The following is a 57671-nucleotide window of genomic DNA, read 5'->3' on the forward strand; positions in this document are numbered from 1 at the left end:
TACTCCATTTTACGGTTTTTATATGGGGCTTTACCAGCATTTTGGGCAAGCTGATACAGGTGCATGCGGTGTACCTGGTATGGTACCGGGTACTCATTGCGCTGGTGGCTTTGTTTATGTATTTTAAGTTTAGCAGGGTTGAGTTTAAGGTAAACCGCGCTACTTTTTTGAAGCTGTTTTTTACCGGCGCGCTGGTTGGCGGGCACTGGATATTGTTCTTTCAATCCATCAAATCTTCTACCGTTTCGGTGGCTTTGGTATGCCTCTCATCGCTCACTTTATTCACTGCCGTGTTTGAGCCGCTGCTCAAAAAAAAGAAAATATCCAAGCTCGAGATCATGGCCGGCGGGCTGATCATTCTGGGTATTTTAACCATCTACAAATTTGAAACCCGTTACACTATGGGTATCACTTTCGGTTTGATAAGTGCAGCTTTTGCGAGCCTGTTTGCTATCATTAATTCAAAACAGGTGAAGAACATTGAGGCACCTGTTATTGCTTTTTACGAGCTAAGCGGAGCCCTGTTTTGGATCTCACTTTTCCTGCTTTTTACCGGTGGCTTTAACGGCGATATGAAGCTCATCCCGGCCGACATTGGGTACCTGCTTATCCTGGGCACCATCTGTACCTCGCTTGCCTACGTTGCTGGTGTTGCCGTGATGAAAGAATTTTCGGCCTTTAAGGTGGCACTTATTACCAACCTCGAGCCGGTTTACGGCATCGTTTTATCTTTTTTTTTCTTCCCCGATCAGGAGAAATTACCGGCCGGTTTTTGGGTTGGCGCGGTGATCATTTTGTCAACTATCTTTCTGTACCCGGTGGTGCAAACACGCGTAGCCAAGCGTAAAAAAGCCTGAGTTTTTCTTTCATTTTTCTATCGCCAGGAATACCTCGCCGGGTAGGGGATAGGATTTTCTGTATACGGGCCACGCATTTTAAGGCGATTTAAGCCCTTCAAAATCAACCCAGAATACAAACACCTAACTATCATCCCGATAGTTTAACAGGCGCAAAAATCTAATTTTTCTAAGTGTATTTTGCAGTAAAGATTACATCGGGTAAAAACTGTTGTTCTATCGTATAAACCTATAGATATTTCACCCAAAATAGGGAAAACAGTCAATTTATGTATATTATATTTATAGTTAATAATCAGATATTTATTAATATAAACGAAAGTAAAATGTTAAATAAAACGAGGTTTTATCAAAAATCAAAAACTAAACATTTTAGCAAAAAATATAACCCATTGACAAAGTAGTTGAAAAACACATTTTACTTAATGATTTTCAGCTATTTACATCATACAAAATAAACAAAAACTTTTTTGAGCGAAAAGCAGGTAGTTAGTGTATTGAAATGGCGAAGGCTGATCTTAAATTCTGGAGGGGCAACACTCCCCTTTTTTGCCCGGAAAAAATCCGCGCGTTTTTTGAGTGATTTTTTCTTCACCAATTTTTATCATCAAAATTGACGCCATAAAGATGACCGCAAAATTCACCGCAAAGCAGTGCGGCCGCCCGGCCAGAAACTGACATCACGACGGGACCTGAATTCAGGCACGGGGAGCAGAATTGCTGACTGCTATTTTTTCCGGCAAATGAGGTTTTGATAAGCTTTTAAAAAATTGGATATTCGTTAAAGAGTTTAATCAAAAAAAGCCATGCGTATCAAAACCATTTTCATCATCATCGTCACCATTTTGTTAACGATCATCATTATGCAAAACACGCGACAGGTAACATTCGATATCCTGTTTTGGCAGGCATCAATTTCGGGGCTGGTGATGATGGCCGTGGTTGCCGTGATCAGCCTGGTGATCGGCATCATGATAGGCAGACCAACGAAGGTACGGTTTGACGACTCACACCCATCGTTTGACAACCCCACCGGAAAAGCACCTGATACACTAAGTGATGAGGACAGGGACTATATTAATTAGTAGCAGCGACACTTGCAGCAGCAGTTAGAAAGACGGGAAGTCGGAAAAGTCCGGAAGATAAAAAGTGCTGGTTGCAGCAAGAAGTTTTTGCTTCCGGACAAGAACATTCTAACTTTAAAACATTACAATATTTCAACATCGGGCATCGCCCAAATAATAAAAAACATCACCATGAAAATAGGATTTATAGGATTGGGAAATATGGGTACGCCGATGGCTCAAAACCTCATCAAAGCCGGGTACCATTTACAGGTTTATAACCGTACCATCAGCAAAGCCGGCGAGTTGGATCAGGCGGCCATCACCAAATGTAAAACCCCGGCCGAGGCAGCGACTGATGTACCCTTCGTGGTGACGATGCTATCCGAAGATGAGATACTGAAAGAAGCCACCGCGGGCGACGATGGTTTGCTGAAAACTTTACCCAAAGGAGGCGTACATATTTCGATGAGCACCATCTCGCCGGAGACATCGGCAGAGCTTGCCAAATTGCATGAACAGGCCGGCAGCATTTACATTGCCTGCCCGGTATTCGGCAGGCCCGAGGCAGCGGCTGCGAAAAAATTATTTGTGTGCACATCCGGCGATTTGAAAGCTAAGGAAGCTGCCCGCCCGATACTGGAAGCGCTTGGCCAAAGCGTAACTGATTTTGGTGAGGTCGTAGGCAATGCCAATGTTTTAAAAATTACCGGCAACTTTATGATCATCGCTTCGCTAGAGCTAATGGCCGAAGCGTTTACCCTTGCCGAAAAGAACGGGCTTGACCGTGTAGCCGTAGCCAACTTTTTCGGGTCGACTTTATTTAACGCGCCTATTTATCAAAACTACGGCAAGCTCATTGCCAACAAAACTTATGAGCCTGTAGGCTTTAAAGCCAAATTAGGCTATAAAGACGCCCGCCTTGCGCTTAACCTATCGCAGGCAAGCCGAACACCTATGCCGCTGGCAACACTCGCTCACAACCGCTTATTAACAGCCGTAGCCAAAGGCCGCGGCGACAGGGACTGGGTTGAGGCGTTTGGCAGGGGGGTGACGGATGATGCGGGGTTGTGAGAAAGGCAAAAGGTGGAAGGGCAAAAGGTGAAAGGTTTTTAGAAGCCTTTTAGCTTTTGCCTTTATCCTTTCACCACATTTATATTTCGTAGAACACCTGATTCCCGGCTTCCAAAGATTTCAGATCGGGTTTATGGTCAAATATCCCGAAAACGGAGGCTCCGCTGCCGCTCATGCTGGCGTATAGGGCACCGGCCTGGTACAGGTCGGCTTTTACGCCGCGGATCTGCGGGTGATTGATAAAGATATGTTCTTCAAAATCATTTTTGATGTGATTACGCCATTCATTTACCGGTAGTGCAACCAAATCTTTTAGCGACCGGGTTACCGGCGCAGGTTTTACGCCGCGGTAGGCTTCGGCTGTTGATACGTGTGCCGGGGGCATTACCAGTGCCAGGTGGTATTGGGATAAGTCTAAATTTAACGGTTCAAACCGATCACCCTTGTCAAAAGCGAACACAGGCTTGCTTTCAATAAAAAAAGCGCAATCGGCGCCAAGCTGCCGGGCATAGGCCATCATGGTATCGGCACTTAGATCCAATCCGAACTTTTGATTGAGCAGGCGGATAAAATACCCGGCATCGGCTGAACCTCCGCCCAGGCCCGCGCCTATAGGGATATGTTTGTGCAGATGAATTTTTATCGGCGGCAGATCGTGATCTTGTTTCATCAGGTGATACGCTTTGACGCACAGGTTATCCTCTACCCTGCCCGGGATGCCCAATCCGGATGATTCGAAGCTGAGTTCATCGCTTTCGATCACTTCGAGCACATCGTTAATTTTGATAGGGTAAAAAATAGTTTCGAGGTTATGGTAGCCATCGGGGCGGCGGGCGGTGATATTTAAACCGATATTGATCTTGGCGATTGGAAAATTGATCATGAATAATGATTAACACGGCGGGTTTTTATGCACATCCGTAGGATACCAAAATTAGATTATTTTTCTTTGTGTTTTGGTTCATTAGTTCATTAGCCATTGGTTCATTAGTCTTAGCATCTTGTTCACTGGCATCTGTCTTAGTTTTTTATAGCTTTTTACAATTTATTTATAAAAATGAGTCATCATCGGTTAGAAGATTTAGAAGTTTACCAGTTAGCTGAATCTTTTTCTGATGAGGTTTGGAATATTGTGATAACCTGGGACTACTTTTTCAAAGATACTGTGGGCAAACAAATGGCTCGTTCAGCTGATTCTATCAGTGCAAATATTGCCGAAGGATATGGCAGGTTCCATTACAAGGAAAACAAAAACTTCTGTTACTTTAGCAGAGGTTCGATCATAGAAACCAAGGGCTGGCTAAAGAAATCAAAAAACAGAAATTTAATTTCGGAAGAAAAGGCAACTGACCTGCTGAATCAACTTGAAATAATTCATATAAAACTTAATGCTTACATAAAATTTATCGGCGGCAGTAGCAAAGAATAGCCCGTTTTGCCACCAATGAACTAATGAACAAGTGAACCATTGAACTAACACCATGAAGCAATACCTCGACCTGATGCGCCACGTGATGGAGAACGGCGCCCAAAAGCATGATCGTACCGGCACCGGCACTTTAAGCGTGTTTGGCTACCAGATGCGTTTTAACCTGCAGGAAGGGTTTCCGCTGGTGACGACTAAGAAACTACACCTCAAATCGATCATCCATGAACTGATCTGGTTTTTGAGTGGTGATACCAATATCCGTTACCTTAAAGAGAACGGCGTGCGCATTTGGGACGAGTGGGCCGATGCCGAGGGGAATCTTGGTCCGGTTTATGGTTACCAGTGGCGCAGCTGGCCCAAGCCCGATGGCGGACACATTGACCAGATCAGTCAGGTGGTAAAAACGTTGAAGAACAATCCCGACTCGCGCCGCATTATGGTTTCGGCGTGGAACGTTGCCGATGTTGACCAGATGGCGCTACCACCCTGCCATAGTTTGTTCCAGTTCTACGTACAACGCCCTAACCCCCTGAAGGGGGAACTGAAGGGTAAACTTTCATGCCAATTGTATCAGCGCAGCGCTGATATATTTTTGGGTGTGCCCTTCAATATAGCCTCATACGCTTTACTGACCATGATGATGGCCCAGGTATGCGACCTGGACTATGGCGATTTTATCCACACTTTTGGCGATGCGCATATTTACAATAATCATTTGGAACAGGCTACGCTGCAGTTAAGCCGTGACCCGCGCCCGCTGCCCACCATGAAGATCAACCCGGATGTGAAGGATATCTTCGGGTTTAAGTTCGAGGATTTTGAATTGGAGAATTACGATCCGTGGCCGCATATTAAGGGAGCTGTGGCGGTATAGAGGCATATGGGGATCTGGGCAGCGACAATATCATCAAACGATACTTATGCAGATACGTATTCGGAATTCTTCGACTTGTACAATAGTGGGCTGGAGGTAGCAGAAATTTCTAATAAGCTCGTTGCTAAAAATCAAGATACGATCAATAATCCCGAAGATTGCAATAATTTTTGGCTTGCATTGGCGAAAGCTCAATGGGAATGCAAGCAACTTGATGAGCGACTATTATCAAGGGTAACATCCATAATAAATGATGGCATTGACATCGGCATTTGGAGAGATTTTGGGGTTACTGAAAAAGAGCTCAAAATAAGAAAATCTTTTTTAGATAAATTTCTGAAAGAAATAAGTACGGAAAGACCGAAAGCTAAGCTGCGAAAAAAACCGGCAATCCAAGAACCTTTTTTTGCGAAAGGCGATTGTATAGCTTTTAAATTGGAGAATGGAAACTATGGTGGTGCAATTGCCTTGGAAGCAATCTACAATACCAAATATGCTTATAATTTAATTGCGACAACCCGAATAAATCAGGCTACCAAACCGACTGTTAAAGACTTTATAAAAGCCGATGTTTTAATTAGAAACTTCGGCGCTTTTAAAGACAAAGCTGCGATAAGCTGGATATTACCAATCATGTTTAAGAATGAAGCCCATCTATTCGAGAATATAGGAAATACGAACGTCGAATTTACGTATAGCACAAAGGGAATTGAATATGGTTTTACAGGAGGTTTTGCGAAATGGATCATTGAGCAAGCTAACATGCAGTTTCGATTTGAGGCCGAAGGCAACAAACCTAATCTATCGATGACGTTAAAATCATTGATACAAAAAAGCAAATGGAAGTTGTGGTAATGTGCGTTTAAAGACTGCTTATTTGATAATCTGAGCAAAATTTCGTATTTTTATAGAGAACCTGAATTAGCGAAATAGTTAACAGCGCAGTTTGAAACTGTCCTCAGGGATTGCTTCGTTCCTCGCAATGACATGGAGAAGAAATTTGCGTTAGCGATTGCAGCGGATACCGGCCATGCGAAGGGCTCAGGGCGGGTCGTGGCTAAGGCCTCCCGATGGGTATCGGGACAGGTTGTGCAGTATGAGCGGAAAGCGCGGGCCGGAGGCAACGCCCTAAAGAAAGAGTCGAGAAGTAAGAACTAGGAATCAAGACCAATTATGATTGGAATACCGACAAATACCCACCAACCTGTGCGCTGTGAATATGAGAAACTATAAAATCTTTACAATACAGGTCCAATTGAAAACATCGAATGTCCTTTGTAGAGATTGCCGCGCTATCGCTCGCAATGACGCGAGGTGATTACAATTACGAATTTGATAATAGAAATAAAAAACAAAGTAAAAAATACCGACAAATACCCACCTGTTTATGACGTATTCGTCAAGGTGCATTATGAAAATGATAATTTAAGCTTGAAGCACGACGCCTGAAGCAGGAAGCAAGAAATTTAATAGCCTAAAAATACCCATATTTACCGATGTCTAAACATATTACTGCCGTAGTAGCCATATCATCAAATAACGCCATTGGCAAAAACAACCAGTTGCTGTGGCATTTACCTAATGACCTGAAACATTTTAAAAATATTACCGCCGGTGGTACCGTAATTATGGGACGCAAAACTTTCGACTCGGTGGGTAAGCCGCTGCCTAAGCGCCGTAATATTGTAATTACCCGCAAACCCATTGAAATTGAAGGCTGCGAGGTGGTGAACTCGGTAGAAGCCGCCCTTGAGCTATGTAAGGCTGATGATGAGGTATTTATAGTTGGCGGTGCCGAAATTTACCGGCTGGCGATGCCGCTGGTGAACAGAATTTACCTGACTATTGTGCATCACACCTTTGATGCAGACACTTTCTTCCCCCAAATTGACTATAAAGAGTGGCGGGAGATTGAAAAAGAAGACCATGAAACCGATGAAAAACACCAATTTAAGTACTCTTTTATCACGCTGGAGCGCATTTAACAAACAATGTATTATTTTGTGTGAATTAAAAATTCGTTTTGCGAAATTTTATTAGATTTGCCGTCTTGTTAAAAAAAGCTATATAGACTATTAATTACACATTTTGATTTACAATGCAAGGTAAAGGGATTATTAAATTTTTCGCCATACTACTGGCAGTAGTGTGCTTGTACCAACTTTCGTTCACCTGGGTGGCCAGTAAAGTTGAAAATGATGCCAGCGAATATGCGAAAGGTAATTTGCTAAAAGAGAAAGCATACCTGGACTCGATGGATAATGTAGCGGTTTACCCGCTACTGAACTGGAAATACCAGTATGTTAAAGATAAAAAGCTGGCCCTTGGTTTGGACCTTAAAGGCGGTATGGATGTTACCATGCAGGTATCGTTGGTTGAGCTGATCAAAGCTTTATCAAACAACAACCCGGACCCTGCCTTTAACCAGGCATTGGAAAGTGCCGACCAGATCTCAAAAACAAACTCGACAGATTTTGTTACCCTGTTTGTTAAAGAATACGAGCGTATTGCCCCTAACGGAAAATTAGCCGCTATCTTCTCAACTAAAGATAACGAGTCGCACTTAAAGTTCAACGCTTCCGATTCGGAGGTGACTTCTTACCTGCAGGATCAGGCTAAGGTTGCAGTAACCCAGGCTAAAACAGTATTGAATACCCGTATCGATCAGTTTGGCGTAGTACAACCCAACATCCAGATACAACATGGTAACCAGATACTGATCGAGCTGCCGGGCGTATCAGACGAAGAACGTGTACGCAAGCTGTTACAAGGTTCGGCTAACCTGGAGTTTTACGAAACTTATGAGAATGCCGACTTTTTCCAGATACTGAGCAATGCTGATAAAATATTGGCCGCAAAACTAAAATCGGCTAAAGCAGATAGTACCAAAGCAACTGCTGCTACCACTCAAACCGCTGCGGCGGCGGATACAGGCAAGTCGCATGCGCTGGCTTTATTGAGTAAAGTTCAAAAAGCGGCCAATGATACTTCGCTGGCAGCCAAAAAAAGTCAGTTTGCCAATCAAAACCCATTGTTTGCTGTATTGCAGCCAAACTTTTACCGCGACCAAAATAACCAAACCTTGCCTGCTCCCGGCCCGATCATCGGTCATGCAGCCCAAAAAGATACGGCCAAAGTAAACGCTTTGTTAAATACGCCGGAGGTAAAAGCGGCTATCCCGCATAATGCTAAATTATTATGGGATGTAAAATCAGCCGGCGATGCTAAAGTATTCGCGTTATACGCCATCAAATTATCAGGTGCTGATAACGGCCCTGCCCTTTCGGGTGATGTGATATCTGATGCCCGTTCAGAGAACGATCAAACGGGTAACCCGGAAGTTATCATGGTGATGAACTCGGACGGCGCAAGCAAATGGAGAAGGATCACTGCCGACGCAGTAAAAGATCCTAAAAACTTAAAATCTATCGCTATTGTGTTAGATAATAACGTTTACTCTGCCCCCCGTGTACAAACAGAAATTGCAGGCGGTATCTCAAATATCAGCGGAAGCTACACCACCGAAGACACCAAGGATTTGGCTAACATCTTAAAATCAGGCCGTTTAAAAGCTCCTGTTCGTATTATTGGCGAAGAGGTAGTTGGTGCATCGTTAGGTGAGGAAGCTATTCACGCCGGTTTAATGTCGTGCGTTATCGGTTTCGTTGTGGTATTGATCTTTATGTTGTTTTACTACAACCGTGCAGGTACCGTGGCTAACGTTGCGGTATTAATTAACGTATTCTTTTTAATGGGTGTACTGGCCAGCTTAAACGCGGTATTAACCTTACCGGGTATAGCAGGTATCGTATTAACCTTAGGTATGGCGGTTGATGCCAACGTACTGATCTATGAGCGTATACGTGAGGAATTGGCTTTAGGCAAATCAATGCGTATAGCTGTTGCCGATGGTTTTAAACATGCCAAATGGTCAATTTTGGATGCCAACATCAGTACCTTTTTAACTGGTGCCGTATTATACGAGTTTGGCTCCGGCCCGATAAAAGGTTTCGCTACCACCTTAATGATCGGTATCGTTACATCGCTGTTCTGCTCGATGCTGATCTCGCGTTTAATTTTCGAGTGGATGCTGAAAAAAGACATCGAAATAAAATTATCAAACCCATGGAGCTCGCATACCTTTAAAAATGCCAACTTCCAGTTTGTTAAAAACCGTTTCAAATTTTATGCTTTCTCCGGTTTATTTATTGCTGCCGGTTTGGTATCGATGTTTACACAAGGCTTTAACTACGGTGTCGACTTTTTAGGTGGCCGCAGTTACGTAGTTAAATTTGAGCAACCGGTATCTGAACAAAAAGTACGTGAAGTATTGAATGCAACTTTCCACAAAGAACCCGAAGTAAAAACTTTTGGTACCGATGGCAACCAGTTGCGTATTACTACTACTTACATGATAGACGATAATTCGGCAAATGCTGAAGCTAAAGTAAGAGCCGAGTTAACCAAAGGCTTATCACAACTAAGCAAAAGCACTATCCGCAGTTCAGAAAAAGTTAGCCCTACCATTGCAAGCGACTTAAAAACAAAAGCGATATATGCCGTATTGTTCGCCATTGTGGTGATCTCGGCCTACATTTTGTTACGTTTCCGTAAATGGCAGTTTAGCTTAGGCGCGATGGTGGCTACCGCTCACGATGCGTTATTAGTATTATCGTTCTTCTCGCTATTTAAAAACATTATGCCATTCTCGCTGGATATTGACCAGGCGTTCATCGCGGCTATATTGACCGTTATTGGTTATTCGATCAACGATACCGTGGTAGTGTTCGACAGGATCCGTGAGTTCCTTGAGCTGCACCATGCTAAAACAGATAATCCTAAAGAGGTGATCAACCAGGCTATCAACGCTACCCTTAGCCGTACCATTATCACGGCCTTAACGGTGATCTTCGTATTGCTGGTATTGTTCTTCTTTGGTGGCGATGTGATCAAAGGCTTCTCGTTCGCATTGCTGATCGGGGTATGCTTTGGTACTTACTCGTCCATCTGTGTGGCTACACCGGTTATCATCGACTTTGGTAAAAAAGATCTGAGGTAATACTCGGCTCTCCAACATAAGCAAGGCTCCCGGTGATCAACCGGGGGCCTTTTTTGTTTTAAGGCAAAAACATATCATTCACAATTTGTTACATACTTTATGGAAACTACCCACAAATCAAAGTTCGCTAAAGTGGTTATTATCGGGGGTGGCTTTGGCGGTATCGAGTTAGCCAAACATCTAAAAGATGAACCTGTTGATGTATTGATGCTGGATAAGCATAACTACCATACCTTTCAGCCCTTGCTTTATCAGGTAGCTACCGGGGGGCTGGAAGCCGATTCGATAGCCTTTCCGCTCCGCAAAATATTCGACGGGCAAAAGAACTTCCGTTTTCGGATAGCCGAGGTGACCAAAATTCATCCCGTAAAACAAACCATTGATACCACGATCGGCGAAATCTCCTACGATTACCTGGTGATCGCTACCGGTTCAACTACCAACTTTTTCGGCAACAAGCAGGTGGAGCATTTTTCGATGCCGATGAAAAGCATACCTGAGGCGCTTAACCTGCGCAGCATGATCCTGCAAAATCTGGAAGAAGCCCTGCTGCAACCCAGCGAAGAGCTGCGTGAACCGTACCTTAACTTTGTGGTGGTTGGTGGTGGCCCGACCGGAGTTGAACTATCAGGTGCTATTGCCGAGTTGCGTAACCATATCCTGCACAAAGACTATCCCGAGCTCAACAAAAAAGAAATGCATGTTTACCTGGTTGAAGGCTTGCCAAAAGTATTGCAGGTAATGTCGCCCCAGGCATCCGCGAAAGCGAAAGAGTTTTTGACCCATATGGGGATTAAGGTGCTGACCAATGTAAGCGTAAAGGATTACGATGGCCACGAGATCACCTTAGCCGATGGCAAAAAGATCAAAACCCATAACGTGATATGGTCGGCAGGAGTTATGGGGCAGGTAATAGACGGTGTGCCGAAAGATACCATTGTAAAAGGTAACCGCATCCAAACGGATGAGTTTAACAGGGTAAAGGGCTGGGATAATGTATACGCTATTGGCGATGTAGCCGCTATCATCACCGAAGAAACGCCTAAAGGCCACCCCGGTGTTGCGCCGGTGGCTATGCAGCAGGGCAAGCACCTGGCTAAAAACCTGGTGAGGATACAGCGTAAAGAAGAGCCTGTACCTTTCAAATACTTCGACAAAGGCTCAATGGCAACCATCGGGCGTAATAAGGCTGTGGTTGATATTGGTAAGATCCGTTTTCAGGGATTTTTCGCGTGGCTAACCTGGATGTTTGTGCACCTGATATCGCTCATCAGTTTTCGCAATAAGGTGGTGGTATTCATCAACTGGATAGGCAGCTACTTTAGTTATAACGGCGGCGCGCGACTGATCATCCGCAAGTTTATCCGCGAAGAAATTGTAAATGAAGAGCATTTGCCAAAGGCGGAGGATTGATTTTTAGTTCATGGATCATAGGTGATAGTTCATAGTCCTTTTTGTAAACTTTGATCTTTTACTATGATCTATGAACCATCAACTATGAACTAAATTACTAATTTTGATTTGTGCCAAATAAACAATCATCCATCAAATTCACCGAATGCCCACGCGATGCCATGCAAGGCCTGCACAATTTTGTACCTACAGAGGTAAAGGCTGAGTATATCAACCTGTTGCTACGGGTGGGTTTTGATACTATCGATTTCGGCAGTTTTGTATCGCCCAAAGCGATACCCCAAATGCGCGATACTGCCGATGTACTGGCAAAACTGGATCTGGCAAACACCCGGTCAAAACTACTCGCCATTATTGCCAATTACCGCGGTGCCGAGGATGCCATTCAGTTTGATGAGATCACTTACCTGGGTTTTCCCTTTTCTATTTCCGAAACCTTCCAGCAGCGTAACACCAACTCCAGCATTGCCGAATCGTTCGATACGGTAAAACGCATCCATGAGCTTTGCGGAGAAAATAACAAGCAACTATTGGTTTACCTGTCTATGGGTTTTGGTAACCCTTACGGGGATGAATGGAACACCGGTATAGTAGAACAATGGGCAGAAAAGATGGTGGATGAAGGTATCGGCATTATTTCGCTGGCCGATACCACCGGTACCTCAACACCCGAAAAGATAGAGGCCATTTACCCAACTTTGGTTTCGCGCTTTCCGCAGACGGAATTTGGCGTGCACCTGCACTCCACCCCAGCCACAAGCTTCGAAAAGATAGAAGCAGCTTTTGACAGCGGTTGCAAACGTTTCGACAGCGCCTTAAAAGGCTATGGTGGCTGCCCCATGGCTGCCGATGACCTGACAGGCAACATCGCTACCGAAAACGTGATGAGCTTTTTACAGGATCAGGGTATTGAATTGAACCTTGATATGGATAAATGGGGTGAGGCGATGGCTTATTCGGGGAAGATTTTTGGATGAGATCAACTCTCCGCGCGTCATTGCGAGGGACGAAGCAATCCCCGACTTGAAGGTCACCCATGCTAAGCGGCTCTGTAAGTTGGGGATTGCCACGCTATCGCTCGCAATGACGTTCTAACAAAACTACTACTTTTTCTTCTCCATCGTAAAATGCTGTATCCCGGCTTCCTCAAACTGCTCGCCAACTTTTACAAAGCCAAAGCGCTGATATAAAGTAACGGCGTCAATCTGCGCGTGCATATAAACGTAGCTGGCATCAACAGGCAGATCATCCAAAACAGCCTGAACAAGTGCCTGTCCCGTCCCTTTACCACGATAAGGTTTCAACACGGCAAAACGTTCCAGCTTATAGCCTTTATCTGTTTTGCGCCAGCGCGATGCTCCGGCAGGTTTGCCATCCACAGTCGCTAAAAAATGCGTGGATACGTCTTCGTTCTCCCATTCCAGTTCGGGCGGACAATTTTGTTCGCCAACAAATACCTCGCGCCTAATGGCAAATACTTTTTCCAGGTCGGCCTCGTCCGTAACCTTATTTACTTTGATGTCCATCTGTAGCTTTTTCTAACTTTCTCGCAGGCCTTTTCTTTACATTCTGCGATTTATACAGGTGATTATCGTCGGCCGCGTCGATAGAATGCGTGCAGCCCAGATCGTCCTCCTGTTTGGCTAAGATAGCTATTCTTACATAAAACTTATGCAGTTGGTCAAGTTCGGTTTCGGTAATATCTTCAATATTTACCATGCGGTTACTGGCGCCCTGGTGCGCTGCAATTATTTCGTTCAACTTCAGATGTATCGCCTTCGAATCCTTATTTTGCGATTTTTGGATCAAAAACACCATCAGAAAGGTAATTATGGTTGTACCCGTATTGATGATCAGCTGCCAGGTTTCTGAATAATGAAATACGGGTCCTGTGGCCGCCCAGATAATAACCGTGCCGCCCGCTAACATAAATGCTGCCGAACTACCGGTGGCCATTGTTGCCCAGTTGGCAAATTTTTCAAAAAAGTTTTTCTTCTGACGCATATCCTTAAGTTTTTATGGCTAACAAAAAATAATGCCTATTGTTATACAGGCAACTAAAAAAGGGTATATTGTAGCCATTAAGCGCATATAAACGGCTTAATAAAAAACAAACAGTGCTCCCTGATAATCAATGCTAACCACTCAGCAACTTAAAGATATTTACACCAGCGAACAGGTGGCATTGATCCTGCTGGCACGATTATACTTTTCAACTGCCGGCAAAATTGAAGTGGAAGATTTTATAAAATCAACCCCGATCAACTGGCCAAAGGCTTATAAAATAGCCAAGGCACACGGCGTGCGCCCCTTTATTTATTACAATATCATCAAACACCAAATAGCCATTGGTAAAAACGTTGAGTTGGCCTTAAAAAAAGATCATGCTGCCATCCGCTTAAAAAATTTAAAGCAAGCATCGGTTACGGTAAATCTTATCAACGACTTAAAAAAACAAAACGTTACGCTTATACCGTATAAAGGAGCATTTTTTGCGCACAGCTATTACACCGATCTGGCTTTGCGCGAAAGCTCGGATATTGATTTTTTTGTTTCGATACACGATGCCGAAACAATTGAGAACTACTTTACCGCAAATAATTTCACACCTAAAAAAGCGGTATCAAAAAAACACCTCAAATTTTATCAAAAACTATCAAAAGATATTGTTTATACCAGCCCATCCAATGATCCTGACCATTCGTTTTCTATCGAGATCCACTGGCGTTTAATGGAGAAATTCTCGGGCAATTATCCGGGCTACACTTTTTTTAGTGATCACCTTGAGCCTGTTAAATTTGCAGGATCGGTGGTTGATAAGCTGCAACCCACTTACGATTTTCTGGCCGTGGCATCAAACCATTTTGTAAAAGATGTAAGCTCGAAGTTTAAATACCTGGTTGATGCCGCCTGCCTTATCACTACACAACCTAACCTGGATACCGGCCTCATTTTTTCTACCGCCGCAAAATACGGCTTTGCCCGAAAATTAAACGCCGGCCTATCCTTAACAAATGATCTGTTAGGCATCCGTCTAAAAGACTGGCAATCTAAAGAAAACCTGCCCGATTTTTATTTGCAAACCCCGGTAAAGTTCCCGCTGGTAAAAACTTACCTGAGCGATAAAGATTTTTTAAAACATTCGCTCCACCTGCAGGACAATCGGCTCAACAAATTCAAGTTTGTGGGCCGCTTAGCGCAATATACCTTTGTGCGCGGCTATGTTGATGTAATGGCATTAAACCTGCCTTTATCCTCCCTTGTAGTTTACTTTGCCAAAGCGCCGTTCCGTTTAGTGGGTAACCTGTTAAAACGGAAAACATAACAACAAAAAAGCCGGTACTATTTGCACCGGCTCTTCTAAAATTTATTACTCTGATTATAGTTTGCTGTAAACGTCAACGCAATTCAAATCGTCAAATGCTACTTTTAAGCGGCTAACAAACTGGTCTTCGCCCTTGCGCAACCAAACACGGGGGTCGTAGTATTTTTTGTTTGGCGAATCCGCGCCATCCGGACTACCGATCTGGCTTTGCAGATATCCTTCTTTGCTTTTGTAGTAATCCTTAATGCCTTCCCAAAATGCCCACTGCATATCGGTATCGATATTCATTTTAATGGCGCCGTATGAAATTGCTTCGCGAATCTCTTCCTGGCTCGAGCCCGAACCGCCGTGGAACACAAAATTGATCGGTTTTTCGGCAGCAAGGTTAAATTTGTTTTTCACATACTCCTGCGAGTTGTGCAATATTTTTGGCTGTAACTTAACGTTACCCGGTTTGTAAACACCATGCACATTACCAAAAGCAGCTGCCACGGTAAAACGCGGACTAACCTTTAATAAATGTTCGTACGAGTACGAAACTTCTTCGGGCTGGGTATATAAGCGTGAGCTGTCAACATCTGAGTTGTCAACGCCGTCTTCTTCGCCACCTGTAACGCCTAACTCTATCTCGAGTGTCATACCCATTTTAGCCATACGCTCCAGGTATTTGGCAGATATCTCTATATTTTCTTCGATAGGCTCTTCCGAAAGGTCCAACATATGCGATGAAAATAAAGGTTTTCCGGTTTCGGCAAAAAACTTTTCGCCGTGATCAAGCAAACCATCAATCCATGGCAATAATTTTTTAGCGGCATGGTCGGTATGCAAAATCACACCTACCCCATAATGCTCGGCCAGCAAATGCACATGTTTAGCCGCCGATACACCACCCAGGATACAAGCTTGCAATTTTGAGTTATCTAACGATTTACCTGCATAAAACTGCGCGCCACCATTTGATAGCTGAATAATAACCGGCGAGTTTACTGCTTTAGCAGTTTCCATTACCGCGTTGATAGAATTGGTACCTATAACGTTTACGGCGGGCAAAGCAAACTGGTGCTTTTTAGCAGCTTCAAAAAGCTCCTGCACCTGGTCGCCGTGCAATACGCCTCTATAATTTTTAATGTCCATTTTTATAGTTTTGATTTTGGTTTCGAAGTTATAAAAAATACTAATCCAATCAATACTTAGTGTACTTTTTACACTATAATTTATTTTTAATAATACAGTTTTGTTAGCACTAATTACACACAAGGTGGCAATAGGCAAACAAGTGTATGAATTTTTTTGTTTCTTTGCAGAGAATTGAAAGAGAAAGAATCAGTAATGGCGTGGTTTAAAAGAGAATCCCAGGGGATAATTACAACTACCGAAGAGAAAAAAGAAGCACCAGATGGCATTTGGAACAAATGCCCGAACTGTAAAAAGCCGCTTCACTACTCCGAACAGGTAGAAAATCAATACGTTTGCCACTATTGCGGATACCAGTTACGCATAGGCTCAAAAGAATACTTTTCGATATTGTTTGACGATAACAAGTTTAAAGAGCTTTTCGCGAACATCATATCGGGCGACCCTCTAAATTTTGTTGATACCAAAAAATACAGCGAGCGTTTAGAAGAAAGCATGGCCAAAACCGGCCTCAAAGATGCTATACGTGCCGCACATGGTAAAATAGAAGGCCAGGACCTGGTGATTGCCTGTATGGACTTTAATTTTATCGGCGGGTCAATGGGTTCGGTTGTGGGCGAAAAGATAGCCCGTTCTATCGATTACTGCATCGAGAAAAAAATACCTTTCCTGATGATCTCCAAATCGGGCGGTGCCCGCATGATGGAAGCGGCCTTCTCGTTAATGCAAATGGCTAAAACATCAGCCAAACTGGCTTTACTGTCACAAGCTAAAATACCCTACATCTCTTTATTAACCGATCCTACTACCGGTGGTGTAACGGCATCATATGCTATGCTGGGCGATATCAATATTGCCGAACCTGGTGCTTTAATTGGCTTTGCCGGCCCACGGGTTATTAAAGAAACTATCAAAAAAGATTTACCTAAAGGTTTTCAAACCGCCGAATTTGTGCAGGAACATGGATTTTTGGACTTTATAGTTGATCGCCGCGAAATGAAAGCCAAGTTAGCTTCGTTTTTAAAGATGATGGCGAATTAAGTTATTTGTTATTGAGTTACTAAGTTAATAGCTGTTAATTATGCAATAACCAAATAACTCAATAACCAATAACTTCTTAAAATATCTTCTTCCGCTTCAACCGCAACGAATTTCCGATCACTACCACATCCGAAAAAGCCATTGCAAAAGCACCAACCATCGGGTTTAGCAATCCAATGGCCGCGATAGGGATAGCTACCACGTTATAGGCAAAGGCCCAAAACAGGTTTTGTTTAATGGTGATCAACGTATGCTTACTGATCTGCATAAACTTTACTACCGAATGCAGGTCGGTATTGAGCAGCACTACCCTTGCCGACTGAATTGCAATCTGGCTGGCATCATTCATGCTCACACCCACATCGGCCTGGGTTAAGGCTGGCGCATCGTTAATGCCATCGCCTATCATCAAAGTCTTACCCTTCTTTTTACATAAGTCTATAATCACCAGCTTTTGTTCGGGGAGCTTCTCGGCGTATACCTTTTCTATACCTATCGCTTTGGCAACCTGCTCACACTTACTCTGCCTGTCGCCGCTTAACAATATCGGCACAACACCCATCTTTTTAAGGGTGGCTATCAATGCGGCAGCGTCGGGCTTAATGTCATCTTCAATAGATATCTGCGCAAGCAATTGATGATTTTGATATAAAAACAAGTTAAAATCAGTACCATCAATCGTTTTATCCGATTTTAAAGCTGTACCCAAAAAGTACTTATTGCCATCAATATCTTCGGCACGCATGCCCAAACCTTTTTCTTCGGTAGCCGATTTCAAAATAACTTTTTTCGCGGCAAGCGGTTTTAAACCCGCCACCAGCGATTGTGCTATCGGGTGATTGGACCGCTCTTCTATCGCCAGAATAATCCCACGCACGGTTTCTATATCGTCAATTTCAGCCTTAATTTCTTTGATACTGAATTTGCCGGTGGTCAGCGTGCCTGTTTTATCAAATACCACATATTTGGTATTGGCAACAGCTTCTATAGTATCACCACCTTTGATCAGGATACCGTTTTTTGCGGCACGGCCCAACCCAACCATTACTGCAGTAGGCGTAGCCAAACCCATAGCGCAGGGGCACGATATCACCAATACGGCAATGGCATTCATTAAAGCTTTTTGAAAAGCTACATCAAACACATAAAAAGCAACAATAAAGGTGATCAACGCGATACCTATAACCGCCGGGACAAATACGGCCGCTACCCGATCGCCTAATTTTTGAACAGGCGGCTTAGCCGATTGCGCTTTTTTCATCAGCTCAATGATCTGCGAGAGCACGGTATTCGATCCTACTTTCGTAGCGATCATCTGTACGTTACCGTGTTGGATAATGGTACCGCCAATAAGTTTATCGTATTTGGCCTTTTCTACGGGGATACTCTCGCCTGTCAGCATCGATTCATCTACTGACGCTTCGCCCGAAAGCACTTCGCCATCCACGGGGATCTTATCGCCGGTATTGACCAGCAATGTATCACCCGGTTTAACTTCCTTCGCACTGATCACTTCTGTTTCACCATTGATAACGCGGGTAGCATTTACCTGCTGAAACTTCACCAGATCCTTAACTGCCGAGGTGGTTTGACTAACCGAACGTTTTTCAAACACATTGCCCAGTAATACCAGGGTAATAATAGTAGCGCATGTTTCATAAAACAGGTAGTTTTCACCTAAATTTTGAACAGTGCCTATCAAACTATAAACAAATGCCGACGATGATCCAACAAAGATCAGTACATCCATATTAGGTACGCCACCTTTTAACGAGTTAATAGCGCTTTTGCCAAAATGCAGGCATCCCAGTATAAAAACCGGCACGCATAAACACAATTGTAGTATCGGGTTATGCAAAAAGTGCCATGGCAGCACCATGTGCAATAAAAGCGGGATGGTAAAGATGAGCGAGAAAATAAATTTGTTTTCAACCTTATCGTAAAAAGGCTCATGATGGTTGTTGATATCGGCAACAACTTTATAGCCCAAACCTTCAATATCTTTGATCACATCGGGCACAACCGATCCATCTGGCGCGGCAAACTTTACCTCTTCGCTGGCAAAGTCAACAAAAATATGTTGTAAGCCTTTCTTTTCTAAAAGCTTATGTAAGGATAAGGCACAGTTGTTACAGTGCATCCCTGTCACATTCAATTCCACCAACTGTTCTTCTGCCATAGTGTAACAAAAATACAGTTATTTATACCCGTTATAAATAATTAAGGTAAACACAATGTAATTTTAAAAATGGTTTGACATTAGCCGGAAGATTTATACATTTGCACTCTCCAAAACGGTAGATGTAGCTCAGTTGGTTAGAGCATCGGTTTGTGGTACCGAGGGTCGTGGGTTCGAGCCCCATCATTTACCCAAGCGCCTTTCATTAAAATTGAAAGGCGCTTTTTGTTTTACAACATTCCGTAATCACAAAAAAACTGAAATACAATATGCTTTTTACAGAGCAAACCACAAAGGCAAGCCTCCATTGTGGTCAACTTGTACCATATCAGGATCAAAAGTGATACCATGTAAGGTTTTTTCGGTGCTCTGCACAAGCTGATAGCCCCGTCCGGCTACATCCGGCCCATTATAGGCTCGCCAATAATGCTGAAAGGAAAGATTCTGATATAATTGCTGCGGACCGAGCAATGTGCCATACCCCACGTAAATGCCCGGCACGTATCCTGCCGCATGCACCGCCGCATACCAGGCCTGGCAATATGCTATAACCTGCGCGGGTGGTGTACCGGCAGCCACTTCTTCCAGGTCCAGCCAAATGTTCATCCCTTGCGGTAGTCCTATTTGTTTTGAATAGATCGCTGCATAACCTCCGTATTGCGTTCCAAGCACCGCGGTAGGCGCCCAGCCGGGTAGCGCCACATGCTGCACAGCCATGAGGGCCAAACCAGCGTTCAAAATAACCAATGCCTCTGCCGTGGTTAAGTTACCTGCTGCCAGCGCCGCTGTACGCGGGATGTAACGGATGCAAAAAGTATACCCGGCCGATTTAAAAGCCGCAGCGCTGGAAGCTGTCAACACTACATTGACATCAAATCCTTGTGCACCGGATACAGCTTGCTGCACAGTACCCGGAAGTATGCCTGGAGATGAATTATTGGCCATAAGATAATCAGGTTAAGGGTGAAGTAAAAACGAACTGATTTACTTAACTAATGTATAATTATTTTGTTGGTTATAAACATGATGTCCCAAAAAAATATTCAATATCCGGGCCGACGGCTAAAGTATTGTTGGTTTAATATAAATTGCAGATAAATGAATCCCGAAGCAAATAACATCTCACTTACCTTGCACCATCTGGGAGAAAGCCACCGTATACAAACCTGCCACGGACAGTATCATAGTTTGTTGGCGCTCATCTCCGAAAACCTGGCTATACCGGGCTTTGGCATATGCGGCGGCATGGGCAGTTGTGGTACCTGCCTGGTTAAAATAGGCGATCAGCATTCGGCCATTAAAAGAAACGTGTTGGCCTGTTGTATCCAGGTTAACGATGACTTGTCGAACAAGGACGTTATTATACCTGACAAAATTTATTAGCACATTTACCTTATGCAATTTACAGTACCAAACCCGCTCCGCTTAACTACTAAAAACTTACGCAAACCAGTCTGCTTTATCATTGCATTCCTGTTATCTCAAAACTATCCGGGTTACAGTAAGTCTTTATCAGATAGCCTGAATTTCATATTCAAATCCGGCGAAAACGGTTATTCCTGCTTCCGGATCCCTGCATTGATCTGTACAAAAAAAGGTAATTTGCTCGCTTTCGCGGAAGGTAGAAAAAACGATTGCGGCGACTCGGGGGATATAGACCTGGTTATAAAAAGATCGGCAGACAATGGCAAAACATGGAGCAAATTGCAGGTAGTTTGGAGCGATTCGACCAATACCTGCGGCAACCCGGTTCCTGTTCAGGATCAAAGCACCGGCCGTATCTGGCTCCTCTCTACCTGGAACTTAGGACCCGATCACGAAAAACAGATTAACGATGGCACAGCGAAAAAAGGCAGGTGTGTTTTTACGCTTCACTCCGATAACGATGGTGTAACCTGGTCGGCACCCGCCGAAATTACCGCACAGGTTAAAAAAAGCGACTGGACCTGGTACGCTACCGGCCCATGCCATGGCCTGCAAATTACCGTGGGGAAATTTGCGGGCCGGTTAGTGATCCCGGTAAACCATGTTGAAAATAAACCCCGCCGCAATTTTGCCCACGTTATTTATTCCGACGATCACGGTGCTACGTGGCATTTAGGCGCCAATACGCCTCAGGCCGAAATGAACGAAACCACCGTAGCCGAAATTTCGGGCGGGCGGCTAATGCTGAACATGCGCAATGGAAACCGGGCTATCAGAACCCGGCATACCAGTATTAGCCCAGATGGGGGCCTTACCTGGAGTGCTATTGAAACGGATACTACTTTGATCGAGCCTGTTTGCCAAGGCAGTTTGTTAAGCTATTTTTACACTAAAAACAAACCAACATTGTTTTTCATTAATCCTGCAAATACAAAATCACGCAGAAATGTGACTTTACGCATGAGCGAGGATGACGGAAAAACCTGGAAATACAATATGGTTCTGTATCCTGGCTTTTCGGCCTATTCTGATATCGCTGTTTTAAACAAACACACCATTGCCTGTTTGTTCGAGGCCGGTTATGCCAAGGCCAACGAGGGTATTGTGTTTAAAACTGTCGGTTATCCTGATCTAAAGAAAGCAGAAAATATTAATCTGCCCAATTAACAAAAACCATAAGCTATATAGTTTGTTATGCATCTGTAACATTTTGAAAAACAAACCTATACAGTTATGAAATTTTTAAGAATAGTCCCCCTACTATTCCTTGGCGCAGCTTTACTGCAGAGCTGCGTTAGCAAAAAGGAATACATGGCGTTGCAGGCTGATAATACCAAATTGCAGGATGCCAATAAAGATCTGACGACAAGATATGCTGCCACCACGCAGGATCTGAACGTCGCGAAAAGCAGGAACACCAGCCTTGAAGAGCAAATATCGCAACAACGAGTAGCGTTGGCTGCGTTACAGGCTTCGCTCGACAGGTGCCTTGCCGGTAATACCCAAGGGGGTGCAAACATCTCTAAACTGGTTGATGAGATCAACGCATCAAATAAATACATCCGCCACCTGGTTGATGTTAAAAACAAAAGCGACTCGCTTAATATGGTGCTTACCACCAACCTAACCCGTTCGTTAAGCGCCGACGAAATGAAAGACGTAGATGTTAAAGTGCTTAAAGGTGTGGTTTACATCTCCTTATCTGATAATATGCTGTACAAATCGGGCAGTTATGAAATATCCGACAAAGCAGGCAGCTCTTTAAGCAAAATAGCCAAAATAATTACCGACTATAGTACCTATGATGTATTGATTGAAGGTAATACAGATAACGTACCTATTTCGCAACCCAACATCCGTAACAACTGGGATTTAAGTGCTTTGCGTGCATCATCGGTGGTACAATCCTTGCAAAACAATTATGGTGTTGATCCTAAACGTTTAACAGCCGGCGGCCGTGGCCAGTTTAACCCGGTTGCTGACAATGGCACACCCGCAGGTAAAGCGCAAAACAGACGTACGCAGATCATCATTACACCTAAATTGGATCAGTTTATGGATCTGATAGGCAAAGCGCCCGAAAAGCCACAGTAATAATTAACTGTGCGATTATGGTAACTTACATTAATTAAATTTAAGCGCTTCCCGGAATCGGGAGGCGCTTTTTGGTATAAATAGTCAGGTTAACCCCACAAAGCAGGCACCCTGGTCGCGGTATAATTTATCCATAATGGGCAGATCGAGTGGCTTTAACAAATAAAAGTGTGTATGTTGGCCAACAAGGTCATCCCTTTTACCCAGGTAAGCAAAAGGCTGATCGAAAGAATGAAACCCGAAGTGTACAGGATACTTTAATCTTGGATCGGCAATTACCAGCGGGCTTTCGGTTATATCAATATTCAAACAATAATCGGTGTATTGGCCATTTAATTCGCCGGGAAAGTAGTACTCAAAATTATTACCTAACATCGGAATGTGAGGTATAACGAACAACGGCACAGTTGACAATGAAATATGCTCGATCTCCGTTTCTGAACTAAAAGCAAGCCCGAGTGTGGAGTTTGCGCTCCTGGCAAAAACCATTTGATATACCGGTACCCTCATTATTTTAGCTGATTTGAATAATGTGAAAAATAATTTGGATAGCGGTATTCAGCAATAATATAATGCTGTTGTAAATGGTTTTGAATTGTGATTGGCAATAAAGTTTCATAGGTAGTGTTTTTCAGCAGCCAAACTCCGCAAAATCACAACCAAAAAAAACCGTGAAAACACCGTATTTTCACCGTCGAAAAAACGCATGCAAACAACAGCTAAATAACTTTAGTGCAATCTTTTACGTTTCAGCATACCCCCGGTTGTATCGTCAATGCTCTGCTGCACTATAAATGCTTTGGGATCAATACTTAATATCTCGTTCTTTAAGCCGGGTATTTCGAGCCTTGTAGCTACCATAAAAATAATATCACGCGGGTCGTTGATCTGCCCGTCCTTACCATAACCACTTTTGCCTTCGTATATGGTTACCCCACGCCCAAGCCGTTCGGTTATTACCATCCTTATTTCTTCGCTCTTTAGCGATACAATGGTTATGCCGGTATATTGCTCAATGCCGTTCAATATAAAATCAACCATTCTGGAAGCTGCAAGATAGGTCAGAATTGAATATAATGCAGGCTCTGTTCCTAAAAGAAATATCGCCGCCGAAAATATCAGCACATTGAGTATCAGGATAAAATCGCTCACCTTGATCAGCTGAGTTTTTTTGCTCACCAGCAGCGCGGCAATCTCAGTTCCATCCAGCACAGCGCCGCCACGCATGGCAAAACCAATACCCACGCCTATAAAAAACCCTCCAAATACGGCCGTTAATAATTTATCCTGTGTAACATCCGGAAAATGAATAAACGCTATGCAAAGCGAAAGACCGGCAATTGCCAGCGTACTTTTTACAGCAAAGCGGATACCTAATTTGTGATACCCCAGCCATAAAAAGGGTACATTGAGAATAAATATCAATAAAGAGATGGACACATTGGTAGTAGCTGCGATCAGCATGGATATCCCGGTAACTCCTCCGTCAATAAAATGGCTCGATAACAGGAAGCCTTTTAAACCCATGCCGGCACTTAATATGCCTAATAAAATCAAAACGCTGTCTTTAAGTACGATTTTAAGCTTCATACCCAAAGATAATTATCCAAAACGCAATCGGTATTTAAATTTGCACATAGTTTGTGCCAGGTATAAAGGTACCGGCATTATGCAGAGCCAGCAGGTCGCGCCAGTTGTATCCAAATTTTTGTTCCAGATGCGGATAATCTTTAAAACTTCCGGCAAAATCACCGCCCCAGGTAAAACCATATTTTTTAAATATATCCACAACAATCTTCCAATTGGGGTCTTTCTCATTCCAGATCATCTTCCCTTTTATAACTAAAGCAAAGTCTACAGCTAATCCATAGTTATGGTATGACGCACCAGCCTTAGCGTTGGTTACAATTTCCCCCGGCGTTGTACGGCCTTTCGCATATAGTCTATCGCTTTCGGCAAAAGTTCGCAAACCTTGGGTAATAACGGGATGCACGCCTGCCGGGGTAGCCTTCACTGCTTCGTTATAAGCCAATAAGGCTGTGTCTCTTAATTTGGGGTGCAATGTTTCTATTTGTGCTAATGAGTCGTCCATAATCTTGCTTTACTATAAATATATCGAATAATACCCTATAAAAACAAAAGTTCAAGACATTTTATTACACTAAATGTGATGATATAAAACAGTTATTAATTTTACAATTTGTAGCTTAGTTTTTACTAACTACGCTGAACAGATCAATGAAAATATCGCCCCCTGTTTTTATTATCGCCATAGCCGCGTTGGGTATTGCCAGCATTTCAGAGTTAATATTCCATGGGGCAATTCAAACCGATCAGCATCCCATCAACAATATCCCTCCTTACACACAAAAAATTGTGCCTAATGCCTTAAAAAACATGTTCGGCATCAATGCTTACGAATGGAATTTTTTGCAAAACCCCAAAAACCTCAATGATGCCTCGCATATCTATCCTCCCAAAATGGATCTGATCAAATGTTTCAGCGGGGTGAGGCACTATTTGGATTGGGAAAAAATAGAACCCGTTGAAGGCAGCTTTACTTTTAACCCGGCTAATAATGGCGGCTGGAACTATGATGCTATTTACACCGAATGCAAACAAGATGGTATTGAAGTTTTAATGTGCTTAAAAAATTGCCCGCCCTGGATTGTAAAAACCTATCCATCGAATTTACAGAACGGCGAAGATGTACCCGCGCCCTACGGGCCCGACAGGCTAAAACCGGCATCGTACCTGTTACAGGCCAAAGCCGCCTTTCAATTAGCTGCGCGGTACGGATACAATAAAAAAGTAGATCCTAAACTGGTTACCGTGGCTACCAAACCCCGCTGGACTGCAGATCCTGTTAATGAAGTAAAAATCGGTATGGGCCTGGTAAGATACATCGAGTGCGATAACGAGCGTGATAAATGGTGGAAAGGTAAACAGGCGCAACAAAGCGCCGAAGAGTATGCGGCTAATATGTCGGCATTTTATGATGGTGATCAGGGCCGGTTAGGTAAAAACGCGGGGGTAAAAACTGCCGACCCTACCATGCAGGTATTAATGGGTGGCCTGGCAAATCCTGATCCTGCTTTTGTTGAGGAGATGATCAACTGGTGCAAAACACACCGGGGATACCGTAAAGATGGCAGTATAGATCTGTGTTTTGATGTGATCAATTACCACTTTTATCCAAACAACAACCAGGATAACGACAATAAACAGGCTACACGCGGCAAAGCGCCCGAACTAACCGAAGCCGCGCGCATTGCCGATGCCTTTGTAACTTTAGCCGACAGAACCGCGCACCGCCCCGAGGTTTGGATAACCGAATGTGGTTATGACCTGAATGCTCAGAGCTCACAGCGGGCAATTGCTATAGGCAACAAAAAAGCCGAAGATACCCAGGCTGACTGGATACTGCGGTCGACATTATTATTTAACAGGCATGGGATAAAGCGTTTGTTTTTTTACCAGTTGTTTGACGATAACCCAACCAGCACCATAAAATACGGTACATCAGGATTAACCGATGAGCATACGGTAAAACGCCGCCCGGCCGCCGATTATTTGCTGCAAACCAGCCGGTTAATGGGTAACTATACCTACAGGCAAACTATTGGTAACGATCCGCTGATAGATGTTTACCAGCTTGGTGCTAAAAAAATGTATGTGCTGATGATACCCGACGAAAAAGGCAGAACGGCGACTTACAAGCTAAACCTGGGTACACGAAAAGCTGTTATCCACTCGTTAAAACCCGGTGCAGACGCCATGACAGATAGAACCGTAAAAACTGCAAAAGGCAAACTGGATATTCCAGTTACTGAAACACCGGTGTTTGTGGAAGGTATTTAAGTACCTATCCCTTTTTCCTTGCGGGATTTGATTTCATAGAGAAGGTTGCCTTTGAGCTTAACGTACCCAATTTACCGCCATTATTATTCTGTATCTCGCCTTTTTGAGCAGCCTTTAAAAATGGGCTCTTTTTTGATGCCTTTGTCATAATTGGTTAATTTATAGGTAATGTACTCAAATATAATGTTTTACTCGGTTGTTTAGTACTGCCCGCGATAAAACCTGTTATTTTGATTGATTTTTATAGGATTGGCATTGTACCAGGCATAAAATGCATCCCATTTAGGCTTATTGGCTTGATACCATAAATTGAAAGCTGTTTCATCACCCTTCATTAACAGCCAATGGTTATAGGCTTCAAAATGCCCGGCTTTTATGATCTCATCCTGGTAACTAAATAAGGCGTTGGGGTATAATTTATCGTAACCTAACTTATGGTACGAACTGATAAAACCTGTACGGATGCTGTTTAATGATTCCAGGTCGATGGTTTTTTGTGTACCTACATTCATTAATACAGGTAAGCCATAAGCCAGGTTAAAGGGCATTTTAAATTTGGAGATATCTGCTTTAGGGTCAACATTAATCGTATCCCGTTTACTAAAATCCACACGCGCTTTACCGCTTTCGCCGATAGTAATACTGGTTTTATACGTATCAAAAAGCAATTTACTTATCTCGTTGGTACGTTTGGTATTCCGCTCAAGGTTCATAAATATCTCACCATAAATTATACCCCAAACGGTTTCGGTAGTGGCACAATAAATGCGCGATGCCCAGTAATAATTTGACGGAAAAGCAGGATCGGCCTTAATGCCCTGCTCACAAAAGTTAAGTGCCTTAACAAAATCCTGCTTACCTATCTGTATCACTGCCGATTCGAGGTATAACTCGCCTGCATTAGGGAACAGCTTAAGCCCTGCCTCATAAGTTTCAATTGCCTTATCCTTCATCCCCGCATCATCGTAACTATTGCCAAGCAACTGGTAAACGCGCGCAAAAACATCTTTATAGTCTTTTAATTTAATCAATATCTCAATGGCCCGGTTGTAATTTTTGTTACTGTAATAACAATACGCCATTTCGTAAGGGTAAACGGCGCTTGCCGGATCAAGCTTTTGAGCTTCGCTTAATAAATTAAGCGCTTCCATAAAACGGCCCTGGTCTTCCAGTACTACAGCTTGCCTGCCTAAGTCCTTAGCTTTTAACAAACCGCTTTGCGCGGAAGCCGTATCAATGGTAAATAAGAACAAAAACAGGATGATAATTTTAAATGAGTGACGCATTGCAATTTATACTTTATGATAAAAGTATACAAAAAGGCCTTGACTGTTAATAACGGCATGAACAATTAACAAACATTAACAGATAGTAAATATGCAGACGTGTAAATGAAAACACCCGATTTACCCATTCGCGTATCCGCACATTGATCAGGCAGGTTTAACCGGGCTGCCTACCCAATCGGTTCCGGGCGAAAGGTTCTCCCCTTTCATTACCAGCGACAAGGCATCGATATGGGTATCGTTACCTATCTCGCTATCATACAACACAATGGTACGCGAGCCAATACTGCTGCGATCGCCAATTTTAACCGGACCTATTTTCATTACCCGGTCTTCAAATAAATGTGTTTGCGGGCCACAGTCTTCGTTCAATTCCACATCATCGCCCATGGTTATCATATCATGTTCGGTAAAGTCGGTAGTATTCAGCCATGCCCGCTTACCTATTTTAACACCCATTACACGCAGGGCTAAAGGCAACCAGGGCGTTCCGCGCAAATAATCCAGCAGAAACGGAACGGCCAAAGCCTCGTAAGTTGATGTCACCGCCTCACTGCGCCAAACCATCCACGTCCACATTGGCTTTTGCCTTGCCCGGTATTTTCCTATAAACGTCCATTTTAGCAGTACTACAAATAAAAAGGCCGGTATGCCCATAAAGCGCAGGTAATAAACAGGAAACAATACAATAACTTTCCATAATGGCTCATCTATCACCAGCGAATGCGCATAAGCGATGAACAAAATAGTAAAACAGATGATGGCGCTTTCGGGTAATATAATCCGGATAAACTCTACAATTCCCCGGGCTATCCTGCGGCCGGATTTAGGGGTTACTGTAAGTTCGGGCGGGTATATGGTACTACCTTGCCTGCGCGGCATAGCAATGGCCGGCGAGCCAAACCAGTCCTTGGCAGTTTGGTTAGCTAATTGTTCCGCACTCGGCGGGGTTGAAAGTACGCCCACCAGCATATCACCGGGTAAATTATATCCTTGCGGAATGAGTGCACTGTTACCAACAAAGCTATTATCGTTGATGATGGTTTTATCCAGTATCAACTGCTGCCCGCGCACATCGGCCTCACCCAAAGTTACGGCATCGGCAATAAAGGCCCCCTCGCCTATTTCAAGCAGCGGATGAGTTACATTACTTGCTGTTGATACCTCGGTGTTCTTCCCGATCTTCGCACCAAGCGCCCTGAAAAACATGGATACAAATATCGTAGCATAAATAGGGTGCAACACGATGAGGCATAAAGAGATCAACTGATCGGCAAACCATTTACGGATATAAGTAAAACTGTATATGGGATATTTACCCGGTTTAATACCCCACTGTAAGGCCCGTGTAAGTACGATCGTTTCAAGAGCAAAAAGTACAATGTATAGGGTAGCCAGGATTGGGATCCGCCACATATAGGTAAAATCCCATGGGTCGGCATTGTTATCCAACACGTTTACGGCAATAATAATGGGAATAAGCGGCAACAGAATGATAAAAGGAAATACTGTTACCGACACAGAAAAACCGAACATATACCGCCTGCGTTTTGCGGGTGATACCGGTAAGGGCTGCGGAAGCTCTTCAATAGCCTTGGTTTCCTTTAACTGCGCCGGACTGCCGTACCATATTTGACCAGGCTTGATAGTTTCGCCATCCCGCAAGTGACTCAGATCCTGTAGCTCGCTCCAATCCTGCATTACAGCACCGCCTGCTATTACGGCGCCGCTGCCTATATAAGCATGGTCTCCAAGTGTTATCCGTCTTAATTTCAGCATGCCATCTTCAACCCAGGCGTTATTGAGCATTACATCCGAGCTGATGCTCACGTCGCGCCCTATCGTCACCAGATCTTCGGCACCAATACTAAACGCACTGATCTGGGCATCCGCCTCTACTTTTACTCCCAGCAGCCGCAAAAAGAACGGATACAACGGCGTACCATTTAAAAACTGCATAGGCAGCAGCCTGTTTATAGTTCTCACAAACCACCACCTGAAATAATAAGTACCCCATAACGGGTAATCACCTTCCTTCATTTTACCGATGACCAGCCATTTTGATAAGATGATAGTGCCGGTAAACAACGGTGGGATAAAGCAGAAGAATACCAGTGCCATCAGTAAAGCAAAGGTTCGGGTCTGTTCGTCCTGCTCAAAATAATAATAAGCCAGGTACGGCGAGAATATCTCAACGGCAAACAAACCGAAGATAATACCCAGCGACAAAGTCTGCGCCGCCCAGCAGCTGTAATACCGCCACAGGGAAATCTTGTTAAAAGTGCGTTCCTTCTTTTTGGTTGGGGCTTGAGTTTCCCAGGTTTCAATCAGCGTGCTTAATGGCCGGTGCAGGTAAATATCTTTTAATGATGCCTGCGGGATACCGGCATCGCGACGAAGGCGCGATACCAGCGCAGCCGCCAGCAATGAGTGACCGCCCAGATCCTCAAAAAAGTCCATCGACAAGGTGACGGTTTTATTGGGGAAAGTATTATTAAGCACGGCTAAAAACCGATCGGCAAGCGGGGCGTTCATATCCAGCGTATCGGTTGGATCGCCGCTGGTTGCCAGTAATATTTCGGGAACGGGTAATGCCTTGCGGTTAATTTTCCCACTGGGCATACGCGGCATTTCGGGTAAACCTACAATGGTACCGGGCACCATATAACCGGGCAGTACTTTTAATAATTCGGCGCGGAGTACGGCTTCGTCAAAGGTGGTGTTATCTTCAGTAACTACGTAACCAACTAATTGATCCTGCTCATTGCTGTCTTTTTTTACAGCTACCGCTGCCGACATGATACCCGAAAGCCCGTTCAGTTTAACTTCGATCTCACCTAACTCGATACGGTAACCACGTAATTTGATCTGGTCGTCAAAACGGCCCTGCAGATCTACCGTCCCATCTTCGTTAATAATACAAGCATCGCCGGTGCGGTATATCCTGTCGCCGGGCATATCGATTAACGATGCCGGTTTGGCTACAAATTTTTCTTTAGTTAGTTCGGGCAGTTTAACGTAACCACTTGACAATCCCGGCCCGCTGATCACCAACTCACCACGCTCACCGCGCGGCAAAAGATTAAGTTGTTCATCAACAACGGCTAAATTATAGTTGGGTAAAGGGTCGCCGATGGTAATTGCATCGCCGGGATGTAACTGAGCTATAGTTGCCGTAACGGTGGTTTCTGTGGGGCCATAGCTGTTATAAAATTGTCTGTTGGGTTTTGCCCATTTGGCCAAAACCTGGGGTGTGCAAGCTTCGCCACCGGCATTTACTAATCGTATTTGGGGATTATCATCATCTATTACAGCCAGCAAACTGGGTACGGCATGTAAAATGGTAATATGCTGTTGCTTTAAAACATCACCCAATTCGTCAATAGCTTTTGATGTGGTATTGTCGGCAACCCAAATGGTTGCTCCGGCCAGATAACTTACCCAGGTTTCTTCGCACCACATATCAAACGAAACGGAGAAACCCTGGTAAACACGGTCGGCGGCATCTATATTAAAAATGCTTTGCTCGGCACGCACCAATTGACATATCTGCCGGTGTCCTATCGGGATGCCTTTGGGTTTACCTGTACTGCCCGATGTATACAATACATAAGCATAGTTATCCGGTAACGGACTTTCTGTCAATTCGAAAATCTCATCGTTTTTTGGCCGCGATGGCATCGTTAATATAGGGCATGTCACATTTAACTGGTCCATGCTGAAACAGGCATCGGCCTCACATTCGGTCAAAACGGTTTCCACGCGCTCGGCAGGCATTTCCCGGTCAACCGGGACATAAGCCGCGCCGGCTTTAATGATCCCTAATATGGCTACGTGCAACTCAAGCCCGCGGCGCCACCAAACACCAATTTTTGCACCACGTTTTATACCTTGCTTTGCCAAATAAACTGCAACAGCATCACTCCAATCATTAAGTTGTGCGTATGTTAACGTTTCGTTGTTAAAAATAAGAGCGGTTTTATCAGGATATTTTAAGGCTGAGCCGGTAAACAGATCGGCCAGCGTCTCATCAAGAAGAAGATCGGGGCGATCAGCTCCTTTAATAATACTGACAGAGGTGATAACAGATAGATCCGGGTGCACGATATTAGGTTATATTTTGGCTATAAATATCAGTTGGACGCACAATGATAGATATAGTTTATTGGTTATTTATCGGTAATTAAAAATTTACACAGGCGTATTAAAAGCTGGTATTTAAACAGATTTTACAGGTAAATTGTTAGGGAGATGGAAAAAATAATATGATGCAATGTGACATAGATGTCACGATAAGTAGATCTTAAACGTAGTTCCCTGCCCCACCTCGCTGCTTACCTCAATTTTGCCGCCCATAGCTTCTACCTGATTTTTGGTAATAAACAGGCCGATACCTTTACCATCGCTATTTTCGTGGAAAGTTTTATACATGCCAAAAAGCTTATCCGAGTTTTTTTGCAGATCGATCCCCAGGCCGTTATCGGCGATCTTTAATATTTGATGGCCGTTTTTAACATAGCTACTCACCTCGATCATCGTTTGCTTATCAGGATCACCGTACTTAAGTGCGTTTGATAGAAAATTGAACAGAATACTTTCGATATACGCCGGATTATATTCTATTTCGAGGCCCGGAGCTACCTGATTAGCAATTACCGTATCACCATAACTGCTGTTGTTTTTTAAGATAGCAATGGCTTTTTCTACATAAGTATACAAGTTAAGTGGTGTGCGATGCTGGCTGATATTGGTTTGTATAGATACCACCTCGTTAAGGTGCATAACGGTTTCGCTCAGCTGGTCTGATACTTTTTCAATGTGCCCCAATAGCACCAGTTCTTCCTCACGGTTTTCGGCATCCCGAAATAGTTTAACCAGCATTTCAAAATTACCCGAGTGTGTGCGCAGGTTGTGTGATATAATGTAGGCAAAATTAATGAGCCGGTTATTTTGCTGGGTTACCAGTTCAAATGCTTTTTGCAGCTCCTGTTCTTTTACCTTTTTATCGGTTATATCGGTTACATAACCATGCCATATTACACTTTTATCAGCTTGCAGCTCCGGCCGCGATGCGCCATGCAGCCATTTGACAGATTGATCTGGCATAACCAGCCTAAATTCGTGCTCCCATCTGGTAAGGGTATTAAAAGAGGTAATGACCGATTGGTAAAAAACCGCAAAATCATCCGGGTGGATGCGTTTAAAAACCGGTGCCGAATCGTACTTAATTTCCTGGGGAGTTAAGCCAAACAAGTCGATACCACCGTTACTTGCAAACGGGAAACACGAGCGTCCATCAGGGAAGAATTGAAATTGATAGATCATCCCGGGTATTTGCTCTGACAGTTTGGTTAACAAGGCGTCGCGTTCTTTTAAGGCGTCTTCAGCTTTTTTGCGTTCGCGGATATCACGCATACTGCCCTCAAAACCATAAAAGGTGCCATCATCATCAAACAGAAGATGAGCATTGATAGATGCGTGAACAATCTCATCGTCATTGGTCTTTAACCGCACCTGAAAATCATTTACCTTACCATGTTGCTTAAGCAGATCAACCAGTTTTTGCCGGTCTTCGGGGTGATAATAAAAATCCCCGGCGTGGCTGCCGATGACAGCATCGCGCTTATAGCCCGAATAATTTTCAATAGACGGGCTGATCTCGGTAATAATGCCGTGAACATCGGTTTGGTAAAAAACATCCTGCACGTTTTCAAATATCTTTCGGTATTTGGCTTCGCTTTCACGGAGTTTCATTTCGGCGCTACGGCGCAGGGTAACGTTTTCTATTTGCGATACAAAATGTAATGGTATGCCGCCGTTATCGCGCACCAGCGATACGCTCAGCAATGCCCAAATTATGCTCCCATCTTTGTGGATATATCTTTTATCGATCTGGTAATTATTGATCTCGCCATCTAAAACTTTAATTACCATACCCAAATCGTGTTCCAGGTCATCAGGATGTGTTATTTGCTGAAAAGTAATGGCCATTAGCTCTTCGCGGGTATATCCCAACAAATCGCATAAAACATGATTAACCTTCATCCATTTTCCATCAAGCGATACCAGCGCCATCCCGATGGTTGCATTTTCAAACGCACTGCGAAATTGCTGCTCTCCTATCTCATACTCCTCACGCATCCTTTTCTGGTTGTCAATATCCTGAAAAGTACCGTACAACCTTTTACAAATGCCGTTTTCAAATTCGGCATGCCCGATGATACGCGTCCACAGCTCTTTCCCTTTAGCAGTAGTGATCTTTATTTCGAGATTGTAAGATGTACCGTTTTGAATCGCCTCATTTGTAGCATCATCAATCAGTTTACGGCTGGCATCATGCAAAATAAACCCCGATCCCCTACCGGTAATAATGTCAAATTGGGGTTCATAATTATCGGGTACCTCGTAAATCTCTTTAACAACTTTCGACCATCGGGCCTTTTTCCGCATGAGATCTATTTCCCAGCCACCTACACGGGCCACCTGGTTGGTCAGATCGAGCAGGTTCTCGGTTTTCATTAGCCTGTACTCGGTGCTTTTTTGCCGGGTAATATCAATTACGCAGCCGGATACTTTGTGTGGTGTCCCGTCTTTTTCCCAGTCGGTTACCTCGCCGGTACATTTCAGCCAGATCATTGATCCGTTTTTTTGCAGATAACGCGCCTCATGCTGAAGTATGGTTTTACCGTGACTTTGGATATGCTTATCGTAATTGTCTAAAACCTGTTCCAGGTCATCGGCAAAAACAAGATTTTCCCAGTTCAATGGCTTGCTTTTTAATTCGTTGCCTTGATAGCCAAGCATGCTTTTAAAAACGTTGCTCAATTGCATTGCCCTTTCAGGAACATTCAATTCCCAAAAACCAATATGAGCGTTTTCAAATACAGCCTGATTAATGGCGTCCATAGTCAGCAGGAAATGAGGTTAGCAGTTTGGTATTAATTTACGTAAAATTGGTGAAATGAATTTACAATCTATTTTACTATCCGCCAAATTTATAGGTTTGGGGGCATGGCACGGCAACAAACTATTATGCACAACATTTTAATGTTCTATGAAAGTAACCCCCTATTATTAATTAAAATCAGACCAGCATTATAACTTTAAGTTAACAACCGCGTAAAAACGCCCACGAAATAAAAAAATCAATACTCAAAGTGAGCAAGCAAATACACAATAATTTTTTATTATTAAATAAAAAGAGTTACAATTGGTGTGCAACGAATAATTATTTCATTAAAGTTAATTAATCGTAAAATAATAACAATTTTTTATTAAATATACTTTGGTACAATGTATGCATATAAACTTTGAGCGAAAGCATTTAATTATTATATTTAGGTATCTTTAAAAAAGATTGATTCGAGATAACCAAACCTCAAAAAGTTACGTATGTACCAGGCATAGCACCGTGCTATCCCTAATACTTTAGATGAATGAAGACACAAATACTTGTAGTAGACGATGACCTGAGCATATTGAAATTATTGAATTTTATATTATCGAAGGATTACGATATAGTTATAAAAAACAGCGGGCTGGAAGCATTAAGCTGGCTGGAAGAAGGTCATGACCCGGCGCTGATCATCTCGGATCTGCAGATGCCTTACCTGGATGGCCAGACCTTTGTACGGAATTTAAAAATAAGCGGTTTTTATAAAGATACTCCGATCATCGTATTATCGGGAACAGAAAATCTGGGCGAGTTAGTGGCCGAAATGCCCTATACTATTGATTCGTATCTGCATAAGCCATTTAACCCAGCTTCATTAAAAGCAGCAATTACTAAGGTTTTAAATTTACATGATGCATAAGGATACGCCAGGCTGGGATAGTTCTATCCAGCAACAAAATAAGGTGGCCTATATTAGCTCAGGGCCCGAAGACGAATTAGTTAACGAACTTAAGCACAATTTTGCGGTAAGGCATGTTTTATCGTTTAACGCCTTTGAAGATTATTTATCAGAGCAATCGCTATTAACGTTGCCCGATATTTTATTAATGGAGATAGATGAGGCCGAATACTGCTTTACCCTTGTTGAAAAAATAAAGAAAAACCCAATGTTGCATGGGTTATTGATTGTTTTACTTGCTAAAAACCCCAACAGCGAGTGGAAAGCCAAAGCTATGCAGCTTAAGGTAAACGATTTGTACAACTACCCGCTGCCTATTGATTACCTGTGCGAGCGTTTAAATTTTTTGATCAAGTTTAAACTCATCAGGCCAAAATTATCGGAGTTATTAAACCAGGTTGATGTTACGTACAAAATGCCTTTCAGCAAAAGATTTTTTGATATCGTTTCATCGGGTTTTGCCATTCTGTTGGCATCGCCGGTTATGTTGGTAGTAGCCATTGCCGTAAAGTTAGATTCGAAAGGGCCCATTATTTATAAAAGTAAGCGTGTGGGCACCGGTTATAAGGTATTTAACTTTTACAAGTTCCGTTCTATGCGTACCGATGCCGACCAGATGATCGCAACCTTATCTGATCTGAATCAATACAGCGCCGAAGAAGCAGGCAGCAGCAAGGCAGCATTTGTTAAAATTAAAAACGACCCGCGTGTAACCAAACTGGGTAATTTTATCCGCAACACCAGTTTAGATGAGTTGCCGCAATTGTTTAATATATTGAAAGGCGACATGTCGTTGGTGGGTAACCGCCCGCTTCCTTTGTACGAAGCAGAGATGCTGACATCAAACGAATGGTCGATGCGCTTTTTGGGACCTGCCGGTTTAACAGGTTTATGGCAGGTAAGTAAACGTGGAAAAGAGGATATGTCTGAACGCGAACGTAAAAAGCTGGACAACTTTTATGCGCAGAATTATTCGTTTTGGTTAGATCTGAAGATCTTATTGAGCACATTTCCTGCCTTATTCCAGAAAGAAAAAGTTTAATTTCGCGAATGAAAAAATCTTTTATACCTGTTTATATATTTTTGTTGTTTATACTACCCATATCCAGGAGCTATGCGCAAGAAAGTATTATGAGCGATATTTCATACCCTTTTTTGGATAAACTGATAGCAACAGCCAAACAAAATTATCCTCTGGTAAAGATACATCAGGAACAGGTATCGATATCCAAAAATTTATATTCGATATCAAAAAAGTCATGGTTTGATTTTTTATCATTTTCTTATATCTACAGCCCGCAAAACAGTATCAATCTGTCATCCACCAATGTAGCTACAACTCTGTTACAAGGTTACCAGATCGTGCTGTCGTTTAATATTAAGTCGTTTCTTGAAAAACCGTTTTTGATCAAAAATGCCAAAGAGAATCTTTACATAGCACAGCTTGAGCAACAAAGCTATAACCTTACGTTGGAACTGGATGTAAAAACGCGCTATTTTAACTATATCAAGCAATTGGCGATACTAAGGCTTAGAACACGCACCACTCTGGATGGTGAAAATTTGATAAATCAAACTAAATACAAGTTTGAACAAGGTGCTGAAACAATGGAAAATTACACCAAGGTTACCGCAAGTTTTACTGAGAATAACCAGGAAAAATTAGATGCCGAAGCTGCCGTGTTAATTGCTAAAGCTTCGCTTGAGGAAATAATTGGTAAAAAGTTAGAAGAGGTAAAGTAAATGGAGGCTACACATTTTTTCTCTCTTGTAAAGCGGTCAAAACTGGTATTATTTACTATACCCTTTGTGGCAGCAACTGTAACTTATTTGCTGGTACGTAATTTACCCGATTCTTATAAATCGCAGGCGCAAATATCAACCGGTATGGTTGACCGGTCGCAGCAATCTGTACTAACCCAGCTAACCCAGGAATCGCAGGTTAACCAGGAGTTTAGTAACATAATGGCGGTGATGCAAATGAAAAAGGTTGTTGATCAGGTTTCGTATCAATTGATACTGCATGATCTGACCAACCCCAACCCCTTTCGTAAGCCGAGTAAAGATTTTAAAAACCTCAATCAAAGTGCGCGCAGGCATGCCATTGAAGTATACAGTCATTTATACCAAACCCATCAGTCGCTCTCGTTATGGGATCGTGATCAGAATGGTTTGAACCGGGTATTAGGTTCCATGGGTTATGATGCCGGTTCGATAAACTCAAAACTGGTAACCTACCGGTCGGAGTCGAGCGACTTTATAACCGTTGAGTATGAGTCGGATAATCCGCTGCTTTCGGCATTTGTTGTAAACACGCTGATCAAAGAATTTATTGCTTTTTATTCGGCACAGAATAAAGATAACGAGTTAAAAACAGTTGCCTTTTTAGATAGCACGGCACGCGTAAAGAAGGCTATGCTGGATAACGCTGTTGATAAACTGCAATCTTACAAAATTAAAAACCATATTCTTAACCTGAGTGAGCAAGCCACAAGCTTATATGCCCAGATATCTGATTTTGAAAGCCGGAAACAACAAGCCGAAAAAGATGTGGCGGCATATACGGGAACTATAAAAAATATAGATAAAAAATTTGATCCGCACGACCGTAAGTATTTTGAAAGCAGTTTAACCAAGATCAACAACGATATTGTTAACCTTACCACTCAACGCAACGCATTTACCAATGAGTTGATACAAAGCAATTACAGTGACTTTTACAAGCATAAGGTTGATTCGGTACAACGACTTATCAGCGAAAAGATGAACGAGTCGTCGGATAAAAGTATCTATAGCCCCTTGGCAACCAAAACAGCTTTGATTAACCAAAAGCTCCAATTACAGCAAACACTCGACCTGGCCAAATACAGCATAGGTTCGTTAGATCAGGAATTAGCCCGTTTACATGCCAAGCTTATTGTTTTGGTACCTAACGAAGCGGTAATACAATCGCTCGAAAACAATATAGACGTGGCACAAAAGGATTACCTGGAAATTTTGCAAAAAGACAGCCAGGCTACTATGCAATCAACCTTTGCGCCCAAGATGCACCAGGTTGATGTAGCCATGCCGGGGCCGGCGCAAGGCTCGAAAAAAATGTTGCTGGTTGCTGTTTCGGGCGTTGTAAGCGAAACCCTGTGTTTGCTGGTATTATTCATTTTATTTTACCTGGATAACAGTATTAAAACCCCTAAAACTCTGGCAAATAAAACCGGCCTGCAGGTATTAGGTCACCTTAACCTGATTGAAGGCCCCGCTTTAGACCTTAAAAAACTGTGGGATGTTGAAAACCGCGGCAAAATGCAACAGTTTAAAGATCTGCTGCGGTCCATCAGGTTTGAGATAGACCAGGAAATGAAAGGTGGTAAGATATTGGCCATTTCGAGTTTAGAGCCCGGCGAAGGGAAAACATTACTGGCCATTAGCCTGGCTTACTCCTATGCTACCGTCAATAAAAAAGTTTTGCTGATTGACGGTAACCTGGATAATCCATCGATCAGCAAAACTGTTGAGTCTAAGGTTTTTGTAGAAGACTTTTTTGGTGATGCTAATGCCTCAAATGAGCTTCATGGTGGTAGTATGAGCGTATTGGGAAACCGGGGGACCGACAGAACGCTGCTTGAAATGCAAAGCGAAGATGCAATCCGTGAAAAATTTACGGACCTGAAATCAAAATACGATATCATTATCATCGAAGTACCACCACTGAATGCCATGAACAAGGCTAAAGAATGGATGCTGTTTACTGATAAAACCATTACTGTATTTGAGGCGAACCAAAACCTAAATGAAGATAAAAACGCAGGCATTAAATACCTGAAGTTTTTGGGGCCTAAATTCGGCGGATGGATTTTTAATAAAACAAACATTAAAAAACCTTAAGGGTTCTTTATTGGGTTAACCTAAAACGTTATAAATTATAAGCATGAATGGTTTCCTCTCAGTTATATGGATCATAATTCAGGTTATAATAGGTTTTAACCTGGTATTTCCAATATTACTGTTCCTGTTTTACGGCATCCGCAAAAGCGTGGTTACGCCTGATAAACAGGGGGCACTAACGCATGATCCGGATTACGGCATTATTGTTACCGCGTATGAACAAACCGATAATTTACCATCGGTAGTTAAATCGCTTTTAAAACTGCAATACACTAATTATCTGATCTATATTGTTGCCGATAAATGCGATATCAGCAATTTAAAATTTGATAACGAAAGGGTGATATTACTGCGTCCCGAAGAAACACTGGCCAGCAATACACGCTCGCATTTTTATGCTATAAACCGCTTTGTACGCCCGCATAGTCACTTAACCATTATCGATAGTGATAACCTGGTAAAGCCCGATTACCTTGTTGAATTGAACGAGTACTTTAACTATGGTTTTAAAGCTGTACAGGGCATCCGCGAAGCCAAAAACCTGGATACCACTTTTGCCTGCCTTGATGCCGCCCGCGATATTTATTACCATTTTTATGATGGAAAGGTGCTTTTTGGTTCGGGCTCGTCGGCCACGCTGGCGGGTAGTGGTATGGCCTTTACAACCCAACTGTATAAAGACTGCCTTGAACACCTGGATATTACGGGCGCGGGTTTTGACAAAGTATTACAGGCCGAAATTTTAAACCGTAACGAGCGCATAGCCTTTACCGATAAAGCTATTGTGTATGATGAAAAAACGTCCCGGTCTGACCAGTTGGTTAATCAACGCGCCCGCTGGATAAACACCTGGTTTAAGTATTTCAAATATGGTTTCCGGATGATTGCCAACGGCATTACCCGGCTTAGTTTAAACCAGTTTGTATTTGGTTTGGTGCTGGTGAGGCCGCCCCTGTTCATGTTTTTACTGCTTTCGGTTTTGTTTATGCTCATCAATGTTGTATTCGGCTACTTAATGGTTAGCGCATTATGGGCAGCAGGTTTATTGATATTTGTAGCGGGCTTTGGTTTGGCTTTGGCCCGATCAGAAACCGACAAACGGATATACCGCTCGCTGATCAATATCCCCAGGTTTATGTTTTTACAAGTACTATCGTTGCTAAAAATATTTAAGCCTAATCAGCAAAACGTAGCCACCAAACATTACGCCAGCACACAGATTGACGATATTATAGATAAAAAAAGTGAGAATTGACCCGGTTGAGAAAGTAAAAGACGATCCGTTTAAAGATCTGACGACAACGCAAAAGATAACCCGCAAAATTGCGATAGCGGTTGCTTTTGGTGGTGTTTTTATCTGGCTTTTAAAGGTAGTATTTGGTATACCAGGTTAATGCAATAATTTAAAAATGGGTTTTGTAGATACACCGAACGAGGTAACCAGCAGAACCAAAAACAGCTCGCCTGGTTTTTGGCAGGGCATTTTATTGCACAAATTACTCAAACCATCAGTAATTATTCTCTTGCTTGCTCTATCGGTATTATTTGCCGTATTAATTGCAACAAAGGGTCTTGTTTCGGGTATCCTGATCCTCATCTTTTTAATTGGAGCGCCTGTAGCTTATGGTGTGGTTGCTCACCCTAAGTTTGGCATTATCATATTTTTTATAGCTGCCTATTTGTTATTTATTCCCATGAAAATGGATACCGGCGGTTTCCCTTTGGGTACAGTAATGGATGTGCTGGAATACCTGCTGATACTCGGCTTTTTTGTAAAACAAAAAAATGATACCAACTGGAGCATTTTTAAAGACCGTTTAAGCTATTTTACTTTGGCATGGATAGCCTACAACTTTGCCCAGGTGGGCAATCCATCATCCGTGTCGCCTATGGCCTGGGTATATACCATCCGTACCACTGCGGTGGTTATTACCATGTATTTTGTTTTTGTTTACCAGATACGCGAACAATCGTTCATTAAACTGATCTTTAAAATATGGATAGCGCTGGCAATTGTTGGTGCAGCCGATGGCTTTAAGCAGGAAAACTTTGGTTACTTCCAATCGGAACACGATTACCTGTACAACGATCCCGGCAGGGTTGCCCTGCTGTTTATTGCCGGACACATGCGTAAGTTCTCGATATTTTCTGATCCGGTGGCTTTTGCCTATAACATGGTGGCCGCAAGTGTGTTGTGTATTACGCTGATGTTTGGCCCTATTAAAGTGTATAAAAAATACATTTTAGGTGTGATAGCCGCCTTTTTAATGTTTTGTATGTTATATTCCGGTACTCGTGGTGCATTCCCGCTTGTACCTGCTGCATTGGTAATGCTGGCTATTTTAAACTATAATAAAAAGGTGCTGATATTTGCCATTTGCGCAGCCATATTTTTTGTTGGGTTAATATTTGTGCCAACCAGCAACGGCAGTATTGTTAGGTTTCAATCGGCATTCAGGCCAAATAACGATGCTTCATTTAACCTGCGTAAAATGAACCAGGCCCGCATAAGGCCATACATCTGGTCGCATCCGTTAGGCGGCGGCTTGGGTTCGACGGGGATCTGGGGGCAAAAGTTTGCGCCTGGATCGTTATTGGCTAATTTTCCACCCGATAGCGGTTATGTGCGTGTAGCAGTAGAATCGGGCACCATCGGCATACTGTTACTTTGCTCACTGATTTTTGTGGCTTTGTATACGGGTATCAATAATTATTACCTCATCCGCGACCCGGTACTTAAAAATTATAACCTCGCGGCAACGCTGGTGGTGTTTATTTATAACATAGGCAATTACCCGCAGGAAGCCATAGTACAGTTTCCATCAAACGTCATATTCTTTTTATGCATGGCCCTGATACCGATTTGTTTAAGGCTCGATCGTGAAAAACAAAAATTAGCTACCAATGAAAAATGACCTGATAATCGGCCGTGACATCATCGTTGTTGGCCAGCAACCCTGGGATGTGGAGATTGGCAGCAATAATAAAAACCTGGCTATTGAGTTTAGCAAGCACAACCGGGTGTTGTACGTTAACTCGGCATTGGATACCATCACCATGGTCAAAAACAAACAGGATCCGAAAGTAAAAATGCGGATGGAGATCATTGATGGTAAAAAGGATGGCTTGATTGAGGTAGATAATGGTTTATGGACCTATTATCCGGATGTAAACATCCGCTCTATCAACTGGATAAGAAGCAACCGCGTTTTCAATTTCTTAAACCGGTTTAACAATAAACGTTTTGCCGGCTCTATCGAAAAAGCGATTAAGCGATTAGGATTTAAAAACTACATCCTGTTTAATGATTCGGATATCTTCAGGAGTTTTTATTTAAAAGAGTTTTTAAAACCTGCGATGAGCATTTATTATTCGCGCGATTACCTGCTGACCGTTGATTACTGGAAACGCCACGGAAGCATATTAGAGCCCTTGCTGATCGCAAAAAGCGACCTATGCACCGCCAACTCTACCTACCTGGCAGATTACTGCGCCAAGTATAACCCCAAATCATATTATGTGGGTCAGGGTTGTGATTTGAGCTTATTTGATAACAGCAATGGAATTGCCATACCCGATGATATTAAACCGGTCAAAAGGCCCGTTATTGGGTATGTCGGCGCACTGCAAAGTTTAAGGTTGGATATTGACCTGCTTGGTTATGTTGCCAAACAGCGGCCCGACTGGAGCATTGTTTTGGTTGGCCCCGAAGACGATGTATTTAAAGCCAGTAACCTGCACGAAATACCTAACATTCATTTTTTAGGATCAAAAGATTCATCAATGCTACCGGCTTACATCAATTCGTTCGATGTGTGTATCAACCCGCAGGTTATCAATCAGATCACTATTGGCAATTATCCGCGTAAAATTGATGAGTACCTGGTAATGGGCAAACCGGTTGTAGCAACTGCCACCCGTGCCATGGAAATTTTTAGCGACCACACTTACCTGGGCAAAAACAGGGAAGAATATATTACACTGATACAAAAAGCGCTTGATGAAGACTCGGCCGACCTGCAAAGTAAACGCAAAGCCTTTGCAACATCGCACAGCTGGGAGAACAACGCTAAGGAGATCTATAAAGCCATTAACACTTATAATAACTGATATGGGTTTAGCGGAGCAAATAAAATCAAACCCGGCCATTAAAAAGTTAGCCTTGTGGATGATGATCCCATCGGGCGAGCACCGGCCGCGGCGATGGATAAAATGGATGGTAAACCCGTTTAAACACAAACGCGGCAAAAAGTCCATCATCAGGTGGCGAACCCGTATTGACGTCTTTCCGTACAATAAATTTGAGTTGGGCGCAAGTTCGGTGATTGAGGATTTCGCGACGGTTAACAACGGTGTTGGGGATGTGTTTATTGGCGACCGGACCATTATTGGCATCGGTAACGTAATTATAGGCCCGGTTAAAATTGGCAACGATGTGATGTTTGCACAAAACATTGTGGCATCGGGCCTAAATCATGGTTACGAAGACGTGAGCCTTCCGCCAAGCGTACAAAAGGTAAATACCGCGCAAATAACCATTGGCGATGACGTTTGGATAGGCGCCAACAGCATTATAACCGCTGGGGTGAGCATTGGTAAACACGCCGTTATAGGTGGTGGAAGTGTAGTGACAAAAAATATACCCGAATATACCGTAGCCGTGGGGAATCCTGCCAAAGTGGTAAAAAAATACAATTTTGAATTAAATACATGGGAAAGAGTGTAGTAATTTTAATTACTGCAACCGGCACCTGATTACGTACCAATTTAAATTAGCGCTTATGTCTATGTTTAGTCTTCCAAAATGGCTCGCACCGCATTTGTTTACGGGGAAAAAGTTTAGCGACCTGACGCCTGCCGAGCTGGCTGACCTGCAAAACAGGATCAGTCAATTTAAGCATGAGCAACCTGATATTTCGGTGGTGATACCGGCATGGAACGAAGAGAACAACATATTCCGCACCCTGTCGTCTTTATCGGCAAACCAAACCAATTACAAGGTAGAGATCGTAGTGATCAACAACAATTCGAAAGATAACACCCAGGCCGTGTTGGATGAAATTGGCGTGCGCAGTTACCTGCAGCCTGAACAGGGAACACCCCACGCCCGACAAATGGGTTTGGAAAAGGCAAAAGGCAAATATCATTTATGTGCCGATTCGGATACGTTTTACCCACCAAAATGGATAGACCTGATGGTTAAACCGATGGTAGAGAATACGGAGATAGTTGGTGTTTATGGTCGTTATTCGTTCATTCCACCCGAAGGCCAGGGTCGTTTTGGCTTATGGTTATATGAACTGATGACCGGTATACTGGTACAGATACGAAAAAGAAAACGCGAGTATTTAAACACCTTAGGTTTTAATATGGGCTTTGTAACCCAGGTTGGCCGCGATACCGGTGGTTTTAAAGTTAGCCAGGTACGTATGTTTGATAATGCCGCAGGCAGCGATTACTTTGTTGACGAAGCCGAAGATGGCACTATGGCCGTTAACCTGAAAAAGCAAGGCCGTTTAAAATTAGTTTTAGACGCCAAAGCACGGGTATTTACCTCGCCACGGCGTTTAATGTACGATGGTGGTGTTTGGGCAGCTTTTAAAAACCGCTTTAAAGGTCACGGAAGTGGTATGGGCGAATATATTACCGGTAAAAGCAAAAACTCTAAATGATAACAGAACGTAAGTATCGAATAGTTTAATACTGACCTTAATTTTAATTTAATGAAAATTGCACACCTCATACTGGTACATAAAGATCCTGAGCAACTGGCCCGGCTGATCAATAAGCTGCGTCATCCGGATGCTGATATTTATGTACATATTGACCGTAAAACACCGGTTGAAGAGTTTATAAAGGTGTGTGATCAGCCGAACGTTTATTTGATTAAAAACCGCGTTAAGGTGCATTGGGGATCATACAGTATTGTACAAGCCACGCTTAACGGTTTTAAACAAATACTATCGGCAAAAAAAGGATACAGCTATATCAACCTGCTTAGTGTGAGCGATTATCCTATTAAAAGCACCACCGAGATACACGATTACTTTACCAAACATCCTGACAAAATATGGATGGAATATTTGACTGAGCAATCGGAATGGTGGCAAAAAATCAAAACACGGGTGACCAAATATCACCTGACCGACTATAACTTTAAAGGCAGTTATGCGCTCTCAACGTTGATGAACAAGTTTTTTCCGGATAGGGTTGCACCCGATAACCTGGAATTTGTTGGCCGTTCGCAATGGTTAACCATTACCGAAGAAGCAGCGCGTTACGTTATTATTTACCTGCGGGATAACCCCGCGGTTGAGAAATTTTTTAAGCTGACCTGGGGGGCCGATGAGGTACTGATCCAAACGATTTTGTATAACTCGCATTTGAAAGATAAAATTGTAAACAACAATTTACGCTATACCGATTGGAGCGACGATGGCGACAGTCCGAAAATATTGACCATGGCCGATGCGCCCAAACTCAGAATTTCGCCGCACTTATTTGCCCGCAAATTTGATATGGCCATAGATACCGAGATTTTAAATTTTTTAGATACGGTTACAGCAGACTAACCGGATGCGAAATAATGTTTGTATGAAGAAGGTTTCTGTTATCACCGTAAACTTTAACCAGCCTGTGGTTACAGAAGCTTTATTGGCATCCATTGCCGCTACCAATACTTATACCAATACGGAGATCATAGTGATTGATAATGGCAGCAAAATAAACCCTGTTGGCAATTGGCAGTTAAAATATCCTGATGTAAAATTTATCCGTTCGGATGTTAATTTGGGCTTTGCGGGTGGCAATAATATCGGCATTAAAGCCGCAACAGGCGATTACCTGTTTTTAGTGAATAATGATACCGAATTTACCCCTGGCTTGATCGACACACTGGTTGATGTATTGGAAAATAATCCGGCGGTAGGCATCATATCACCCAAGATCAAATACTTTCAAACACCGGATATATTGCAATATGTTGGCTTTACGCCGATGAACTATTTTACCTGCTCCAATAAATGCGTGGGGCAGTTTGAAGAAGACAAAGGCCAGTATGACCACCTGACAGCCCCTACCGGTTTTTGCCATGGCGCGGCTATGATGCTGCGCACCGAAGCGGTTGGGAAAGCCGGTTTAATGACCGAGAACTTCTTTTTGTATTATGAAGAGATGGACTGGAACGAGCACATTAAGCGTGCCGGTTACGAGGCCTGGATTTGCACCGATGCGCTCATCTATCATAAAGAATCGGTATCCGTGGGGCAAAAAAGCAGGCTGAAAGAATACTTCATGAACCGTAACCGCATTTTATTCATTCGCAGAAATGCGCCTTTTTTTAAGCGGCTGGTGTTTTACGCTTACTTTATGCTGGCGGTATTTCCGCGCAATATTTTGGTTTATATTAAAGATAAAAATTACGATTTTATACCAACCTTATTTAAAGCGGTATGGTGGAACGTTACCCAATCAAAAAATAGCAACAAATTAGGTTATCCCATTAAAACAAACGCATGAAAATAGCACTATGGCTAAGCCTCTTTATTGTAGTTTACACTTTTGTGGGATACGGCTTTCTGCTGTATTTTATCATCAGGATCAAACGCATAATTAAGGGTAAACCTAAAACGGTTGAAGCCGATCTGGATAATATGCCTACCTGTACACTGGTGGTAGCCGCTTATAACGAAGAAGACTTCATCACGCAAAAAATTGCCGATACTTTAAAGCTCAAATATCCGGCAGGCAAACTAAAATTACTTTTTATTACCGATGGATCGACGGATAAAACCCCGGAAATATTAGCTGAATATCCACAAATAGAACTGATGCATCAACCCGGCCGTGCCGGCAAAATTGCCGCTATACACCGGGCAATGGAAAACGTACATACCGAAGTCACGGTGTTTACCGATGCCAACACGTTTTTAAATCCCGACTCGCTGATCAACCTTTGCAAGCATTACGCCGACCCTACCGTAGGCGCCATAGCGGGCGAAAAGCGCGTACATATTGACGAAAACGCTGATGCAAGTGCAGCAGGTGAAGGCTTTTACTGGAAGTATGAGTCGGTGCTGAAAAAGTGGGACTCTGAGCTGTATTCGGTTGTAGGTGCGGCGGGTGAACTGTTCAGCGTGCGTACTGCTTTATATCAGCCGGTTAGTCCGGATACTTTGCTTGATGATTTTATGATATCGATGCTGATAGCACAGCAGGGGTACCGTATTGTTTACGAGCCAGCGGCTTATGCTACGGAGCTGTCATCGGCAAACATTACCGAAGAGTTGAAACGTAAAGTACGGATAGCGGCGGGCGGCATCCAGTCAGTCATTTGGTTAAAAAATCTGTTGCTCCCGTTCAAATACCCGATGTTGTCGTTTCAATATGTCAGTCACCGGGTTTTACGGTGGACGGTTACCCCTTTCTTGCTCATACTGGCACTCATCCTCAATATTGGCATCGCCTTGCAACCCGATGAAACCTTTTACCGTTTACTGCTCATAGCCCAGGTATTGTTTTATAGCATGGCCGTATTAGGCTGGATGATGGAGACGCGGAAGATCAGGATTAAGATACTGTTCATCCCCTATTACTTTTGTGTGATGAACTATGCCATCTTCGCGGGCATTATCAGGTACTTCCGAAAAACGCAAAATGCTGCCTGGGATAAAGCTCAACGTAAACAGGACTGATTTCGAATTCTGGTTTTAAGCTTGAAGAGGGAAACCGGAAGCAAAAAGTGAATCAATACGATTTCCTGAGTCTTAAGTCCAGTCAAAAATTAAGACTCAAAACTCTGGACTACTAAAAGTCAATCATACATAAGCTTATGTAAATTTAATATTCACAAAATAATTTATTAAACTTAAATTAGGCCAGTTATTGAACATTAATCGGTTTGGAAAAATTATCTGTTATTATACCCACCTATAACGAAGGTGCAACCATTACATTGATTTTAAAACGGGTTTTTGATGCACACATGCCCTACGGTATCAGCAAAGAAATTATAGTTGTTGACGATTGCTCAAAGGATAATACTGTTGAGCAGGTTAAGGCTTTTAGCGATGAGCACGACTTGCAAATTAAGCTGGTACTACAAACCACCAACCAGGGTAAAGGCGCGGCAATACGCCAGGGCTTTGCCTTAGCTACAGGCGATTACTGCATCGTACAGGATGCCGATTTGGAGTACGATCCCGACGAATACGCCATACTGATCAAACCGGTTGTTAAGGCCGGTGCCGATGTGGTTTACGGCTCCCGCTTTATGGGCGATCAGCCGCACCGCATCCTTTTCTTTTGGCACAGTATCGGCAATAAGTTTTTAACCTTTTTGTCGAACATGTTTACCAACCTCAATTTAACGGATATGGAAACCTGTTACAAAATGATCCGCACCAGCATATTGCAACAGGTGGTTTTAGAGGAAAACCGTTTTGGCTTTGAGCCCGAAATAACCGCCAAAATAGCCCGCATACCCGATATCAAGATCTACGAAGTTGGCATATCCTACTACGGCCGCACCTACAGCGAGGGCAAAAAAATCAACTGGAAGGACGGTTTCCGCGCAATATGGTGCATATTAAAGTACAATGTTTTTAGAAAAAGATAAGCCCCACCGCTTGTTGCTACTGGGCATAGGTTTGCTCGTGGTGATATTGGGCATACTGCTTATCGCCGTTCCCCCAGGCATATACCCGGATCCGAGCTGGGGCTTCCAGGTGATGCGGTGTATGGAGCAGGGTTACCATTTTAACTTACTGGTCGGCCCCGACCCTGCCGATATCGCCAAAAATCACAGCGATTTTTTATCATGGTGGTCGCCGGGGCAATACTTGCTGCCCTACTTTTTCAAGAGCTTGTTCAAACTCAATACCGGGCATGCCGTGGCGTTAACTGTTACGCTGTGCAACATATTGGGTCTTGCGGGATTTTACCAACTGTTCAAAAAGTTGGGTTTCACCAAATGGATAGCGGCCATTAGCGTGACTTTCATCGCCAGTCAGCAATTTTTTTTGTTGGCTTATATCATTTACACCGGTGGCGAGGTGTTGCTTTTCGCTTTCGCGGGATGGTTCTTGTACGGGTGTTTTAGCTTTAAAAGGATCGGCTGGCAGTTGTTGCTGTTCATTTTCGTTTCGGGGCTGGTGGGTTTCTTTGCAAAATCATCGGCCTTGTGGATGTTTGCTGCCGGGCTGGCTTGTATCTGGATCAACCTGTCGTCAAACTCGAAAAAAATAAGTGAGTGGTTACGAAATGGCGTCACATTAGGTATTCCTGCTGCGGCGGCTGTGGGTATCATTATTGTGTTTTACTTATCGAAAGGTGAGAACCCTTCGAGCGCGACCGCGGGCTGGGCCATACTGCCCGAGACGTTCAGCTTCCCGCTGGCATCGCCGTTACTGGCGGGCTTCTCGTTAGATGAATTGTTTAAGGGCCTCATTTATCACCCCGACGGGCCGGTATTCTCATATGGTGTTACCATACTGATACTGGCGGTGCTGGCCTTTGGCAGCCTGGCGCTGATCATCACGATATTAAAGACCATCCCCAATAAAAACTACGCGCTGGCGCTTATTGTGTTTTATGTGGTAGCCAATGTATTTTTCAGTTACCTGTATTTAAAGCAGGCGGCTATCTCGTACGAGGGGCGGCACTTCCGCATACTGGGGCTGCTGGCTATACCGGGCATCATCTGGCTGTTGAGTAAAACAAGGATGACACGTGGCATATTCGCGGTGATCTGGATCGTATTTATTTGCCTGGGCGTGCGTTATTTTATCTACGACTATAAAGTGAATAAGCTTTCGGCACAAGGAAATTCAGGATTGACGCAGGGGCAGTATGACAAAACCACTTTAGACGAGATAGCGCGATTGGACAGCCTGCACCATAACGATGCGATATTTGTGTTTGTTGAAGCCGATATAGCGGTCGAGGTCAATAATAACCGGGTAATTACGCTGGATATTGAAAGCATGGATAACTACGATTATGATGTTTTAAAATACGCGGGCAAAGGCGGTACTATTTATATGCTAATGCCCGAGAGTTATGTAAAAAATGGCGTAGCGAACCACATCGGTAAAAGCTTTACAAGCTATCACAACTTCAGCGTAAAGCAGTTGAGCAAGGAGTATTATTTGTTTACTGCTGAGAACTAAACCGAACGGTTGATCGCTTTCCAGAGCATATCCTTAAGCTCTGTAAGTCCTTTTTGCGCTACCGACGAGATAAACATTGCCGGAATGCCTTTAGGCAATTCAAGCGCCATTTCGGCCTGTAGCTCATCATCCAGCATATCGCTTTTGGTAATGGCTAAAATGCGGGGCTTGTGGGTTAATTCGGGATTGTACTCGGTTAGTTCGTTCAGCAGGATATCGTATTCTTCCTGCAGCGAACGGCTGGTATCGGCAGGTATCATAAATAACAGCACCGAGTTACGTTCAATGTGGCGCAAAAATCTAAATCCTAAACCTTTGCCCTGCGACGCGCCTTCAATAATACCCGGAATGTCGGCCATCACGAACGAACGGTTATCGCGGTAAGCTACAATACCCAAATTAGGCACCAGCGTGGTAAAAGCATAGTCGGCAATTTCGGGCTTGGCAGCCGATACTACCGAAAGCAGGGTTGATTTACCCGCGTTAGGAAAACCTACCAGACCGACATCGGCCAGTACTTTCAGTTCCAGTATGTTCCAAACCTCCTGCCCTTCCTCACCGCTTTGAGCAAAACGTGGGGTTTGCTGCGTAGCGGTACGGAAATGCCAGTTGCCTAAACCGCCACGTCCGCCTTTGGTCAGTATTTGTTTCTCACCGTCCCGGGTAATTTCAAAAAGGATCTCGCCGGTTTCGGCATCTTTGGCTATGGTACCCAGCGGCACTTCTAAAATTTCATCACGGCCGCTTTTACCGGTACGTAACGAGCTGCCGCCACTGTCGCCATCGCCGGCTATAATGTGTTTACGGTATTTGAGGTGAAGCAGTGTCCATAGCTGGGCGTTGCCCACAACGATGATGTCGCCGCCACGGCCGCCATCGCCACCATCGGGGCCGCCTTTTGAAGTCAGGATGTCGCGGTGCAAATGCGAAGAACCTGCGCCTCCGTGACCGGAGCGACAGCAGATCTTTACGTAATCAACAAAATTTGAACCTTGAGACATTTTTTGATTTCGGATTTCGGATTTTCGATTTCGGATTTAAAAACTCGAATTTACGATTCCGGATTTATATGCTATTCGCCACTTTAATGAAGAAGCGATATTACCTACATGTTGTCTCTGTAAGTCGGGGATTGCTTCGTACCTCGCAATGACGTTTGGGCGGAAAATATTACTTCTTCAAGTTATCCAGAACTTCTACAATCGCATTAAAAACATCATCAACTTCGCCGATGCCGTTAACGCTCTTCAGTTTGTTCTGATCTTTGTAAAACTCGCCAACTATTTCGGTTTTGCTGTGATACTCTACCAAACGTTTGCGGATAACTTCAGGATTGGCATCATCAGGACGGCCCGAATCTTTTCCTCTTAACAGTAAGCGATGCATTAACTCTTCATCGTCAACCACCAGCTTAACCATCACCGAAATTGATTCGCTTTTTGAAGCAAGCAGTTGATCTAATGCTTCAGCTTGTGCGGTTGTACGCGGAAAACCATCAAAAATAAAACCTTTTGCATCTTTGTTGGCGTCCAGTTTATTGCTGATCATACCGTTTACCACGGCATCCGGAACTAATTTTCCGTCGTCCATCAGCTTTTTGGCTTCAAGGCCCAATTCGGTTCCTTGTGCTATTTCGCTGCGAAGCAGGTCACCTGTTGAAAGATGGATCAACTGATATTTTTCGATCAGTTTTTTAGATTGAGTTCCCTTACCTGAGCCGGGTGCTCCAAACAGTACTAAGTTCAGCATCCTGTTATTTAAAAATTTAAAAGTCCTTCTGCCTGGTGCAGAAAGACTTTATATTTAAGTGCACTTGAAGGGAGTCGAACCCCTAACCTCCTGATCCGTAGTCAGGTGCTCTATCCAATTGAGCTACAAGTGCATTTCCCGTTTCGGGACTGCAAAAATATGATTTCTTTTCAATCCTTTATAAAAAATTTTAAATTATTGAACATACTTTGCAATCGCTTCAAAATCAGGTAGATCTGTAGCTACATCAAGCACTTCGGCATAAACTATCTCATGGTTTTCGTTCAAAACAAAGGCTGCACGCTTGCTTACACCCTTCAATCCGAGTATAAATTCGTCGTAAAAAGCGCCATAAGCTTTTGATGCCTCTTTGTTAAAATCGGATAATAAGGGGAACTGATATTCATACTCCTCCTTAAATTTTTTGAGTGTAAACGGCGAATCGACCGATATACCTAAGATCTGAGCGTTCATATCCTCATAATAACCAAAACTATCGCGCATGGTACATAATTGTATTGTGCAGGTGCCGGTAAAAGCAAATGGAAAAAAATGGATAACCACTTTTTTACCTTTAAAATCGGCCAGGCTAACCGAGGTTAACTCGCTGGATACTAATATAAATGGAGGTGCCTGTTGGCCAATTGTTAACGACATAAGTTTTTTTTGGCAAAATAAATAAGATTTAAACGAATATCGGGTAATGGCTCATAATTACAAAGTCAATTTTAGCCGCCAGTTAAATAAGTGAGTCTGAATAGTTGGTAGATGCTATTTTCCTATTATTTTCTTTTTTGGAATATTTATATATATTTATCCTCAAAATTCAACTTAAAACCCTTATGAAAATTTCATTTCCGATTGCAATAACCATTGCATTACTTTCCATCGCCACTATTTCTAACGCGCAAAAAATTAAAATTGTTGATGGCGACCCTTCAGTTTTAAAAGATCAAACCTCCGTTGCTTTTAAATTTACCTATGACAATATGGCTATTGGTAAATTTGAAAACGGGCAGGATTACATTGACAAAAAAACAGAAGAATATAATGCCAAACAAGAAGGAAAAGGCGACAGATGGGCAAAAGAATGGGTAAGCAACAGAGAAGCCCGCTACGAGCCAAAGTTTATTGATCTGTTTTTGAAATACAGCTTGCTGAGCGAGGCACGTGATGCCAAATACACCATTATATTCCATACTTCTTTTACCGAAGCTGGTTATAATGTTTATATAAGCCGTCATAATGCTGAGATAAGTGGTGAAGCCACGATCGTAGAAACAGCACATCCGGATAAGGTGTTGGCTACTATTTCAATAGTAAAAGCACCCGGCCGTACCTTTGGTGGCGACGATTTCGATTCAGGCACCAGGATAGCCGAATCATATGCCGACGCCGGTAAATACCTGGCTAAATTTATCATGAAAAAATAATCTGTTAATAGATCAACGAACAGAAAAGGCCATCGTTAAGATGGCCTTTTCTGTTTTAGCGAAGGAACCAGACTATTAAATTTGACCGGTAAATTTGACCGGCCGTATTCGCCACTTAAAATTTATGAAACGAATATGCGCTGACGGGGTTATAATAACAATAAATTAGTCCAATGCAAGCAGTTATCATTACCCAACCGGGCGATCCGGAGGTTTTAAAAATAGAAGAGCGGCCGGTACCCGGGCTTAAACCAGGCGAGGTGCTGGTAAAAGTTGCGGCAGCCGGTGTTAACCGACCGGATGTAGCCCAGCGTAAAGGCAATTACCCACCGCCGCCGGGCGCATCTACCGAGATTCCGGGTTTGGAGATTGCGGGTACCATTATGCAGCTTGGCAGCGATGTTTCGCGATGGCAGGTTGGCGACAGGGTTTGCGCGCTGGTAACAGGTGCCGGTTATGCCGAATACTGCGCGGTACCTGCGGGCCAGTGTTTGCCTGTTCCTGATAATTTATCATTGATAGAAGCCGCATCTATTCCCGAAACTTATTTTACCGTTTGGAGCAATGTATTCGATCGCGGTAAGCTGCAATCCGGCGAAAGTCTGCTGGTGCATGGCGGTTCGAGCGGTATTGGCGTAGCGGCCATACAAATAGGCAAAGCGATGGGCAATACCGTATACGTAACCGCCGGAAGCGATGAGAAGTGTGCCTTTTGCGAAAGCCTGGGTGCCGATAAAGCCATCAACTACAAAACCCAGAGTTTTAAAGATGCAATAAGGGAGATCACCGCGGGCAAAGGCGTCAATGTGATATTGGATATGATAGGCGGCGATTATACACCGGCTAACCTGCAATGCCTTGCCGATGAAGGTCGGCTGGTGCAGATCAATTCGATGAAAGGTAAAGATGTAACCGTGGACCTGGCGCTGGTGATGCGCAAGCGGATATCTATTACCGGTTCCATGCTTCGCGGGCGTGATGTGGCCTTTAAATCAGCCATAGCGCAAAACCTGGAAGAACATGTGTGGCCCTTCCTCGCATCGGGGCATATCAAGCCTGTTATTTATAAAACCTTCCCGGCCAAACAAGCTGCCGAGGCACATAGGCTGATGGAGAGCAGCGAGCACATGGGTAAAATAGTGTTAACTTTTTTGTGATGATTGGTTTTAAATTATTTTGTAACTTATCACCATGAAAAAGCCTTTATTAACTGTACTGCCCGTTTTAATGATACTGGCATACCTGCCTGCTTTTGCACAGTCCGACAAGGATGAGATCGTATTGCATAACTTAACCTGGGATGCTGCCGCCCCGGCGGGATTTGAAGAACTGAACATCCCATCAGGCGGGAGTTTGCTGCAGGGCTTTATGTACAAACCCAACGGTAAGCAAAAACATCCTACCCTCATTATGCTGCATGGCTATCCCGGTAACGAGAAAAACCTCGACCTGGCACAAGTGGTCCGCGCGCATGGCTGGAACGTGATCTATTTTGATTACCGCGGCTCTTGGGGCAGCCAGGGCACTTTTAGTTTTCGGCATTGTGTTGAAGATGTGGTTAATACCGTAGCTTATTGCAAACAAAACAGCGCAGCCTTAAACATCGATACCGGTAACATCGTATTATTCGGCCATAGCATGGGCGGGTGGATCTGTTTACAGTCGCTCAAACAATTGCCCGGTGTTAAAAAAGGTTTCGCTTTATCAACCTGGGATATTTATGGCCAGTTCAAAAACGTAAAGACCAAAGAAGAAGCGGTACATAAAGCCAAGGCCGACGGCAGTGATCCATCGTTCGTACTTAATAGTTCGTCCGCCGAAATCTTTGAGCCTGTATTGAAGGACCGGGACTATTATAATCTGACAACTAATGCCTCGGTTTTAGCTAACCGCCAGATCATTATGCTTGATGAACATCAGCGAAACAAGCCAATCGCAGATGCTTTTAAAGCCCTCAACACTAACTATTTTGACTATGAGGTATGGCAAACAGATCATCCTTTTACCAATAAAAGAGTATCTCTCATGAAAAAGGTTTTAGCGTTTCTGGATAAATAAAAAACCCGCTTCTAAAACTTAGAAGCGGGCTCAATCAAATCAAACCTTAAACAATCAAACTAATATTTATGGAAAAATAACGCCATTGTAGGCCGATACATTCGCCAGCGGAATTGTAGAGCCATAAGTGGTGTTAATTGCCTTTATAAACTCGTTGGCAACAATTGAATATCCACGTGGGGTTAAGTGTACGCCGTCGAGCGAGAAGATACCGCCGCTGATATAATTAGAGTTGAGGTTAATACCATTGATCACATAACCATTGGTTTTAATACTGGTTAAAAATGTAAACGAATCAAACACGGCAAGGCCTTTTGATGCAGCAACTGCTTTAATGGTGCTATTGTATGAGTTTACTGCATTTTTTACTAATGTTTGTTCGTTAGCGTCGAGTACATACTTCGATTCGATAGGATTACGTGGATCTAACCCGTAAGGATAAGTACCAGCCCCGGCAGTAGTACTGCCTATCAAACTTGTTGGGAACGTTAAAATAAACAGGTCGTTAGCAGTAGCTGCACGCGCAGCGTAGGTTGCACCTGTTGCATTACCACCCATTATATACAGGTTTTGTACACTTGGCACTGATTTTTGCACACCCGCTAAAATAGCACCATAGGTTACAGTAGTAAAATAAGGTATCGTGGTCACATCCGGAATGGTTGCACAAGCTCCCTTGGCACCATTGGTTGTCAAAGTATTAATAAGTAAAGTGTAAAGTTGCGCAAACGTGGTCGGATCGGTCAAGGCATCTGCGCCGGTATAACCGCCGCCACCACCTGTAGCATATCCCAAAGCATCGTTATTACCTAACCAGTTGGTAAAAAAAGTGAATGGCTTTGAGGTTATTAAGCTTAAATAAGTTGTGTTATTATTTGGCGAAGTTGTGGTCAGCATCCTGTCGAAATACGGGTTTAGATTACTGTAAGCTGCAGTTGTTATATGGAGCAATTTTATCCCAGGCACACCATAATTGTCGATATTGCCGGTATATTTTGCCAGCAGGTTAACCGGAGGATAACCCGGTATGGTAACCGTTTGGCCGGTATAAGCAAGGTTAGTAGTAACATTGCCCAGCACCGGGTTACCGCTTGCATCAAATTTGGTTAGTGTTAAATAGCCCGAACCGTTTGCCTGTGCAGACGAAAACAATGGCTGGTTAAACGCCCCGCCGCCAACGCTTAACATTTGCTGCGCTATAATGCCTGGGTATGAGTTTTGCTGACCGGTAAGGTATAAACCGCCATCCGCATAACCGGCAGTTAATGAGTTACCTACAGCAATGTAACGCGTAAAATCAGCCCCGCCTTTGCTTGGGGTTGGCACATCAATGGTTGGCTTACAGGCAGCAAGGCCTGCTACTGCTGCCAATATATATAAGTAATGTTTAAAGTTCTTCATATCTGTTATTGA

51 protein-coding genes and 2 tRNA genes (1 of these 53 only partly in view) are annotated in these 57671 nt (G+C 43.3%); 35 read left to right on the forward strand and 18 right to left on the reverse strand.

The annotated features are described in order from the left end of the window. The 3 genes from ACFGVR_RS23115 to ACFGVR_RS23125 form a co-directional block, all read left to right on the forward strand. Positions 1-857, forward strand: the 3' portion of a protein-coding gene (locus ACFGVR_RS23115; RefSeq protein ID WP_448700058.1) for a DMT family transporter. The gene continues 46 nt to the left of window position 1, outside the view; 857 of the gene's 903 nt are visible here — the last part of the coding sequence; its start codon lies off the left edge, out of view; it ends in the stop codon at positions 855-857. A gap of 806 nt (positions 858-1663) precedes the next feature. After that, positions 1664-1942: a LapA family protein gene (locus tag ACFGVR_RS23120; RefSeq protein WP_448700059.1), complete on the forward strand. Its 279-nt coding sequence runs from the start codon at positions 1664-1666 to the stop codon at positions 1940-1942. Positions 1943-2113: 171 nt separating this feature from the next. After that, positions 2114-2995 carry an NAD(P)-dependent oxidoreductase gene (locus ACFGVR_RS23125; RefSeq protein ID WP_448700061.1) on the forward strand — a complete coding sequence of 294 codons (882 nt, stop codon included), beginning with the start codon at positions 2114-2116 and terminating at the stop codon, positions 2993-2995. Positions 2996-3074: 79 nt separating this feature from the next. Here ACFGVR_RS23125 and ispE read toward each other — a convergent pair whose 3' ends face one another. Next, positions 3075-3878: a 4-(cytidine 5'-diphospho)-2-C-methyl-D-erythritol kinase gene (gene ispE / locus ACFGVR_RS23130; protein WP_448700063.1), complete on the reverse strand. Its 804-nt coding sequence runs from the start codon at positions 3876-3878 to the stop codon at positions 3075-3077. A 174-nt stretch (positions 3879-4052) separates the two neighbouring features. Between ispE and ACFGVR_RS23135 the strand changes: the two genes are divergently transcribed. The 7 genes from ACFGVR_RS23135 to ACFGVR_RS23165 all read left to right on the forward strand — a co-directional run bounded on the left by ACFGVR_RS23135 (position 4053) and on the right by ACFGVR_RS23165 (position 12747). After that, a complete protein-coding gene (locus ACFGVR_RS23135) occupies positions 4053-4424 on the forward strand; it encodes a four helix bundle protein (RefSeq protein WP_448700065.1) in 372 nt (123 codons plus the stop codon). A gap of 52 nt (positions 4425-4476) precedes the next feature. After that, positions 4477-5298, forward strand: a complete 822-nt coding sequence (locus tag ACFGVR_RS23140; RefSeq protein WP_448700067.1) for a thymidylate synthase — start codon at positions 4477-4479, stop codon at positions 5296-5298. A 6-nt stretch (positions 5299-5304) separates the two neighbouring features. Further along, a complete protein-coding gene (locus ACFGVR_RS23145) occupies positions 5305-6153 on the forward strand; it encodes a hypothetical protein (protein WP_448700068.1) in 849 nt (282 codons plus the stop codon). A gap of 641 nt (positions 6154-6794) precedes the next feature. Then, the gene (locus tag ACFGVR_RS23150) at positions 6795-7283 is read left to right on the forward strand and encodes a dihydrofolate reductase (protein ID WP_448700070.1); all 489 of its coding nucleotides are present in this window, start codon (positions 6795-6797) and stop codon (positions 7281-7283) included. A 113-nt stretch (positions 7284-7396) separates the two neighbouring features. Beyond that, entirely contained in the window at positions 7397-10357 is a 2961-nt protein-coding gene (gene secDF / locus ACFGVR_RS23155) for a protein translocase subunit SecDF (protein WP_448700071.1), read from the forward strand. A gap of 99 nt (positions 10358-10456) precedes the next feature. Beyond that, a complete protein-coding gene (locus tag ACFGVR_RS23160; RefSeq protein ID WP_448700072.1) occupies positions 10457-11770 on the forward strand; it encodes an NAD(P)/FAD-dependent oxidoreductase in 1314 nt (437 codons plus the stop codon). A gap of 110 nt (positions 11771-11880) precedes the next feature. Then, positions 11881-12747 (forward strand): hydroxymethylglutaryl-CoA lyase, encoded by an 867-nt coding sequence (locus tag ACFGVR_RS23165; RefSeq protein WP_448700074.1) that lies wholly within the window; start codon positions 11881-11883, stop codon positions 12745-12747. A 126-nt stretch (positions 12748-12873) separates the two neighbouring features. Here the strand turns inward: ACFGVR_RS23165 and ACFGVR_RS23170 are convergent, their stop codons facing one another. Continuing rightward, positions 12874-13296: a GNAT family N-acetyltransferase gene (locus tag ACFGVR_RS23170; RefSeq protein WP_448700075.1), complete on the reverse strand. Its 423-nt coding sequence runs from the start codon at positions 13294-13296 to the stop codon at positions 12874-12876. Beyond that, the gene (locus ACFGVR_RS23175) at positions 13277-13774 is read right to left on the reverse strand and encodes a low affinity iron permease family protein (RefSeq protein WP_448700076.1); all 498 of its coding nucleotides are present in this window, start codon (positions 13772-13774) and stop codon (positions 13277-13279) included. Before ACFGVR_RS23175 ends, ACFGVR_RS23170 begins: the two co-directional genes overlap by 20 nt. A gap of 130 nt (positions 13775-13904) precedes the next feature. Between ACFGVR_RS23175 and ACFGVR_RS23180 the strand changes: the two genes are divergently transcribed. Beyond that, on the forward strand, positions 13905-15095 hold the full coding sequence (locus ACFGVR_RS23180) for a nucleotidyltransferase domain-containing protein (protein WP_448700077.1): 1191 nt from the start codon (positions 13905-13907) through the stop codon (positions 15093-15095). A 54-nt stretch (positions 15096-15149) separates the two neighbouring features. Here the strand turns inward: ACFGVR_RS23180 and fbaA are convergent, their stop codons facing one another. Continuing rightward, positions 15150-16229: a class II fructose-bisphosphate aldolase gene (fbaA, locus tag ACFGVR_RS23185; RefSeq protein WP_448700078.1), complete on the reverse strand. Its 1080-nt coding sequence runs from the start codon at positions 16227-16229 to the stop codon at positions 15150-15152. Between the two features lie 195 nt (positions 16230-16424). Between fbaA and accD the strand changes: the two genes are divergently transcribed. Then, positions 16425-17270 carry an acetyl-CoA carboxylase, carboxyltransferase subunit beta gene (gene accD, locus ACFGVR_RS23190; RefSeq protein ID WP_448703051.1) on the forward strand — a complete coding sequence of 282 codons (846 nt, stop codon included), beginning with the start codon at positions 16425-16427 and terminating at the stop codon, positions 17268-17270. A gap of 76 nt (positions 17271-17346) precedes the next feature. Here the strand turns inward: accD and ACFGVR_RS23195 are convergent, their stop codons facing one another. After that, complete coding sequence (locus ACFGVR_RS23195) at positions 17347-19449, reverse strand: heavy metal translocating P-type ATPase (RefSeq protein ID WP_448700079.1); 2103 nt, start codon at positions 19447-19449, stop codon at positions 17347-17349. 118 nt (positions 19450-19567) lie between these two features. On the opposite strand from ACFGVR_RS23195, the gene ACFGVR_RS23200 reads away from it, so the two are divergent. Next, positions 19568-19641, forward strand: a tRNA-His gene (locus tag ACFGVR_RS23200). A gap of 84 nt (positions 19642-19725) precedes the next feature. Here ACFGVR_RS23200 and ACFGVR_RS23205 read toward each other — a convergent pair. Beyond that, positions 19726-20394, reverse strand: a complete 669-nt coding sequence (locus ACFGVR_RS23205; RefSeq protein WP_448700080.1) for a DUF1906 domain-containing protein — start codon at positions 20392-20394, stop codon at positions 19726-19728. A 153-nt stretch (positions 20395-20547) separates the two neighbouring features. On the opposite strand from ACFGVR_RS23205, the gene ACFGVR_RS23210 reads away from it, so the two are divergent. The 3 genes from ACFGVR_RS23210 (at position 20548) to ACFGVR_RS23220 (ending at position 22968) form a co-directional block, all read left to right on the forward strand. Continuing rightward, positions 20548-20832 (forward strand): 2Fe-2S iron-sulfur cluster-binding protein, encoded by a 285-nt coding sequence (locus ACFGVR_RS23210; RefSeq protein WP_448700081.1) that lies wholly within the window; start codon positions 20548-20550, stop codon positions 20830-20832. Between the two features lie 12 nt (positions 20833-20844). Next, positions 20845-22041, forward strand: a complete 1197-nt coding sequence (locus ACFGVR_RS23215; RefSeq protein WP_448700082.1) for a sialidase family protein — start codon at positions 20845-20847, stop codon at positions 22039-22041. 66 nt (positions 22042-22107) lie between these two features. Continuing rightward, positions 22108-22968, forward strand: a complete 861-nt coding sequence (locus ACFGVR_RS23220) for an OmpA/MotB family protein (protein WP_448700083.1) — start codon at positions 22108-22110, stop codon at positions 22966-22968. A gap of 84 nt (positions 22969-23052) precedes the next feature. On the opposite strand, the gene ACFGVR_RS23225 is transcribed toward ACFGVR_RS23220, so the two are convergent. From ACFGVR_RS23225 to ACFGVR_RS23235, 3 genes are all read right to left on the reverse strand, one after another. Further along, on the reverse strand, positions 23053-23457 hold the full coding sequence (locus ACFGVR_RS23225) for a hypothetical protein (RefSeq protein WP_448700084.1): 405 nt from the start codon (positions 23455-23457) through the stop codon (positions 23053-23055). A gap of 240 nt (positions 23458-23697) precedes the next feature. After that, positions 23698-24558, reverse strand: a complete 861-nt coding sequence (locus tag ACFGVR_RS23230; RefSeq protein WP_448700085.1) for a YitT family protein — start codon at positions 24556-24558, stop codon at positions 23698-23700. A gap of 34 nt (positions 24559-24592) precedes the next feature. Beyond that, a complete protein-coding gene (locus ACFGVR_RS23235) occupies positions 24593-25060 on the reverse strand; it encodes a M15 family metallopeptidase (protein WP_448700086.1) in 468 nt (155 codons plus the stop codon). Positions 25061-25206: 146 nt separating this feature from the next. On the opposite strand from ACFGVR_RS23235, the gene ACFGVR_RS23240 reads away from it, so the two are divergent. Further along, positions 25207-26829 (forward strand): hypothetical protein, encoded by a 1623-nt coding sequence (locus ACFGVR_RS23240; RefSeq protein ID WP_448700087.1) that lies wholly within the window; start codon positions 25207-25209, stop codon positions 26827-26829. 4 nt (positions 26830-26833) lie between these two features. On the opposite strand, the gene ACFGVR_RS23245 is transcribed toward ACFGVR_RS23240, so the two are convergent. The 4 genes from ACFGVR_RS23245 to ACFGVR_RS23260 all read right to left on the reverse strand — a co-directional run bounded on the left by ACFGVR_RS23245 (position 26834) and on the right by ACFGVR_RS23260 (position 35021). Next, complete coding sequence (locus ACFGVR_RS23245; protein WP_448700088.1) at positions 26834-26977, reverse strand: hypothetical protein; 144 nt, start codon at positions 26975-26977, stop codon at positions 26834-26836. Positions 26978-27029: 52 nt separating this feature from the next. Beyond that, positions 27030-28115: a tetratricopeptide repeat protein gene (locus ACFGVR_RS23250; RefSeq protein ID WP_448700089.1), complete on the reverse strand. Its 1086-nt coding sequence runs from the start codon at positions 28113-28115 to the stop codon at positions 27030-27032. Positions 28116-28262: 147 nt separating this feature from the next. Next, complete coding sequence (locus ACFGVR_RS23255; RefSeq protein WP_448700090.1) at positions 28263-32219, reverse strand: Pls/PosA family non-ribosomal peptide synthetase; 3957 nt, start codon at positions 32217-32219, stop codon at positions 28263-28265. 183 nt (positions 32220-32402) lie between these two features. Then, complete coding sequence (locus ACFGVR_RS23260; protein WP_448700091.1) at positions 32403-35021, reverse strand: PAS domain S-box protein; 2619 nt, start codon at positions 35019-35021, stop codon at positions 32403-32405. 530 nt (positions 35022-35551) lie between these two features. Here ACFGVR_RS23260 and ACFGVR_RS23265 point away from each other — a divergent pair. The 15 genes from ACFGVR_RS23265 (at position 35552) to ACFGVR_RS23335 (ending at position 51018) form a co-directional block, all read left to right on the forward strand. After that, positions 35552-35929, forward strand: a complete 378-nt coding sequence (locus ACFGVR_RS23265) for a response regulator (protein WP_448700092.1) — start codon at positions 35552-35554, stop codon at positions 35927-35929. Then, positions 35919-37010, forward strand: coding sequence for a sugar transferase (locus tag ACFGVR_RS23270; protein ID WP_448700093.1), 1092 nt, complete (start codon positions 35919-35921; stop codon positions 37008-37010). Before ACFGVR_RS23265 ends, ACFGVR_RS23270 begins: the two co-directional genes overlap by 11 nt. An 8-nt stretch (positions 37011-37018) precedes the next feature. Next, entirely contained in the window at positions 37019-37711 is a 693-nt protein-coding gene (locus ACFGVR_RS23275; RefSeq protein ID WP_448700094.1) for a TolC family protein, read from the forward strand. Between the two features lie 66 nt (positions 37712-37777). Further along, entirely contained in the window at positions 37778-39850 is a 2073-nt protein-coding gene (locus ACFGVR_RS23280; protein ID WP_448700095.1) for an exopolysaccharide transport family protein, read from the forward strand. A 43-nt stretch (positions 39851-39893) separates the two neighbouring features. Then, positions 39894-41105, forward strand: a complete 1212-nt coding sequence (locus tag ACFGVR_RS23285; RefSeq protein ID WP_448700097.1) for a glycosyltransferase — start codon at positions 39894-39896, stop codon at positions 41103-41105. Next, complete coding sequence (locus ACFGVR_RS23290; RefSeq protein ID WP_448700098.1) at positions 41095-41244, forward strand: hypothetical protein; 150 nt, start codon at positions 41095-41097, stop codon at positions 41242-41244. Before ACFGVR_RS23285 ends, ACFGVR_RS23290 begins: the two co-directional genes overlap by 11 nt. Positions 41245-41259: 15 nt before the next feature. Further along, positions 41260-42765, forward strand: a complete 1506-nt coding sequence (locus ACFGVR_RS23295; protein WP_448700099.1) for an O-antigen ligase family protein — start codon at positions 41260-41262, stop codon at positions 42763-42765. After that, entirely contained in the window at positions 42755-43960 is a 1206-nt protein-coding gene (locus ACFGVR_RS23300) for a glycosyltransferase (protein WP_448700100.1), read from the forward strand. Before ACFGVR_RS23295 ends, ACFGVR_RS23300 begins: the two co-directional genes overlap by 11 nt. Before the next feature lies 1 nt (position 43961). After that, entirely contained in the window at positions 43962-44576 is a 615-nt protein-coding gene (locus ACFGVR_RS23305) for an acyltransferase (protein WP_448700101.1), read from the forward strand. A 55-nt stretch (positions 44577-44631) separates the two neighbouring features. After that, entirely contained in the window at positions 44632-45522 is an 891-nt protein-coding gene (locus ACFGVR_RS23310; protein ID WP_448700102.1) for a glycosyltransferase family 2 protein, read from the forward strand. Between the two features lie 51 nt (positions 45523-45573). Beyond that, positions 45574-46422, forward strand: coding sequence for a beta-1,6-N-acetylglucosaminyltransferase (locus tag ACFGVR_RS23315; RefSeq protein ID WP_448700103.1), 849 nt, complete (start codon positions 45574-45576; stop codon positions 46420-46422). Positions 46423-46444: 22 nt separating this feature from the next. After that, complete coding sequence (locus ACFGVR_RS23320) at positions 46445-47368, forward strand: glycosyltransferase family 2 protein (protein WP_448700104.1); 924 nt, start codon at positions 46445-46447, stop codon at positions 47366-47368. Continuing rightward, positions 47365-48543: a glycosyltransferase family 2 protein gene (locus ACFGVR_RS23325; RefSeq protein ID WP_448700105.1), complete on the forward strand. Its 1179-nt coding sequence runs from the start codon at positions 47365-47367 to the stop codon at positions 48541-48543. Before ACFGVR_RS23320 ends, ACFGVR_RS23325 begins: the two co-directional genes overlap by 4 nt. Before the next feature lie 206 nt (positions 48544-48749). Further along, entirely contained in the window at positions 48750-49466 is a 717-nt protein-coding gene (locus tag ACFGVR_RS23330) for a glycosyltransferase family 2 protein (protein ID WP_448700106.1), read from the forward strand. Further along, a complete protein-coding gene (locus tag ACFGVR_RS23335) occupies positions 49447-51018 on the forward strand; it encodes a hypothetical protein (protein ID WP_448700107.1) in 1572 nt (523 codons plus the stop codon). The genes ACFGVR_RS23330 and ACFGVR_RS23335 overlap by 20 nt, the downstream gene beginning before the upstream one ends. Here ACFGVR_RS23335 and obgE read toward each other — a convergent pair. The 4 genes from obgE to ACFGVR_RS23355 form a co-directional block, all read right to left on the reverse strand. Beyond that, a complete protein-coding gene (obgE, locus tag ACFGVR_RS23340; protein ID WP_448700109.1) occupies positions 51015-52019 on the reverse strand; it encodes a GTPase ObgE in 1005 nt (334 codons plus the stop codon). The two genes, ACFGVR_RS23335 and obgE, sit on opposite strands and share 4 nt — an antisense overlap. 169 nt (positions 52020-52188) lie before the next feature. After that, positions 52189-52767 carry an adenylate kinase gene (locus ACFGVR_RS23345; protein ID WP_448700110.1) on the reverse strand — a complete coding sequence of 193 codons (579 nt, stop codon included), beginning with the start codon at positions 52765-52767 and terminating at the stop codon, positions 52189-52191. 59 nt (positions 52768-52826) lie between these two features. Further along, positions 52827-52900 (reverse strand) — tRNA-Arg (locus ACFGVR_RS23350). A gap of 62 nt (positions 52901-52962) precedes the next feature. Then, positions 52963-53424: a redoxin domain-containing protein gene (locus tag ACFGVR_RS23355; RefSeq protein ID WP_448700112.1), complete on the reverse strand. Its 462-nt coding sequence runs from the start codon at positions 53422-53424 to the stop codon at positions 52963-52965. A gap of 185 nt (positions 53425-53609) precedes the next feature. Here ACFGVR_RS23355 and ACFGVR_RS23360 point away from each other — a divergent pair, with 185 nt between their 5' ends. The 3 genes from ACFGVR_RS23360 (at position 53610) to ACFGVR_RS23370 (ending at position 56258) form a co-directional block, all read left to right on the forward strand. After that, a complete protein-coding gene (locus ACFGVR_RS23360; RefSeq protein ID WP_448700113.1) occupies positions 53610-54200 on the forward strand; it encodes a hypothetical protein in 591 nt (196 codons plus the stop codon). 173 nt (positions 54201-54373) lie between these two features. Then, complete coding sequence (locus ACFGVR_RS23365; protein ID WP_448700114.1) at positions 54374-55357, forward strand: NAD(P)H-quinone oxidoreductase; 984 nt, start codon at positions 54374-54376, stop codon at positions 55355-55357. A 34-nt stretch (positions 55358-55391) separates the two neighbouring features. Then, complete coding sequence (locus ACFGVR_RS23370) at positions 55392-56258, forward strand: alpha/beta hydrolase family protein (RefSeq protein WP_448700115.1); 867 nt, start codon at positions 55392-55394, stop codon at positions 56256-56258. A gap of 66 nt (positions 56259-56324) precedes the next feature. Here the strand turns inward: ACFGVR_RS23370 and ACFGVR_RS23375 are convergent, their stop codons facing one another. Further along, complete coding sequence (locus ACFGVR_RS23375) at positions 56325-57659, reverse strand: G-D-S-L family lipolytic protein (protein WP_448700116.1); 1335 nt, start codon at positions 57657-57659, stop codon at positions 56325-56327. Positions 57660-57671 lie beyond the last annotated feature (12 nt).

The organism is Mucilaginibacter aureus, from assembly GCF_053514885.1.

What these genes read in the sequence shown, in the direction of transcription:
- ACFGVR_RS23120 (WP_448700059.1), top strand. Translation starts at nt 1,664, where the DNA reads ATGCGTATCAAAACCATTTTCATCATCATCGTCACCATTTTGTTAACG.
- ACFGVR_RS23125 (WP_448700061.1), top strand. Translation starts at nt 2,114, where the DNA reads ATGAAAATAGGATTTATAGGATTGGGAAATATGGGTACGCCGATGGCT.
- ispE (WP_448700063.1), bottom strand. Translation starts at nt 3,878, where the DNA reads ATGATCAATTTTCCAATCGCCAAGATCAATATCGGTTTAAATATCACC.
- ACFGVR_RS23135 (WP_448700065.1), top strand. Translation starts at nt 4,053, where the DNA reads ATGAGTCATCATCGGTTAGAAGATTTAGAAGTTTACCAGTTAGCTGAA.
- ACFGVR_RS23140 (WP_448700067.1), top strand. Translation starts at nt 4,477, where the DNA reads ATGAAGCAATACCTCGACCTGATGCGCCACGTGATGGAGAACGGCGCC.
- ACFGVR_RS23145 (WP_448700068.1), top strand. Translation starts at nt 5,305, where the DNA reads ATGGGGATCTGGGCAGCGACAATATCATCAAACGATACTTATGCAGAT.
- ACFGVR_RS23150 (WP_448700070.1), top strand. Translation starts at nt 6,795, where the DNA reads ATGTCTAAACATATTACTGCCGTAGTAGCCATATCATCAAATAACGCC.
- secDF (WP_448700071.1), top strand. Translation starts at nt 7,397, where the DNA reads ATGCAAGGTAAAGGGATTATTAAATTTTTCGCCATACTACTGGCAGTA.
- ACFGVR_RS23160 (WP_448700072.1), top strand. Translation starts at nt 10,457, where the DNA reads ATGGAAACTACCCACAAATCAAAGTTCGCTAAAGTGGTTATTATCGGG.
- ACFGVR_RS23170 (WP_448700075.1), bottom strand. Translation starts at nt 13,296, where the DNA reads ATGGACATCAAAGTAAATAAGGTTACGGACGAGGCCGACCTGGAAAAA.
- ACFGVR_RS23175 (WP_448700076.1), bottom strand. Translation starts at nt 13,774, where the DNA reads ATGCGTCAGAAGAAAAACTTTTTTGAAAAATTTGCCAACTGGGCAACA.
- ACFGVR_RS23180 (WP_448700077.1), top strand. Translation starts at nt 13,905, where the DNA reads ATGCTAACCACTCAGCAACTTAAAGATATTTACACCAGCGAACAGGTG.
- fbaA (WP_448700078.1), bottom strand. Translation starts at nt 16,229, where the DNA reads ATGGACATTAAAAATTATAGAGGCGTATTGCACGGCGACCAGGTGCAG.
- accD (WP_448703051.1), top strand. Translation starts at nt 16,425, where the DNA reads ATGGCGTGGTTTAAAAGAGAATCCCAGGGGATAATTACAACTACCGAA.
- ACFGVR_RS23195 (WP_448700079.1), bottom strand. Translation starts at nt 19,449, where the DNA reads ATGGCAGAAGAACAGTTGGTGGAATTGAATGTGACAGGGATGCACTGT.
- ACFGVR_RS23205 (WP_448700080.1), bottom strand. Translation starts at nt 20,394, where the DNA reads ATGGCCAATAATTCATCTCCAGGCATACTTCCGGGTACTGTGCAGCAA.
- ACFGVR_RS23210 (WP_448700081.1), top strand. Translation starts at nt 20,548, where the DNA reads ATGAATCCCGAAGCAAATAACATCTCACTTACCTTGCACCATCTGGGA.
- ACFGVR_RS23215 (WP_448700082.1), top strand. Translation starts at nt 20,845, where the DNA reads ATGCAATTTACAGTACCAAACCCGCTCCGCTTAACTACTAAAAACTTA.
- ACFGVR_RS23220 (WP_448700083.1), top strand. Translation starts at nt 22,108, where the DNA reads ATGAAATTTTTAAGAATAGTCCCCCTACTATTCCTTGGCGCAGCTTTA.
- ACFGVR_RS23225 (WP_448700084.1), bottom strand. Translation starts at nt 23,457, where the DNA reads ATGGTTTTTGCCAGGAGCGCAAACTCCACACTCGGGCTTGCTTTTAGT.
- ACFGVR_RS23230 (WP_448700085.1), bottom strand. Translation starts at nt 24,558, where the DNA reads ATGAAGCTTAAAATCGTACTTAAAGACAGCGTTTTGATTTTATTAGGC.
- ACFGVR_RS23235 (WP_448700086.1), bottom strand. Translation starts at nt 25,060, where the DNA reads ATGGACGACTCATTAGCACAAATAGAAACATTGCACCCCAAATTAAGA.
- ACFGVR_RS23240 (WP_448700087.1), top strand. Translation starts at nt 25,207, where the DNA reads ATGAAAATATCGCCCCCTGTTTTTATTATCGCCATAGCCGCGTTGGGT.
- ACFGVR_RS23245 (WP_448700088.1), bottom strand. Translation starts at nt 26,977, where the DNA reads ATGACAAAGGCATCAAAAAAGAGCCCATTTTTAAAGGCTGCTCAAAAA.
- ACFGVR_RS23250 (WP_448700089.1), bottom strand. Translation starts at nt 28,115, where the DNA reads ATGCGTCACTCATTTAAAATTATCATCCTGTTTTTGTTCTTATTTACC.
- ACFGVR_RS23260 (WP_448700091.1), bottom strand. Translation starts at nt 35,021, where the DNA reads ATGGACGCCATTAATCAGGCTGTATTTGAAAACGCTCATATTGGTTTT.
- ACFGVR_RS23265 (WP_448700092.1), top strand. Translation starts at nt 35,552, where the DNA reads ATGAAGACACAAATACTTGTAGTAGACGATGACCTGAGCATATTGAAA.
- ACFGVR_RS23270 (WP_448700093.1), top strand. Translation starts at nt 35,919, where the DNA reads ATGATGCATAAGGATACGCCAGGCTGGGATAGTTCTATCCAGCAACAA.
- ACFGVR_RS23275 (WP_448700094.1), top strand. Translation starts at nt 37,019, where the DNA reads ATGAAAAAATCTTTTATACCTGTTTATATATTTTTGTTGTTTATACTA.
- ACFGVR_RS23285 (WP_448700097.1), top strand. Translation starts at nt 39,894, where the DNA reads ATGAATGGTTTCCTCTCAGTTATATGGATCATAATTCAGGTTATAATA.
- ACFGVR_RS23295 (WP_448700099.1), top strand. Translation starts at nt 41,260, where the DNA reads ATGGGTTTTGTAGATACACCGAACGAGGTAACCAGCAGAACCAAAAAC.
- ACFGVR_RS23300 (WP_448700100.1), top strand. Translation starts at nt 42,755, where the DNA reads ATGAAAAATGACCTGATAATCGGCCGTGACATCATCGTTGTTGGCCAG.
- ACFGVR_RS23305 (WP_448700101.1), top strand. Translation starts at nt 43,962, where the DNA reads ATGGGTTTAGCGGAGCAAATAAAATCAAACCCGGCCATTAAAAAGTTA.
- ACFGVR_RS23310 (WP_448700102.1), top strand. Translation starts at nt 44,632, where the DNA reads ATGTCTATGTTTAGTCTTCCAAAATGGCTCGCACCGCATTTGTTTACG.
- ACFGVR_RS23315 (WP_448700103.1), top strand. Translation starts at nt 45,574, where the DNA reads ATGAAAATTGCACACCTCATACTGGTACATAAAGATCCTGAGCAACTG.
- ACFGVR_RS23320 (WP_448700104.1), top strand. Translation starts at nt 46,445, where the DNA reads ATGAAGAAGGTTTCTGTTATCACCGTAAACTTTAACCAGCCTGTGGTT.
- ACFGVR_RS23325 (WP_448700105.1), top strand. Translation starts at nt 47,365, where the DNA reads ATGAAAATAGCACTATGGCTAAGCCTCTTTATTGTAGTTTACACTTTT.
- ACFGVR_RS23335 (WP_448700107.1), top strand. Translation starts at nt 49,447, where the DNA reads ATGTTTTTAGAAAAAGATAAGCCCCACCGCTTGTTGCTACTGGGCATA.
- obgE (WP_448700109.1), bottom strand. Translation starts at nt 52,019, where the DNA reads ATGTCTCAAGGTTCAAATTTTGTTGATTACGTAAAGATCTGCTGTCGC.
- ACFGVR_RS23345 (WP_448700110.1), bottom strand. Translation starts at nt 52,767, where the DNA reads ATGCTGAACTTAGTACTGTTTGGAGCACCCGGCTCAGGTAAGGGAACT.
- ACFGVR_RS23355 (WP_448700112.1), bottom strand. Translation starts at nt 53,424, where the DNA reads ATGTCGTTAACAATTGGCCAACAGGCACCTCCATTTATATTAGTATCC.
- ACFGVR_RS23360 (WP_448700113.1), top strand. Translation starts at nt 53,610, where the DNA reads ATGAAAATTTCATTTCCGATTGCAATAACCATTGCATTACTTTCCATC.
- ACFGVR_RS23365 (WP_448700114.1), top strand. Translation starts at nt 54,374, where the DNA reads ATGCAAGCAGTTATCATTACCCAACCGGGCGATCCGGAGGTTTTAAAA.
- ACFGVR_RS23370 (WP_448700115.1), top strand. Translation starts at nt 55,392, where the DNA reads ATGAAAAAGCCTTTATTAACTGTACTGCCCGTTTTAATGATACTGGCA.
- ACFGVR_RS23375 (WP_448700116.1), bottom strand. Translation starts at nt 57,659, where the DNA reads ATGAAGAACTTTAAACATTACTTATATATATTGGCAGCAGTAGCAGGC.